This window comes from Stenotrophomonas sp. STEN087 (genome assembly GCF_056759115.1).
The window spans coordinates 1-49,300 of the sequence record NZ_JBRRCR010000026.1; the positions used below are offsets into that span (position 1 = coordinate 1).

At 67.0% G+C, this 49,300-nt stretch carries 51 protein-coding genes and 1 other RNA gene; 18 read left to right on the forward strand and 34 right to left on the reverse strand.

Annotated features, from left to right (window positions below):
- Positions 1 to 173: 173 nt before the first annotated feature.
- Positions 174 to 1,373, reverse strand: a complete 1,200-nt coding sequence (locus ACVOK1_RS09140; RefSeq protein WP_200752794.1) for an MFS transporter — start codon at positions 1,371 to 1,373, stop codon at positions 174 to 176.
- Between the two features lie 73 nt (positions 1,374 to 1,446).
- Here ACVOK1_RS09140 and ACVOK1_RS09145 point away from each other — a divergent pair, with 73 nt between their 5' ends.
- On the forward strand, positions 1,447 to 2,244 hold the full coding sequence (locus ACVOK1_RS09145; RefSeq protein ID WP_406231890.1) for an AraC family transcriptional regulator: 798 nt from the start codon (positions 1,447 to 1,449) through the stop codon (positions 2,242 to 2,244).
- Between the two features lie 144 nt (positions 2,245 to 2,388).
- Entirely contained in the window at positions 2,389 to 2,772 is a 384-nt protein-coding gene (locus tag ACVOK1_RS09150; protein ID WP_481561826.1) for a hypothetical protein, read from the forward strand.
- 64 nt (positions 2,773 to 2,836) lie between these two features.
- Here the strand turns inward: ACVOK1_RS09150 and dnaJ are convergent, their stop codons facing one another.
- The 4 genes from dnaJ to hrcA all read right to left on the reverse strand — a co-directional run bounded on the left by dnaJ (position 2,837) and on the right by hrcA (position 7,870).
- On the reverse strand, positions 2,837 to 3,964 hold the full coding sequence (gene dnaJ / locus ACVOK1_RS09155; RefSeq protein WP_481561827.1) for a molecular chaperone DnaJ: 1,128 nt from the start codon (positions 3,962 to 3,964) through the stop codon (positions 2,837 to 2,839).
- A 154-nt stretch (positions 3,965 to 4,118) separates the two neighbouring features.
- Positions 4,119 to 6,041: a molecular chaperone DnaK gene (gene dnaK, locus ACVOK1_RS09160; RefSeq protein ID WP_481561828.1), complete on the reverse strand. Its 1,923-nt coding sequence runs from the start codon at positions 6,039 to 6,041 to the stop codon at positions 4,119 to 4,121.
- 185 nt (positions 6,042 to 6,226) lie between these two features.
- Positions 6,227 to 6,742, reverse strand: coding sequence for a nucleotide exchange factor GrpE (gene grpE, locus ACVOK1_RS09165; protein WP_108768568.1), 516 nt, complete (start codon positions 6,740 to 6,742; stop codon positions 6,227 to 6,229).
- 63 nt (positions 6,743 to 6,805) lie between these two features.
- Complete coding sequence (gene hrcA / locus ACVOK1_RS09170) at positions 6,806 to 7,870, reverse strand: heat-inducible transcriptional repressor HrcA (protein WP_313053827.1); 1,065 nt, start codon at positions 7,868 to 7,870, stop codon at positions 6,806 to 6,808.
- 114 nt (positions 7,871 to 7,984) lie between these two features.
- On the opposite strand from hrcA, the gene recN reads away from it, so the two are divergent.
- Positions 7,985 to 9,661 carry a DNA repair protein RecN gene (recN, locus tag ACVOK1_RS09175; RefSeq protein WP_108768566.1) on the forward strand — a complete coding sequence of 559 codons (1,677 nt, stop codon included), beginning with the start codon at positions 7,985 to 7,987 and terminating at the stop codon, positions 9,659 to 9,661.
- A 114-nt stretch (positions 9,662 to 9,775) separates the two neighbouring features.
- On the opposite strand, the gene ACVOK1_RS09180 is transcribed toward recN, so the two are convergent.
- A complete protein-coding gene (locus ACVOK1_RS09180; protein ID WP_481561829.1) occupies positions 9,776 to 10,693 on the reverse strand; it encodes a LysR family transcriptional regulator in 918 nt (305 codons plus the stop codon).
- A 172-nt stretch (positions 10,694 to 10,865) separates the two neighbouring features.
- Positions 10,866 to 11,273, reverse strand: coding sequence for a ferric iron uptake transcriptional regulator (gene fur, locus ACVOK1_RS09185; RefSeq protein ID WP_005409235.1), 408 nt, complete (start codon positions 11,271 to 11,273; stop codon positions 10,866 to 10,868).
- A gap of 103 nt (positions 11,274 to 11,376) precedes the next feature.
- Between fur and ACVOK1_RS09190 the strand changes: the two genes are divergently transcribed.
- Positions 11,377 to 11,766: an outer membrane protein assembly factor BamE gene (locus tag ACVOK1_RS09190; protein WP_200752788.1), complete on the forward strand. Its 390-nt coding sequence runs from the start codon at positions 11,377 to 11,379 to the stop codon at positions 11,764 to 11,766.
- 36 nt (positions 11,767 to 11,802) lie between these two features.
- On the opposite strand, the gene ACVOK1_RS09195 is transcribed toward ACVOK1_RS09190, so the two are convergent.
- The gene (locus tag ACVOK1_RS09195; RefSeq protein ID WP_200752787.1) at positions 11,803 to 12,060 is read right to left on the reverse strand and encodes an RnfH family protein; all 258 of its coding nucleotides are present in this window, start codon (positions 12,058 to 12,060) and stop codon (positions 11,803 to 11,805) included.
- A gap of 3 nt (positions 12,061 to 12,063) precedes the next feature.
- Positions 12,064 to 12,489, reverse strand: coding sequence for a type II toxin-antitoxin system RatA family toxin (locus tag ACVOK1_RS09200; RefSeq protein WP_481561830.1), 426 nt, complete (start codon positions 12,487 to 12,489; stop codon positions 12,064 to 12,066).
- Between the two features lie 57 nt (positions 12,490 to 12,546).
- On the opposite strand from ACVOK1_RS09200, the gene smpB reads away from it, so the two are divergent.
- Positions 12,547 to 13,050: an SsrA-binding protein SmpB gene (smpB, locus tag ACVOK1_RS09205; protein ID WP_079221548.1), complete on the forward strand. Its 504-nt coding sequence runs from the start codon at positions 12,547 to 12,549 to the stop codon at positions 13,048 to 13,050.
- Between the two features lie 121 nt (positions 13,051 to 13,171).
- Here smpB and ACVOK1_RS09210 read toward each other — a convergent pair whose 3' ends face one another.
- On the reverse strand, positions 13,172 to 13,744 hold the full coding sequence (locus tag ACVOK1_RS09210; RefSeq protein ID WP_079221547.1) for a hypothetical protein: 573 nt from the start codon (positions 13,742 to 13,744) through the stop codon (positions 13,172 to 13,174).
- A gap of 220 nt (positions 13,745 to 13,964) precedes the next feature.
- On the opposite strand from ACVOK1_RS09210, the gene ssrA reads away from it, so the two are divergent.
- The 3 genes from ssrA to ACVOK1_RS09225 all read left to right on the forward strand — a co-directional run bounded on the left by ssrA (position 13,965) and on the right by ACVOK1_RS09225 (position 15,447).
- Positions 13,965 to 14,357: a transfer-messenger RNA gene (gene ssrA / locus ACVOK1_RS09215) on the forward strand.
- A 154-nt stretch (positions 14,358 to 14,511) separates the two neighbouring features.
- A complete protein-coding gene (locus ACVOK1_RS09220) occupies positions 14,512 to 14,886 on the forward strand; it encodes an NINE protein (protein WP_481561831.1) in 375 nt (124 codons plus the stop codon).
- Between the two features lie 90 nt (positions 14,887 to 14,976).
- The gene (locus ACVOK1_RS09225) at positions 14,977 to 15,447 is read left to right on the forward strand and encodes a hypothetical protein (protein ID WP_481561832.1); all 471 of its coding nucleotides are present in this window, start codon (positions 14,977 to 14,979) and stop codon (positions 15,445 to 15,447) included.
- Positions 15,448 to 15,463: 16 nt separating this feature from the next.
- Here ACVOK1_RS09225 and ACVOK1_RS09230 read toward each other — a convergent pair whose 3' ends face one another.
- Positions 15,464 to 15,925, reverse strand: a complete 462-nt coding sequence (locus tag ACVOK1_RS09230; protein WP_481561833.1) for a methyltransferase family protein — start codon at positions 15,923 to 15,925, stop codon at positions 15,464 to 15,466.
- Between the two features lie 121 nt (positions 15,926 to 16,046).
- Here ACVOK1_RS09230 and ACVOK1_RS09235 point away from each other — a divergent pair, with 121 nt between their 5' ends.
- Positions 16,047 to 18,056, forward strand: coding sequence for an esterase/lipase family protein (locus ACVOK1_RS09235; RefSeq protein ID WP_481561835.1), 2,010 nt, complete (start codon positions 16,047 to 16,049; stop codon positions 18,054 to 18,056).
- A gap of 20 nt (positions 18,057 to 18,076) precedes the next feature.
- On the opposite strand, the gene ACVOK1_RS09240 is transcribed toward ACVOK1_RS09235, so the two are convergent.
- Positions 18,077 to 20,185, reverse strand: a complete 2,109-nt coding sequence (locus tag ACVOK1_RS09240; protein WP_481561836.1) for a TonB-dependent receptor — start codon at positions 20,183 to 20,185, stop codon at positions 18,077 to 18,079.
- 177 nt (positions 20,186 to 20,362) lie between these two features.
- On the opposite strand from ACVOK1_RS09240, the gene ACVOK1_RS09245 reads away from it, so the two are divergent.
- Together ACVOK1_RS09245 and ACVOK1_RS09250 are read left to right on the forward strand one after the other, a co-directional pair.
- Positions 20,363 to 20,602 carry a hypothetical protein gene (locus tag ACVOK1_RS09245; protein ID WP_406231913.1) on the forward strand — a complete coding sequence of 80 codons (240 nt, stop codon included), beginning with the start codon at positions 20,363 to 20,365 and terminating at the stop codon, positions 20,600 to 20,602.
- Between the two features lie 129 nt (positions 20,603 to 20,731).
- Complete coding sequence (locus tag ACVOK1_RS09250; RefSeq protein ID WP_108768556.1) at positions 20,732 to 21,589, forward strand: endonuclease/exonuclease/phosphatase family protein; 858 nt, start codon at positions 20,732 to 20,734, stop codon at positions 21,587 to 21,589.
- Between the two features lie 16 nt (positions 21,590 to 21,605).
- On the opposite strand, the gene ACVOK1_RS09255 is transcribed toward ACVOK1_RS09250, so the two are convergent.
- The 7 genes from ACVOK1_RS09255 to ACVOK1_RS09285 form a co-directional block, all read right to left on the reverse strand.
- Positions 21,606 to 21,869: a hypothetical protein gene (locus ACVOK1_RS09255; protein ID WP_313053934.1), complete on the reverse strand. Its 264-nt coding sequence runs from the start codon at positions 21,867 to 21,869 to the stop codon at positions 21,606 to 21,608.
- 150 nt (positions 21,870 to 22,019) lie between these two features.
- A complete protein-coding gene (locus ACVOK1_RS09260; RefSeq protein ID WP_481561837.1) occupies positions 22,020 to 23,441 on the reverse strand; it encodes an efflux transporter outer membrane subunit in 1,422 nt (473 codons plus the stop codon).
- On the reverse strand, positions 23,435 to 24,172 hold the full coding sequence (locus tag ACVOK1_RS09265; protein WP_164074231.1) for an SDR family oxidoreductase: 738 nt from the start codon (positions 24,170 to 24,172) through the stop codon (positions 23,435 to 23,437). The genes ACVOK1_RS09260 and ACVOK1_RS09265 overlap by 7 nt, the downstream gene beginning before the upstream one ends.
- 63 nt (positions 24,173 to 24,235) lie before the next feature.
- The gene (locus tag ACVOK1_RS09270) at positions 24,236 to 27,406 is read right to left on the reverse strand and encodes an efflux RND transporter permease subunit (protein WP_481561838.1); all 3,171 of its coding nucleotides are present in this window, start codon (positions 27,404 to 27,406) and stop codon (positions 24,236 to 24,238) included.
- 127 nt (positions 27,407 to 27,533) lie between these two features.
- A complete protein-coding gene (locus ACVOK1_RS09275) occupies positions 27,534 to 28,754 on the reverse strand; it encodes an efflux RND transporter periplasmic adaptor subunit (RefSeq protein WP_108768551.1) in 1,221 nt (406 codons plus the stop codon).
- A 91-nt stretch (positions 28,755 to 28,845) separates the two neighbouring features.
- Entirely contained in the window at positions 28,846 to 29,616 is a 771-nt protein-coding gene (locus ACVOK1_RS09280) for an SDR family NAD(P)-dependent oxidoreductase (RefSeq protein WP_108768550.1), read from the reverse strand.
- Entirely contained in the window at positions 29,613 to 29,840 is a 228-nt protein-coding gene (locus ACVOK1_RS09285) for a hypothetical protein (RefSeq protein WP_108768549.1), read from the reverse strand. Before ACVOK1_RS09285 ends, ACVOK1_RS09280 begins: the two co-directional genes overlap by 4 nt.
- 146 nt (positions 29,841 to 29,986) lie before the next feature.
- On the opposite strand from ACVOK1_RS09285, the gene ACVOK1_RS09290 reads away from it, so the two are divergent.
- On the forward strand, positions 29,987 to 31,015 hold the full coding sequence (locus ACVOK1_RS09290) for a LysR family transcriptional regulator (RefSeq protein WP_108768548.1): 1,029 nt from the start codon (positions 29,987 to 29,989) through the stop codon (positions 31,013 to 31,015).
- A 68-nt stretch (positions 31,016 to 31,083) separates the two neighbouring features.
- Here ACVOK1_RS09290 and ACVOK1_RS09295 read toward each other — a convergent pair whose 3' ends face one another.
- A complete protein-coding gene (locus tag ACVOK1_RS09295) occupies positions 31,084 to 31,974 on the reverse strand; it encodes a LysR family transcriptional regulator (protein ID WP_481561839.1) in 891 nt (296 codons plus the stop codon).
- Positions 31,975 to 32,093: 119 nt separating this feature from the next.
- On the opposite strand from ACVOK1_RS09295, the gene ACVOK1_RS09300 reads away from it, so the two are divergent.
- The gene (locus ACVOK1_RS09300; RefSeq protein ID WP_481561840.1) at positions 32,094 to 32,819 is read left to right on the forward strand and encodes an SDR family oxidoreductase; all 726 of its coding nucleotides are present in this window, start codon (positions 32,094 to 32,096) and stop codon (positions 32,817 to 32,819) included.
- A gap of 58 nt (positions 32,820 to 32,877) precedes the next feature.
- On the forward strand, positions 32,878 to 33,108 hold the full coding sequence (locus tag ACVOK1_RS09305; RefSeq protein WP_481561841.1) for a hypothetical protein: 231 nt from the start codon (positions 32,878 to 32,880) through the stop codon (positions 33,106 to 33,108).
- 9 nt (positions 33,109 to 33,117) lie between these two features.
- On the opposite strand, the gene ACVOK1_RS09310 is transcribed toward ACVOK1_RS09305, so the two are convergent.
- Complete coding sequence (locus tag ACVOK1_RS09310; protein WP_079221528.1) at positions 33,118 to 33,813, reverse strand: YiaD family glycine zipper/OmpA-like lipoprotein; 696 nt, start codon at positions 33,811 to 33,813, stop codon at positions 33,118 to 33,120.
- Positions 33,814 to 33,951: 138 nt separating this feature from the next.
- A complete protein-coding gene (locus tag ACVOK1_RS09315; RefSeq protein ID WP_481561842.1) occupies positions 33,952 to 35,367 on the reverse strand; it encodes a cryptochrome/photolyase family protein in 1,416 nt (471 codons plus the stop codon).
- A 109-nt stretch (positions 35,368 to 35,476) separates the two neighbouring features.
- Here ACVOK1_RS09315 and ACVOK1_RS09320 point away from each other — a divergent pair, with 109 nt between their 5' ends.
- Together ACVOK1_RS09320 and ACVOK1_RS09325 are read left to right on the forward strand one after the other, a co-directional pair.
- Positions 35,477 to 35,665 carry a hypothetical protein gene (locus tag ACVOK1_RS09320; protein ID WP_481561843.1) on the forward strand — a complete coding sequence of 63 codons (189 nt, stop codon included), beginning with the start codon at positions 35,477 to 35,479 and terminating at the stop codon, positions 35,663 to 35,665.
- A complete protein-coding gene (locus ACVOK1_RS09325) occupies positions 35,666 to 36,061 on the forward strand; it encodes a hypothetical protein (protein ID WP_481561844.1) in 396 nt (131 codons plus the stop codon).
- A gap of 19 nt (positions 36,062 to 36,080) precedes the next feature.
- Here the strand turns inward: ACVOK1_RS09325 and ACVOK1_RS09330 are convergent, their stop codons facing one another.
- From ACVOK1_RS09330 to ACVOK1_RS09350, 5 genes are all read right to left on the reverse strand, one after another.
- The gene (locus tag ACVOK1_RS09330; protein WP_481561845.1) at positions 36,081 to 36,449 is read right to left on the reverse strand and encodes a DUF6547 family protein; all 369 of its coding nucleotides are present in this window, start codon (positions 36,447 to 36,449) and stop codon (positions 36,081 to 36,083) included.
- 144 nt (positions 36,450 to 36,593) lie between these two features.
- Complete coding sequence (locus ACVOK1_RS09335; RefSeq protein ID WP_481561846.1) at positions 36,594 to 37,220, reverse strand: inorganic diphosphatase; 627 nt, start codon at positions 37,218 to 37,220, stop codon at positions 36,594 to 36,596.
- 11 nt (positions 37,221 to 37,231) lie between these two features.
- A complete protein-coding gene (locus ACVOK1_RS09340) occupies positions 37,232 to 38,581 on the reverse strand; it encodes a purple acid phosphatase family protein (protein WP_313053956.1) in 1,350 nt (449 codons plus the stop codon).
- A gap of 11 nt (positions 38,582 to 38,592) precedes the next feature.
- Positions 38,593 to 39,708, reverse strand: a complete 1,116-nt coding sequence (locus ACVOK1_RS09345; protein ID WP_406231935.1) for an NHL repeat-containing protein — start codon at positions 39,706 to 39,708, stop codon at positions 38,593 to 38,595.
- Complete coding sequence (locus ACVOK1_RS09350) at positions 39,708 to 42,260, reverse strand: TonB-dependent receptor (protein WP_481561850.1); 2,553 nt, start codon at positions 42,258 to 42,260, stop codon at positions 39,708 to 39,710. The genes ACVOK1_RS09345 and ACVOK1_RS09350 overlap by 1 nt, the downstream gene beginning before the upstream one ends.
- Positions 42,261 to 42,439: 179 nt before the next feature.
- Here ACVOK1_RS09350 and upp point away from each other — a divergent pair, with 179 nt between their 5' ends.
- Positions 42,440 to 43,072: a uracil phosphoribosyltransferase gene (upp, locus tag ACVOK1_RS09355; protein WP_108768539.1), complete on the forward strand. Its 633-nt coding sequence runs from the start codon at positions 42,440 to 42,442 to the stop codon at positions 43,070 to 43,072.
- A gap of 66 nt (positions 43,073 to 43,138) precedes the next feature.
- Here the strand turns inward: upp and ACVOK1_RS09360 are convergent, their stop codons facing one another.
- Entirely contained in the window at positions 43,139 to 43,618 is a 480-nt protein-coding gene (locus tag ACVOK1_RS09360) for an SRPBCC family protein (RefSeq protein ID WP_481561847.1), read from the reverse strand.
- Between the two features lie 44 nt (positions 43,619 to 43,662).
- Here ACVOK1_RS09360 and ACVOK1_RS09365 point away from each other — a divergent pair, with 44 nt between their 5' ends.
- Positions 43,663 to 43,842, forward strand: a complete 180-nt coding sequence (locus tag ACVOK1_RS09365; RefSeq protein ID WP_481561851.1) for a PsiF family protein — start codon at positions 43,663 to 43,665, stop codon at positions 43,840 to 43,842.
- A 289-nt stretch (positions 43,843 to 44,131) separates the two neighbouring features.
- Here ACVOK1_RS09365 and ACVOK1_RS09370 read toward each other — a convergent pair whose 3' ends face one another.
- From ACVOK1_RS09370 to rsmD, 6 genes are all read right to left on the reverse strand, one after another.
- A complete protein-coding gene (locus ACVOK1_RS09370; RefSeq protein WP_481561848.1) occupies positions 44,132 to 45,019 on the reverse strand; it encodes an MBL fold metallo-hydrolase in 888 nt (295 codons plus the stop codon).
- A gap of 132 nt (positions 45,020 to 45,151) precedes the next feature.
- Positions 45,152 to 46,882 carry a gamma-glutamyltransferase gene (gene ggt, locus ACVOK1_RS09375; RefSeq protein WP_200753788.1) on the reverse strand — a complete coding sequence of 577 codons (1,731 nt, stop codon included), beginning with the start codon at positions 46,880 to 46,882 and terminating at the stop codon, positions 45,152 to 45,154.
- Complete coding sequence (locus ACVOK1_RS09380; RefSeq protein ID WP_079221516.1) at positions 46,879 to 47,160, reverse strand: YfhL family 4Fe-4S dicluster ferredoxin; 282 nt, start codon at positions 47,158 to 47,160, stop codon at positions 46,879 to 46,881. The genes ggt and ACVOK1_RS09380 overlap by 4 nt, the downstream gene beginning before the upstream one ends.
- 131 nt (positions 47,161 to 47,291) lie before the next feature.
- On the reverse strand, positions 47,292 to 47,783 hold the full coding sequence (locus ACVOK1_RS09385; RefSeq protein ID WP_481561849.1) for a hypothetical protein: 492 nt from the start codon (positions 47,781 to 47,783) through the stop codon (positions 47,292 to 47,294).
- Between the two features lie 78 nt (positions 47,784 to 47,861).
- Positions 47,862 to 48,371: a pantetheine-phosphate adenylyltransferase gene (gene coaD / locus ACVOK1_RS09390; protein ID WP_008267036.1), complete on the reverse strand. Its 510-nt coding sequence runs from the start codon at positions 48,369 to 48,371 to the stop codon at positions 47,862 to 47,864.
- A 26-nt stretch (positions 48,372 to 48,397) separates the two neighbouring features.
- Positions 48,398 to 48,976: a 16S rRNA (guanine(966)-N(2))-methyltransferase RsmD gene (gene rsmD, locus ACVOK1_RS09395; RefSeq protein ID WP_108768533.1), complete on the reverse strand. Its 579-nt coding sequence runs from the start codon at positions 48,974 to 48,976 to the stop codon at positions 48,398 to 48,400.
- Between the last annotated feature and the right edge of the window lie 324 nt (positions 48,977 to 49,300).

Sequence of the window (49,300 nt, forward strand, 5' to 3'; positions counted from 1 at the left end):
GGTTGAGGGGGCGTGAGCCGCATGGATGCGGCGACCGAGCTTACATGGACGTACTTGCAGCGTCCCCCTCAACCGGACCCACCCCGCCAACCCACGGAAAGCCAGCTTTTGAAGTTGACGTTGCCGTGGTTTGAAGCAGGTGCAGGGCTGCAAGCCCTGCAAACCCAAACTCCTCAGTGAGCAGCAGGACGCGACGGCGGCAGCCAGGCCGCGATGATGCCCAGCAGCGGCAGGAACGCGGTCAGCTGGTACACGTACTCGATGCTGGTCTTGTCAGCCAGCAGACCCAGCACCGCCGCACCCAGCCCACCCATGCCGAACGCGAAGCCGAAGAACAACCCCGACACCATGCCGATGCGGTGCGGCATCATCTCCTGCGCATACACCACGATGGCCGAGAACGCCGACGACAGTACGAAGCCGATCAGCACCGCCAGCACCGTCGTCCAGAACAGATCCGCATGCGGCAGCGCCAGTGCAAACGGCGCCACGCCCAGGATCGAGGTCCAGATGATCGGCTTGCGGCCGATGCGGTCGCCCAGCGGGCCACCAAGGAAACCACCGGCCGCCGACGCCACCAGGAACGCGAACAGGTGCAGCTGCGCCTGCGCCACCGGAATGCCGAAGTGGTGGATCAGGTAGAAGGTGAAGTAGCTGCCGATGCTGGCCATGTAGAAGTACTTGCTGAAGATCAGCACCAGCAGGATCGCCATCACCCGGGCCACGGTGCGGGTCGGATGACGCGGGGCGACCGTGGCCTGCCCGACCGGGCGCGGGGCGCCCAGATGCAGCGCATACCAACGGCTGACATAGGTCAGCAGGGCAATGCCGATCAGCGCGGCGCCGGCAAACCACGAGGCGGCGTGCTGGCCATACGGCACGATCACCGCGGCGGCGATCAGCGGGCCCAGGGCAGTGCCGAAGTTGCCGCCGACCTGGAACACCGACTGGGCAAGCCCGTGGCGGCCGCCGGAGGCCAGCCGCGCGATGCGCGAGGCTTCCGGGTGGAAGATGGCCGAGCCGATGCCGACCATGGCCGCGGCCAGCAGCACCATCGCGTAGTTCGGCGCGAAGCCGAGCAGCAGCATGCCGCACAGGGTCGAGGCCATGCCGATCGGCAGCGAATACGGCGCCGGCTTGCGGTCAGTGACCAGGCCGACCAGCGGCTGGAAGATCGAGGCGGTCAGCTGGTAGGTCAGCGTGATCAGACCGATCTGGGTGAAGCTGAGGTTGAAACCTCCCTTGATCACCGGATAGATGGCCAGGATCAGCGACTGCATCATGTCGTTGACCATGTGGGAGGTGGAAATCGCCGCCAGCACGCCGCGGGTCGAGCTGCGGACGGTGGGGGCGGGTGTAGCCAGGCTGGACATGGTGCGCAGTCAGGTTGGGGGCGAGCCCTGCATGCTACGGTGCCCTCCCCCTCCCTTCCGCCGCGTTCTGGTCATGCCATATCGCAAAAAGGACACTCCCTGCTCGATCCGGGAATCCGCGCCCTGGAACGAGGTGCCCGGCCACCGGCCGGTGACCTGCCGGGTCAAGGATTACCCGGCCGGCACCCGGGTATCGCCGCACCGCCATCGCCGTCACCAGCTGGTCTATGCCATGTCCGGGCTGATGGTCGTGCGTTCGGAAGTCGGCCGCTGGGTGGTGCCTTCCACCCGCGCCATCTGGATGCCAGCCGGCATGGCCCACGCGGTGGACTGCATCGCCGATGTGCACATGCGCAGCCTGTACATCGACCCGGCGTTTGCCCCGCAGTTGGCCACCGAGGCCTTCGCGGTGCAGGTTGCGCCGCTGCTGCGCGAACTGCTGCATGCAGCGACCCTCATCGCGGGCGAGCACGAGGACGACAGCCGCGATGGCCGCGTGGTGCGCCTGCTGCTGGATGAACTGCACCGCATGGACGTGCTGCCCCTGCACCTGCCGACGCCGGTCGATCCACGCCTGCAGCGCATCTGCCAGCACATCCAGAAGCATCCCGGCGACGAGGCCACGCTGCAGGACTGGGCCGAAGCCCTGGCGGTGGACGTGAAAACCATCCAGCGCCACTTCGCCAGCGAACTCGGCATGACCTTCGGCCAGTGGCGGCAACAGGCCCGGCTGCTGGCGGCGATGGAACGCCTGGCCGTGGGCGAAAAGGTGATCGATGTGGCGCTGGCGATGGGCTATGACAGCCCCAGCGCGTTCACCAGCATGTTCAAGCGGCAGCTGGGGCAGACGCCGGCGGCGTTCTTCCGCTGATTCCTTGAGCAACATCCACGCATGGCGTGGATCTACTGCCGTATCCGGGTAGGACTTTTGCCCTTCGGCCGGAAACCGCGCACGTCGTCGCGGTTCTGCCGCGCAGGTGCATGTTCCGATGGTCTCCCCGGAAAGGAGACCGCCATGAACAAGGCATGGATCGTCGCATCAGGATTCGCTGTTGCCGTAGTACTGGCGCTGGCCGCCATCAGTCTGCCCGCGCAGGCATCCGGCACACAGTTCAGCTTTTACTCGGACGAACAGAAAGACGGGTTCTACTTCACTCTTGAGATCCACGGACGCAGCGACGATGGCTACATTCACGCCACCTGGACGGGAAAGGCGGACAAGGCGCCGCCACGTAATCCGTACTACGTCGAAATGAACCGGGACCAGAAACGGTTCTACGTCCGTCCACGGAAGCGCGATGGCCAGCCCTGGTTCGAGCTGGACGTCGTGGGTGATCGCGGGACGTTGCTGTTCCAGGGCCGCCGCATCCACGGCACTGCCGACTGGGAAATCTGGTAGCCGCCCACAAACGAAAACGCCGGGCATGGCCCGGCGCTACCGTTCTACGTTTCCGTTCAAGAGCTCAGGACGTCATGCGGTCCCAGAAGCCCTTCACGCCATCCATGAAGGTGGCCGACTTCGGCGAATGCTTGCGCGCTTCCTCGCCGACGAAGGTGGCTTCGAACTGCTCGAGCAGCTTGCGCTGGTCGTTGGTCAGGTTCACCGGGGTTTCCACCACTACGCGGCAGTAGAGGTCGCCTTCGCTGCGGCTGCGCACCGAACGCACGCCCTTGCCGCGCAGGCGGAACAGCTTGCCGGTCTGGGTCTCGGCCGGGATGCGGATTTCCGCTTCGCCGCCGAGGGTGGCCACGCGCACGGTGTCGCCCAGCGCGGCCTGCGAGATGCGGATCGGCACTTCGCAGTGCAGGTCATCGCCATCGCGCTGGAAGATGTGGTGCTCGCGCACGCGCACTTCCACGTACAGGTCGCCCGGCGGCGTACCGGCGGGGCCGGCCTCGCCTTCGCCCTGCAGGCGGATGCGGTCGCCGGTATCGACGCCGGCCGGCACCTTCACCGACAGCACCTTGTCTTCCTCGATGCGGCCGTTGCCGTGGCAGGTCTTGCAGGGCTTGGCGATGATCTGGCCACGGCCGTTGCAGTTGTGGCAGGCCTGCTGCATCGCGAAGATGCCGCGCTGGATGCGCACCTGGCCGCGGCCATGGCAGACGTTGCAGGTCTCGACCTTGCCGTCTTCGGAGCCAGTGCCATCGCAGTCGCCGCACTCGGCCAGGGTCGGGATCTCGATCCGGCGCTCGACGCCGCGCACGGCCTCTTCCAGGTCCAGCTCCATCACGTAGCCGATGTCGGCACCGCGACGGGCCTGGCGCTGACCGCCACCGCCGCCACCAAAGATGTTGCCGAAGATATCGCCGAAGATATCGTTCATGTCCGGGCCGCCCGGACCGCCGCCACCGCCCATGCCGTGCTCGAACGCGGCGTGGCCGTGGGCATCGTACATGCGGCGCTTGTTGCCGTCGGACAGCGTTTCGTAGGCTTCCTTGCACTCCTTGAAGGAGGCTTCGGCCGCCGCATCACCCGGGTTGCGGTCCGGGTGGAACTTCATCGCGCAGCGACGGTAGGCCTTCTTCAGCTCTTCGTCGGTGGCGGTGCGGGCAACGCCCAGCACTTCGTAGTAATCGCGCTTGCTCATATCGTGGATCGCATTCCGGAAAGTCGGGATTCGTCAAAGCGGAAGAGCGGAACCAGGTCCGCTCTTGCGTCGGGCGCCCCGACACGCCGGTGGGCGGTCAGGACCCTGGTACGACAACGGGACGCTGGCGGCCAGCGTCCCGTGTCGGTCCGGATCAGGACTTCTTGTCGTCCTTGACTTCGGTGAACTCGGCGTCCACCACGTCATCCTGCGCCTTGCCTGCGTTGCCGGCGTCGGCACCCGGGGCACTGCCCTGGTCGGCCGAAGCGGCGGCGAACAGCGCCTGGCCGGCTTCTTCCAGCACCTTCGACTTGGCTTCGATCTGTGCCTTGTCGTCGCCCTTCATCGCGGTTTCCAGGTCGGCCAGAGCCGCCTCGACCTTGCCGATGACATCGCCGCCGACCTTGCTGCCGTGCTCGGTGATGGCGCTGCGGGTGCCGTGGATCAGGGCATCGGCCTGGTTACGGGCCTGCACCAGTTCCTGGAACTTCTTGTCTTCTTCGCGGTTGGCTTCCGCGTCGGCGACCATGCGTGCGATCTCTTCCTCGGACAGACCCGAACCGGCCTTGATCTCGACCTTCTGTTCCTTGTTGGTCTTCTTGTCCTTGGCCGACACGTGCAGGATGCCGTTGGCGTCGATGTCGAAGGACACTTCCACCTGCGGCAGGCCGCGCGGGGCCGGCTCGATGCCGGACAGGTCGAACTTGGCCAGCGACTTGTTGAAGCGGGCCTGTTCGCGCTCACCCTGCAGCACGTGCACGGTCACGGCCGACTGGTTGTCCTCGGCGGTGGAGAACACCTGCGAAGCCTTGGTCGGGATGGTGGTGTTCTTCTCGATGATCTTGGTGAACACGCCACCCATGGTTTCGATGCCCAGCGACAGCGGGGTCACGTCCAGCAGCAGCACGTCCTTGACGTCGCCGCCCAGCACGCCACCCTGGATCGCGGCACCCAGTGCCACGGCTTCGTCCGGGTTGACGTCCTTGCGCGGTTCCTTGCCGAAGAACTCGGTCACCGCCTGCTGCACCTTCGGCATGCGGGTCTGGCCACCGACCAGGATCACTTCGCTGATGTCGCTCGAACGCAGGCCGGCATCGTTCAGGGCGACGCGGCACGGCTCGATCGACTTCTTGATCAGCTCGTCGACCAGCGATTCCAGCTTGGCGCGGGTCAGCTTGATGTTCAGGTGCTTCGGACCCGACGCGTCAGCGGTGACGTACGGCAGGTTCACTTCGGTCTGCTGGGCGCTGGACAGCTCGATCTTGGCGCGCTCGGCGGCGTCCTTCAGGCGCTGCAGGGCCAGCGGATCCTTGCGCAGGTCGATGCCCTGGTCCTTGTTGAACTCTTCAACCAGGTACTCGATGACGCGGTTGTCGAAATCTTCGCCGCCCAGGAAGGTGTCGCCGTTGGTGGCCAGCACTTCGAACTGCTTCTCACCGTCGACGTTGGCGATCTCGATCACCGAGACGTCGAAGGTGCCGCCGCCCAGGTCGTACACCACGATCTTGCGATCCTTGTTGTCGCCCTTGTCCAGGCCATAGGCCAGCGCGGCCGCGGTCGGCTCGTTGATGATGCGCTTGACGTCCAGGCCGGCGATGCGGCCGGCGTCCTTGGTCGCCTGGCGCTGGCTGTCGTTGAAGTAGGCCGGCACGGTGATGACCGCTTCGGTGACCTTCTCACCGAGGAAGTCCTCGGCGGTCTTCTTCATCTTTTCCAGCACCTTGGCCGAGATTTCCTGCGGCGCCATCTTCTTGGCATCGCTGGTCGACACCCAGGCGTCGCCATTGTCATGGGCCAGGATGCTGTACGGGACGTGGGCGATGTCCTTCTGCACTTCGGCGTCGGTGAACTTGCGGCCGATCAGGCGCTTCACCGCGTAGAAGGTGTTCTTGGGGTTGGTGACGGCCTGGCGCTTGGCCGAGGCGCCGACCAGGACTTCGCCGTCCTTGGTGTAGGCGACGATCGACGGGGTGGTGCGATCGCCTTCCGAATTCTCGATGACGCGGGCCTTGCCGCCGTCCATGATCGCCACGCACGAGTTGGTGGTGCCGAGGTCGATACCAATGATCTTGCCCATGGGGGAGACTCCTGAAGAATGCTTGTTGGTGTCAGTCCGGCCGGTCGGCCGGTGGATGAATGGGATGTGGGGGAGGCTCGTGGAACATTCAAGCCATCACCCGAACGCTGTGTTCAACGGTTCAAGGTACGCCGGGCCGGGCCCGGCGCTACCTGACGGCGATGGGCCGTTGCCGGCCCGGCGCGTCAATCGGCGGCCACGACCACCAGCGCCGGCCGCAGCAGGCGCTCGTTGAGCAGGTAGCCCTTCTGGAACACGGTCACCACGCTGCCTGGGGCGGCGCCGGGGGCCGGCACCTGGCTGATGGCCTGGTGGTGTTCCGGGTTGAATGCCTGGCCGGTCGGGTCCAGCAGGACCAGGCCGTTGTCGGCGGCGACCTTCAGCAGCTGCTTGTAGGTCATTTCCAGCCCCTCGCGCAGCGGGTTGGCGTCGTCGCCGGCGGCCTTCAGGCCGGCATCCAGGCTGTCAAACACCGGCAGCAGCTCGCCCAGCAGCTTCTCGTTGGCGAACTTGCGGGCCTGTTCGATGTCACGGGCCACGCGCTTGCGCTGGTTCTCCAGGTCGGCGCGCTCACGCAGCGCATCGGCCTTGACCTGCTCGACCTCGGCGCGCAGGCGCTCCAGTTCGTCATGGGTGCCTGCGGCAGCGGCCGCATCGGCGGCGCTCTGCTGGGATTCGATATCTGGATGTTCTTGGTTCATGTCTGGGTCCCTGGCGGTCACTCTCCGCCTCCACCCACCCTAGTGTGGGCGGGATGCTGCGTTTCAAGCGTCAGCCGGCCCCGGACCGCGTCCCGGGGGCGAAAAGGCCGCCCCGAGCACGTCCGCGGTGGCCTGGACCAGCGGAATCACCCGGTCGTAGGCCATCCGCTTGGGCCCGATCACCCCCAGCACGCCCAGCACCTGGCCGTTGGCGGTATAGGGCGCGGTGACCAGCGAGACTCCCTGCAGCGGCATCATCCCGGTCTCTTCGCCGATGAAGATGCGCACGCCCGGGGCCTGGATGGTCCGCTCCAGCAGCTGCAGGATCTCGCGCTTGCTGGAGAACAGCTCGAACAGCTCGCGCAGGCGCTCCAGGTCGGACAGGTCCTGCACCCCCATCAACCGGGTCTGCCCGGCCACCAGCATGTCGTCGGCCGGCGGCTGCAGGGCCTGCTCGGCCAGCTCGATGCTGTGCGCCAGCAGCTGCTCCAGCTCGGAACGGGCGTCGCGCAGCTCCAGCAGCAGGCGGGTGCGGATCTCGGCCAGCGGCAGGCCGGCGAAATGCGCATTGAGGTAGTTGGCCACCTGTTCCAGCTGGCCCGGCTCGAAGCCCTTGCGGGTCTCGATGACCCGGTTCTGTACCTCGTTGTCGGCAAACACCAGGATCGCCAGCACCCGGCGCCCGTCCAGTGCCACGAAATCGATCTGGCGGAAGGCGAACTGCTCGCGCCGCGGCGCGCTGACCACGCCGACGAAGTGGCTCATCGCCGACAGCAGCTCCGAGGCACTGCCGAGCAGGGCCTGGGTGCTGCCGCCACCGGCCAGCTCATGGCGCAGGCGGGCCAGCTCGCCCTCGCCCGGCGGCTGCATCTGCAGCAGGCTGTCGACGAACACCCGGTAGCCATGCGCGGTCGGGATGCGCCCGGCCGAGGTATGTGGCGAGGCCAGCAGGCCCAGGTCCTCCAGGTCGCCCAGGATGTTGCGGATGGTGGCCGGGCTGACCTCCAGGCCCGCCACGCGCGCCAGCGTCTGCGAGCCCACCGGCTCACCGTCCTGGATGTAACGCGCGATCAGCGTGCGCAGCAGATGGCGCGCACGCGGGGCAAGCTGGTCAGCGGAACCGTGCATGGAATCAACCTGTGAGACACGGACACTAGATAATGGCGGTGCGTCGCCTTGGCAAGTCATTGGACCACCCCGCCGCGCGTGCTAGCGTTGCGCGGCTCAGACACCCCTGTACCCATGCTCAGACATCTTTCGATCAAGGATTTCGCCGTCGTCCGCGCCACCGAACTGGAGTTCGGGCCGGGCATGACCGTCGTTTCCGGCGAGACCGGCGCCGGCAAGTCGCTTATGGTCGACGCGCTCGGCTTCCTGTCCGGCCTGCGCGCCGACAGCGGCGTGGTCCGCCATGGCGCCGCCCGTGCCGAGCTCTCGGCCGAGTTCGCCCTGGACCAGCTGCAGGCCGCGCGCCAGTGGCTGGCCGACAACGAGCTGGACGACGAGGACCAGTGCCAGCTGCGTCGGGTGATCCGCGCCGATGGCGGCTCGCGCTCGTGGATCAACGGCCGCCCGGTGACCCTGGCGCAGCTGGCCGATCTGGCCGGGCGACTGGTGGAAATCCATGGCCAGCACGAGCAGCAGGCCCTGCTGACACGCCCGTCGCAGCTGGCCCTGCTCGATGCCTATGCCCGCAACGAGGACGAGCGCCGCCAGGTGCGCCGCGCCGCTGCGGCCTGGCAGACCCTGGTCGACGAGTCGCTGGCCCTGTCGCAACAGGGCGACGTTTCCGACCGCATCGGCTTCCTTGAGCACCAGCTGCGCGAGCTGGACCGCGAGGACCTGGAACCCGAGTCGATTGTCGCGCTGGGTGCCAGCCACCGCCGCCAGGCCCACGCCAGCGCCCTGCTGAGCGCCTGCCAGGCGGCCAGCAACCAGCTCAACGGCGACGACGGCAGCTCGGCCATGGACCTGCTGCAGCAGGTACGCCACGAACTGTCGCGCCTGATCGAACACGACCCGCGCCTGGGCGAAGTGGACGGCCTGATCGAGAACGCCTCGATCCAGCTGCACGAAGCCCTGTCGCTGCTGGACCGCGTGCACGACGACCTCGATGCCGACCCGGAACAGTTCGAAGAAAACGAGCGCCGCCTCGGCCGCCTGCACGACCTGGCCCGCAAGCACCGCGTGCCGATGGACGAGCTGGGCGCGCAGCGCGAACGCATGCATGCCGAAGTGGAACAGCTGCGCGGTGCCGACGAGCGCCTGCAGCGCCTGGCCGGTGAAATCGAGAAGGCCGCTGCCGCCTGGCGCGTGCAGGCCGAGGTGCTCAGTGCCAGCCGCCGCAAGGCCGCTGCCGAGCTGTCCGCCACCACCACCGGCATCATCGCCGAGCTGGGCATGGGAGGTGGCCAGTTCCTGATCGAGCTGGAAGCACAGGACAGCGGCAAGCCCGACCCGCAGGGCGCCGAGCGCGTCGAGTTCCTGGTGGCAGCCAATGCCGGCCAGCCGCCGCGGGCGCTGCGCAAGGTCGCCTCCGGCGGTGAACTGTCGCGTATCTCGCTGGCCATCGAAGTGGCCGCGCTGGACCTGGATGCGGTGCCGACCATGGTGTTCGACGAAGTCGACTCGGGCATCGGCGGCGCGGTGGCCGACATCGTCGGGCAAAAGCTGCGTGCCCTCGGCGAGAAGCGCCAGGTGCTGTGCGTCACCCACCTGCCGCAGGTCGCCTCCAAGGGCCACGCCCATTACCGGGTCAGCAAGGCCCCGGTGGAAGGCATGACCCAGAGCGCGGTGGAGAAGCTGGACACCAAGGCGCGCGAGGAAGAACTGGCACGCATGCTGGGTGGCGTGGAAGTGAGCAAGGAAGCACGCGCCGCGGCCCGCAAGCTGCTGGTCGCGTCGAGCTCGCTGGACTGACCGCCGTCATCCACGCATGGCGTGGATCTACAGATGGTGCCGTTCACGCGTGGACGGGCATCCGGTAGTGCCGGCCGCTGGCCGGCAACTGTCCTCCCGGCCAGCGGCCGGGCGTCACCCCAGCGGGCGCGCCAGATCCACGTGCTCCACCAGGAAGTCGAGGAACGCGCGCACCCGCAGCGGCAGGTATCCCCCCTGCCCCAGGAACACCGCGTGCACCTCTTCCAGGTCACCCGGGTTGGCCTCCTCCAGCACCGGCAGCAAACGCCCCGCCGCAATGTCAGCCTGCACCTGGAACGCCGCCAGCCGTGCCATGCCCAGCCCACCCAGCACCAGCTGGCGCAGCGCATCGCCATTGCTGGCGCGGGCATTGCCGCTGGGCAGCACCATCCGCTCGCGCCCATCCTGCAGCACCGGCCAGCCCTGCATCGCCCGCGCATGGCCGATATCCAGCCGGTTGTGCGCCTGCAGCGCCTCGGCGGTGTGCGGCAGGCCATGGCGCTGCGCATAGGCCGGCGCCGCCACGATCATCATCCGGGTCGAGCCCAGGCGCCGCGCCACGAGGCTGGAACTCTTCAGCGGCCCGGCGCGCACGGCCACGTCGGTGCGCTGCTCCAGCAGATCGATCACCTCGTCGTTCAGGGTCAGGTCCACGCCCACCTGCGGGTTCTGCTGCAGGAACGCGGGCAGCAGCGGCAGCAGGAAGTGCTGGCCGAAGGGCACGTTGGAATTGACCCGCAGGCGCCCGCGCGGCTCGGCGTGGGCGCCTGCGCAGCGCTCGGCCTCCTCCAGGTCGGCCAGCACGCGCAGACCGCGCTCGTAGAAGGCGCAGCCTTCCGGGGTCAGCTGCAGCTGGCGGGTGGAACGCTGCAGCAGACGCGTACCCAGACGCTGCTCCAGCCGCGCCACCAGCTTGCTGACCGCCGAAGGCGTCATGTCCAGCGAGCGCGCGGCAGCGGAGAAGCCGCCGGTCTCGATCACCCGCACGAACACTTCCAGTTCGCCGGATCGGTTGATGTCGGGTCGCGCCATGCCAGTGAATCCAATTCACAGATGATTGTCCATCCGCATTCTAGTTCACAGGTGACCCCGTGGGGTCGGCCGGGGTCGGATCCCTTTGCGCCAGCAAAGGGCTCTGACCCCAGAAACGAAAAACCCCGGGCAGGCCCGGGGTCTTCGTACATCCGCAGCTGGCTGCAGCGCCTTACTTGCGCTTCTTGCGCACGTACAGCACCAGCGAGTGCTCTTCCAGCTCGTAGCCGTGGTCTGCGGCGATCTTGCGCTGCAGCTCCTCGATCTCGTGGCTTTCGAACTCGATGATCTTGCCGCTGTCCACATCGACCATGTGGTCGTGGTGGCCGCCGCGGTCCAGCTCGTAGACGGCCTGGCCGCCTTCGAAGTTGTGCTTCAGCACCAGGCCGGCGGCCTCGAACTGGGTCAGCACCCGATACACCGTGGCCAGGCCGATTTCATCGCCGTGCTCCAGGAGCTGGCGGTAGATGTCTTCGGCGGTCATGTGGTGCTGGGCATTGCGCTGCTCGAGCAGCGCCAGGATCCGCATCCGCGGATGGGTCACCTTCAGGCCGACTTTACGCAGGTCGTGGGTTTCCATAGGTCTCCGTTCATTGGCGATTTAGCGCCAGCTGCCTCGGATTGGGTCGCGGTGGCACGCCGGGAGTGTATCATCGGTTTGATTTCCCCAACCGCCAGTACCGATGCGCAATCTTCTGTTGGTCGCCGCCGTCGCCCTGTCCACCACCGGGTGCGGCATCATCTACAAGCAACCCATCTATCAGGGCAACCTGATCCGGGAAGATGCCGTGTCCAAGCTGCAGGTCGGGCAGAGCAAGCAGCAGGTGAACGCCCTGCTGGGCACCCCGTCCGTGCCGGACCCGTTCCACGCCCAGCGCTGGGACTACACCGCCAGCCAGCGGATCGACCGTCTCGGCCGTACCGAAGTGAAGAACTTCACCGTGTACTTCGAGAACGACACCGTCACCCGTTGGGAAGGCGACTACTTCCCGGCCAACGACAAGGCCCTGGCCCAGCAGACGGTCCGCCAGTTCGGCCGCAACCTGGCCAAGGACAAGAAGAAGAGCCGCTGAGCCCTTCAGCCCGCCCCTCGGGGCGGGACCCTGGAATCAATCGCCGCGCGCGCGACGCCGGCGGTTTTCCTTGGGATCGGCCTGCAGAGGCCGCAGCAGCTCCACCCGATCGCCATCCAGCAGCGCCTGCTGCGGGCGTGCCAGCACGCCATGCACGGCGGCGGCCGGACAGTCGGCACTGCCTTCGAGACCGGCGGCGGCAATGGCCTCGGCCACGGTCGCGCCTTCCGGCAGCTGCAGCCGGCGTGACAGCACCTGCTGCGGCCAGGCCAGCACCACCTCGACCTCGATCATCGCTCAGCACTCGTCGGCAACGCGGACGAAGTCGTTGACCATGCGGTCGGCCAGGCCCTGGAAACCGATCGCCAGCGCCGGCGCGAGCAGGCGGGATTTCGGCTCGAACTCCAGGGTCAGGGTGACCTTGCAGGCATCCTCGGCCAGGGCATGGAATTCCCAGCGGCCGTGCAGCTGCTTGAACGGGCCGTCGCGCAGCTGCATATCGATGCTGTGCGGGCGCTGCAGGGTGTTTTCGGTCTGGAACCAGGTGCTGAACGAACCCAGGCCCAGATCCAGGCGGGCGACCAGGCGGTCCTCGCCCTGTTCCAGGACGCGGGCATCCGAGCACCAGCGGAAGCGGCGCGGATAGGCCTGGACGTCGTTGACCAGGTCGAACATGCGCGCGGCCGAGTGTTCGACCAGGGCGCTGCGGCGGATAGTAGGCATAAAGACGGCGCGTTTCGGCAATCGACCGGGCGGGCCCGAATCGGAGACAATACGGAAATGAGCAAGAACAGCGGCAAGGATAAAGCAAAGAACGCGACGGCCAACAAAACCATCGCGTTGAACAAGCGTGCCCGCCACGAGTACCACATCGAGGAACGCTTCGAGGCAGGCTTGGCCCTGCAGGGCTGGGAGGTGAAGTCGATCCGCGCCGGGCGCGGCAACATCATCGACGCCTACGCCTACGTGAAGCAGGGCGAGATCTTCCTGATCGGCGCGCAGATCACCCCGTTGATCCAGGCCTCCACCCACGTGGTGGCCAACGACCGGCGCGAGCGCAAGCTGCTGCTGCACCGGAACGAGATCGACAAGCTGGTCGGCAAGGTCGAGCGCGATGGCTACACGATCGTGCCCACGGCCATGTACTGGAGCAAGAACAAGATCAAGCTGGAAGTGGCGCTGGCCAAGGGCAAGCAGACGCACGACAAGCGCGATGCCGCCAAGGACCGTGACTGGGCGATCGAGAAGCAGCGCGTGATGCGTCGCGGAAACCGCGACGCGTAACAGCCGTATGTAGAGTCGAGCCATGCTCGACTTGGTTTTTTTGGGACAGCCGAGCATGGGCTCGGCTCTACCGTTCGCGGGACAGCCGAGCATTGGCTCGGCTCTACAGATAGGCGGGCGATCAGCCCGCCAGCATGCCCTGCCCGCGCATCCGCGGCGCCAGCGCCGCATGCATCACCGCCAGGTGCATCACCACCGCCAGCTCCGGCGCATGCCGGTCATCGCCGGCCCGCCACTGCTTTGCCAGCTGGGCCGCATCGTCAGGCAACAGGGCCAGCAGCTGCTGGTCATCCAGCGCATCGGCCTGGTGCTGCAGCTGCTGCGACAACGCCCAGCTGCGGCGGACGTGGGTCAGGATGCTCAACGAGGCCAAGGTCAGCAGGGCAACCGCCGCCCCGTGCTCGAACCACAGCGCGATCACGTCCGGGCCCCAGACCATCACGGCCAGCACGGCCAGGGCCAGCATGCGCCAGCCCGGCACGAGGGCCTGGTCGCGTCGCGGCCAGTACACCACCACCGCGCTGGCCACCAGGAACACCGCCGCCGTCGCCGGCAGCGCGGTCAGGCAGGCCGCCGTGACGATCGCGGCCAGCACCGCCCAGACCCAGCCGGGCGGCAACGCGCGTCGGCGGTAGTCGGCGCCTACCGGCCCGATCAGCTGTCGCAGGCTGCGTTGTTGGATGGTGTCAGTCACCCGGGGTCTCCGTGTCGTTCCTGGCTCGGATGTTGGCCGCCAGTGTGTCGCAAAATCGTGCCAATGAAGTTAGCAATCCGCTATGACAACGGCTCTACAACTTGTTGCGGATTGCCAAGGTGACTGTTCAGCTGTTTTGCCGTAGCATTGCAACCGTTGGGCAGGCCCGGCACGTGGCAACACGCACTTGGCCTAGTACCTTGCAGAACTTGAAGAAACCGGGGGTGCATTGGTTTCGACGGGGGTTGTGAAGTCGCCTGGCGCATGCCGAGGGGGTAGCTGTCCTCGTAAATCCAGCTGCAAAACTCTAGTTGCCAACGACGACAACTACGCTCCGGTCGCTCTCGCAGCCTAAAAACTGCGGTGCGTGACCTTCTGCCGACTTAGGCGGAGCCTCGAAACTGCTTGTGTCCATGCTCGCAGCGTAGAGTCATTATCATGGAATCGCGCTGGGCGGCTGCCTGTCAGTCCGGCACTAGAACAAAACAGGCTGGTTCCCGGGTGCGCTTTGCACACCGTGCTGCTCGGGGATGAGATTCAACGGTGAGCTAAGCATGTAGTGCTGGGGATGGAGTGCCTTCGGACGGCGGTTCAATTCCGCCCACCTCCACCATCTGTACCGCCCTTCGGGGCACGAGAAGCCGGACACTCCCGTCGATTGGGGTCCGGCTTTTTTGTTGCCTGTTCTACGGCCGCATTTCGCCCGATACCGCCGATAATGTCGCTTAGGACCGGCGGATCTCCCGCCGAGCACAGGGAACAGAACGATGGCGTTGGTGAGTTGCATGGAGTGTGGCCGCGAAGTCAGTGACAAGGCCGCCAGTTGCGTCGGCTGCGGCGCCCCGATCGGCGCCACCCGCCCGACCCCGCCGCCGCTGCATGCGGCACCGGTGTATGCCGCCCCTTACGCACAACCGCAACCGGTGGCGCGTGCCCGCGTCGCCTACGTCCTGCTGGGCCTGTTCCTCGGCGGGCTGGGCATCCACAACTTCTACGCCGGCTACCACGGCCGTGCCGTGGCCCAGCTGGTCATCACCCTGCTGCTGGGCTGGCTGTTCATCGGCCTGTTCATCACCGGCGTGTGGGCGCTGATCGAGATCATCACTGTCGATACCGACGCCGCCGGCGTGCGCATGGTCTGAGTTCCGCGCTTCGGCCCGTGCAAACGCCTGCGGGCTGGCCCACACTCGATCCGTGCCCGACCACGGCCCCGAACGCCAGAAGGACCTGCCATGAAACGCCAGATCACCGCCCTGCTCCTCGTGCTGACCACCAGCACCGCCCTCGCCGCGGCGCCGTCGGACAAGGGCACTGCCGCCTTGGAAGCCCTGCTGGCCTGCAAGGCCGGCTCGGACTTCACCCAGGCCCAAGCTGAAAAAGCGCTGCAGTCTGCCGGCCTGACGCACCTGCGGGGCGGCGTGTTCGAGGTCCAAGGCGGCAAGGTCGCCCTGTTCGCCGGCACCGTGGACAGCGCCAGCGTCGACATCGCCCCGGGCGGCAGCAAGAGCCTGCATGTCTATCTGAAGGACGTGGCTGCCCCGCAGGTGGGCCGCCAGCTGTCGGTCACCACGGTCAATGAAGACGCGGAGACCGAAGCGCCCTCGTACATCCGCAAGGTGGACGCAAAGCACACCCTGCATGTCGGCGCCGCCGATGATTACGAGGGTTACTCGGCGTCGGTGACCTGCCAGATCGCCGGCTGAGCGCAGGCGCCCTGCCCTACAGCCAGCGCCGCACGTCGCGCCGGAAGGCGGCATAGTCGGCGCCGAACCGGGCAGACAGTACCCGCTCCTCCGGCAGGATCTGGAAGCGGGTGATCCAGCCGACAAACAGCGGCACCACCAGCAGGGCTGCGGCACTGCCCAGCCACAGCATTCCGCCCAGCAGCACCAGCGCCTGCCCCAGGTACATCGGGTTGCGCGTGTGGCGGTAGATGCCGCCGGTCACCAGCGCCGTGGCGGCGGCCGGGCGCAGCGGATTGACCGTCGTCCGTGCGCGGCGGAAAGCCAGCTTCGGTAGCAGATTCAGCATCAGCCCCGCCAGCATCACCGCCACCGCAGCCCAGCCCGGCACCGGCACCGGCAGCGCCGGCCACGGCCAGGCGCAGGCCAGCGCATAGCCCAGCACCCCGCACAGCAGCATCACCAGCGGCGGCGGAATCCGCGTTTCCAGCAGGTGCATCGTCATTCCCTGAAATGCCCTGCCGGCGATGGTGCCACAGTCCGTCCAGCGCGCGTTTAGCCACGTGCTTCCGCGTTGACACCCCGGCCGCTAGAGTGGCGCCACCGCGCTGGAGGATCGCATGGCAACCACGGGCTTCGGCGTCATCCGCCACACGACCCTCATCATCACCGTGCTGCTCCTGCTGAGCGGCTGCGCCACGCTGCGCCAGTTCGGCCCATCGGTGCAGGTGGCCTCGGTCACTCCGGGCCAGTACATCGCGCTGAAGCGCGGCGACATCCTCACCAGTGGCAGGCTGAGCGCGGCGACCACCGAAACGCTGCGGGTGGCCGGCCTGGATGAAACCGCCTGCGCCAAGCCCGGCCCGTCGTGCATCGAGGCGATGGAAGCGAGCATCGTGGTGCGCGAGGAGGACAAGCGCTCGGCGCTGGCCGAACTGTGGCTGCAGCAGGCGATGGCCCTGCCCGTGCCCAAGGCCAAGCGCGAAACCACGCCGGCGATGCGGGTGGCCGACGCCGGCTTCCAGCCGCGACTTGATGCGTGGATGCACGTCGCGCGGCAGGCCTATGCGTATCTGTTTTTCACCGAGCGCACGGCCAACCAGCGCGGCTTTGAAGACCGCCAGACCCAGGTGCGCGACTACTACAACCTGGCCGTGCAGGAAGCCGCGGTGATGCTGTTCGATGCGTATTCCAGCCACCAGGCCGGCAACGACAGGAGCCGCCTGCAGCTGGGCCGATGGACCTTCGTGCTGGCGCCGCCCGATGAAGGTGCCGCGCAGGACACGCGCGAGCCGATCGAACTGGTGGCCGCCGCCTCGATGTCCTTCACCGGCACCCTGCGCAGCGTGCACCGCCGCGATGGCTTCGGCGCCGAACTGGTGGCGGTGATGGCCGACCCGGCCACGACCGGCCTGGCTGCTGCCGCCAACGCCGACCAACCCGGGACGCAGGCCGCGCCACCCGAGCGCAGCTGGAGCGAGATGCCCTCGCCCTCGATGACGGTCCTACTGCGTTTTTCCGGCGCCAATCTGTGGGAGATGCTGCACGACGACGAGCCGGAGCTGGAGATCCACGATCCGTACCAGATCGCGCAGGTGCAGCTGCATGGCGAGCAGGTGCCGCTGGCAGCCAACTTCACCGCCGGTTACGCGCTGTGGCTGGCCCGCTCCAACTTCAGCCGGCAGTCGCTGCGCTCGCTGTTCGGCGGCAAGGGCGGCATCGACCGGCCGCATCTGTTCATGATGCAGCCCTACGATCCGGACCGCCGCGTGCTGCTGATGATCCATGGCCTGGCCAGCAGCCCCGAGGCCTGGGTGAACGTGGCCAACGAGCTGATGCGCGACGATGAGATCCGGCGCGATTTCCAGGTCTGGCAGTTCTACTACCCGACCAACATGCCGATCGCGCTCAGCCACGATGCGATCCGGCACACGCTCGAGGATGTGATGAAGCACTACGATCCCAGCGGCAAGGCGGTGGCCTCGCATGACATGGTCGTGGTCGGGCACAGCATGGGCGGGGTGATCTCGCGGCTGATGGTGTCTTCGTCCGGCGACCATCTGGTGGACACGCTGCTGGCGACCACGCAGCTGAGCCCGGCACAGCGCGAACTGCTGCGCACCAAGGGTCCGCCGCTGCTGACCTTCCAGCCCGAACCGGAAATCTCGCGGGTGGTGTTCATCGCCACCCCGCACCGCGGCACCGACGTGGCCGGCACCCGCGTGGGCCGCTGGATCGGCCGCCTGGTGCGGCTGCCGCTGACCGTGCTGGAAGACGTGGCCAGCGCCGCCAACGATGGCCACGTCGACCGCGACGATGGCAAGCACGGCTACCAGATGAACAGCATCCAGAACCTGGACAAGGACGATCCGTTCGTGAAGGCGGTGGCCGACCTGCCGATGTCACCGCGCGTGCGCTACCACTCGATCATCGCGCGCGCCAGCGCCGACGGCCCGCTGGAAAAGACCAACGACGGGCTTGTGCCGTACTGGAGCTCGCACCTGCCCAACGCGGTGTCGGAAAAGGTGATCGTGTCCGGACACAGCGTGCAGGAAGCCACGCCGGCGATCGTCGAACTGCGGCGCATCCTGCATGAGGACATGCAGGCGCATGATGGCGGGCAGAAGTAATCCTGCCCGCGCGGCGTGCCTCAGAAATCCAGGCTGTAACCCAGCGTCACCGTCCGCCCACGCCCGGCGAAATACCGCGCTGGTTCGATCAGCGCGCTCTGCGAGTAATAGGTGATGTACTGCCGGTCGAACAGGTTGGCGATGCCCAGGTTCACCTTGCCCTTGGCAAGCCGGTAGTCCACGCCGAGATCGAACAGCGCGTAGCCGCTGAATTCCTTGGCGGCTTCGTCGAAGTTGCGGCTGAAGGCGTACTGCCCCTGCACGAAGGTGGACAGCTCCGGCGTCCACTGCGCCGACCAGGTGGCGATGACGCGGTTCGGTGCGATGTTCAGGCCATCCAGGCGCGCATCGAGCCGGCCATCAGCGTTGCTGTCATAGCGGCCACGGGTCCAGGCGTAGGACAGGCCCAGGCGGTGCGCATCATTCAGACGATAACGCACGCTTGCATCCAGGCCTTCGATGGCGGTCTTTTCGCGGGCGAGCTGGAACGCGCCGTCGACTGCGATGACGCGCGTGCCGTACTCGGAGCGAGACTGGAACGCACTGGCCTCGGCTTCCCACGACGGCGAGCGGTAGCGCACGCCGATCTCGCTGTTGCGGGTCAGCAGCGGCTGCAGCGAACGCAGCGATTCCACGTTGGTACCCGGCGTGTTGATCGAGCGCAGCACGCGGCCGACGTCGGGCATGCCGAACCCTTCGGAATAGCTGGCGAAGGTGTTGAAGCGCTCGGTCGGCGCGTACACCAGGCCGATGTTGCGCAGGTTCTGCTGGAACTTCAGCTTGCCGCCCTGCACCGCCACGCGGTTGTAGCGGTACAGCGTGGTGTAGCTGTCGATGCGAAGGTCGGCCTCTTCGCGGCGCCAGCCGCCCTGCACGGTCAGCTGCGGCAGCAGTCCGTAGTCGGCCTGCACGAAGCCGGCCACGCTGCTGTAGCGCGAATCGGGCACGTAGGTGCGGCCGGTGCCGTACAGATCCTGCTTGCCACTGTCGCGCAGCGTGTCCACGCCGGCAGTGATCTTCAGGTCGCCGCCGAGCAGGTCATCGCGACCAAGGCTCGTCTTGGAGCCCCACTTCGAGGCGGTCGAGCGCGACTGGTCATACAACGTCCCGACCGGTGCGATCAGCGGGTCCTGGAAGGTGGACGAGTTGTCCGCACCGAACAGGCCTTCAAATTCCTGGTTGAACACCATCGCCTTCAGCTCCATGCCCGCCAGGTCGTGGTGGGTGTAGCTGAGGCCTGTGGTCCAGGCATCGTTCCAGGCCGGCGTGCCCGGCGGCGTGCCGCGCACCGACGTCGTGGCGATGCCCAGGTCGCGGTTGCCGGCCACCGGCACGTACTCGGCCTTGGACTTGATGCGGTAGCGGTTGCTGCTGAACTGCAGCTCCTGGTTGTCGTCGATCCAGTAGCCCAGCTTGGCGTGCAGGTCATAGGCACGGGTCGACATCAGGTCGCCCTGGGTGACGTCCACGCCGATCGGCGTGCCCTCGCCGTCCACCCACAGGCCCTGGTCTTCATAACCGGCGCCGAGCAGGTAATCCCACTTGCCCTTGCTGCCGCTGATGCGGTAATCGGCGCGATAGCCGGTGGTTTCACCGCGCACCTCGGACGTCGGCAGCGTGGTCTGCACGCCCAGGTGCTGGTTGACCGCACCCGGTTCCGGTCGCCGGGTGATGAGGTTGATGGTGCCGCCGGTGGCGCCCAGGCCGTTCATGGCGTTGGCGCCCTGGATGACTTCGATGCGCTCGACCAGCGCGTAATCGATCGTATGCGCTTCGCGACCGGTGGGTCGCAGCGGGTTCGACTGCGGAATGCCATCGACCAGGATCAGCGGCGTGCGACCGCGCAGGGTCTCGCCGCTACCGTTCATCTTGCCGCGGCTGGGCGTGTACGACGGCAGCAGGCTGGACAGCACATCGGACGAATTGCTGCTGAGGCGCAGCTGCTGCTCGATCTGTTCCTTGCCGATGATGACCACCGTCTGCGGCGCGGTGGCGGCGTCCTGCCCGGTACGCGAGGCGGTCACGATGACCTTGTCGAGCGTCTGCGCCTCGGGCGGGGCCTGCTCGGCGTGGGCGTGGGCACAGACCAGCAACGAAATGGCGACCGTCAGCCGCGAATATCTCAGCACGTGAACTCCTCTTGGGGGGAGGGCGTGGCGATATGGCTGGCCCGGAACAGGGGCGTATCTTTCCCGACGTGTCGAAATGCGTCAAATCCATGCTGCTCTGCGACTACCCATCCAGCGGGCGCCGTGCTACATCGCAGAGGCGCATGTGCGCGATTGCAGAAAGCAAGGATGACGCTTATGAAACTGCAACTGGCTTCGCTGGCCGCACTGATGTTGGCCGCAGCAGCCCTTTCCCCGGCAGGGGTTTCCGCCGCTGGCCTGCCGGGAACGTCGACCACCCAGTGCGTACCGGTCAGGATCGACAACAGAACGGTGCATCAGCACTGCACGGTCACCCACACGTGGCCCGATGGCTCGATCACGACTTCGGAGTATTGGATCGACCAGAACGGCACCTGGTACATCCCGGCCAACTGACCACTGTGCAGTCCGCCGGGCGGTTCCAGCCGCCCGGCCTCGATCCAGCCGCCCATCCCGGCACACCTCCTCCTCCCGTTCCATGGCATGCTCCGTGAAACCGTTTTCATGGGATGGAGGGATTCCACGATGTTGTCGCGTCTTCGCCGGCCCGCACTGTGCGCGCTGCTGGCTCTTGCTCTGCCTGCCGCTGCCTGGGCAGCCCAACCGCCCGCTCCGCTGAAGGTGATGTCCTTCAACGTACGCACCCCGGCCGATACCGAACCCGGCAAGCGCTGGGACGACCGTCGCGACGTGATGGTCAAGGTCATCCTCGATGCGCACCCGGCCGTGGTCGGCACCCAGGAACTGGTGCAGGAACAGGCCACCTACCTGGCCGCCCACCTGCCCGGCTACCGCTGGTTCGGCGAAGGCCGCCGCGGTGGCGACGGCGACGAACACATGGGCGTGTTCTACGACACCAAGGTGCTGGCCATCGAGGAGTCGGGCAACTTCTGGCTGTCCGATACGCCGGACGTGCCGGGCAGCATCACCTGGGGCAACCTGTACCCGCGCATGGTCACCTGGGCACTGTTCCGCCGCCTGGACGATGGCCGTCGCTTCTACTTCATGGACACCCATCTGCCCTACCGCGACGAGGACGAGCCGCGCCGGATCAAGGGTGCCGAGCTGATCGCCAAGCGCCTGCAGACGCTTCCCGCCGACTTGCCAGTGGTGCTGACCGGTGATTTCAACACCGAGCCAGGCAGCGAGACCTACAAGGCGTTCACCCGCGTGCTGCAGGACACCCGCACCCAGGTGAAGGCGCCGAAGGGCCCGCGCGAGACCTTCCACGATTTCACCGGCAAGGCCACCGTGCAGCTGGACTGGGTGCTGGTGCGTGGCTTCCATGCACGCAGCTTCACCACCGACGACCGTCGCATCGGCGGCGTGCTGCCGTCGGACCACTTCCCGCTGGTGGTCGAACTGGACTGGCCGAAGCCCTGAGCACGTGCGGCCATCGCTACGGCGGTGGCCGCCTTCCCAGCAGGCGATACAGCGCCTGATGCTGGTCGCGCGCCTGGCAGATGCGTGCGGCGATGGCCAGGAACAGGCCGATGCCGACCAGGCCTGGCCCGAGCATCGCATCGGGCAGGCGCAGGAAGCCGATGGCCACTGCCAACGCGGCCAGCACCAGCAGCGCCACCACCACTACGGACAGGCCTGCGCCAGGCAGGCCGGGATCGCCGAACAGCACCCGCTGCGTCGATTGCTTGTCGTCACTCATTGCCGCCGCTCCTTGGAACCTGCCCTATTAGTTACTACGGCGGGCCAGCGCTTCGGCAGAGTCAGAAGCGTCATGACGGCAGCGGGCCAGATACAACAAAGGGACGGATGCCTGCGCATCCGTCCCTTCGTGGGTACCGCAACCCTGCGGTTACTGCACCTGCGCCACGCTCGGCGCCTGCGGCGACTGCCCCCAGCCGCCCAGTGCCTTGTAGACACCGACCACACTCACGTTGACCTCGGCCTCGGCTGCGGCCAATGCATCGTCAGCGGCCAGCTGCGTGCGCTGCGCATCCAGCAGGGTCAGGAAGTCCTCCGAACCCTCGCGGAAGCGGATCTGCGCCAGCGATTCGGCACGCCGCGCGGCCTGCGCCTGCTCGACCACGATGGCCAGCCGCGCCTGCTGCTTGGAGTAGCGGGTCAGCGCGTTCTCGGTGTCTTCCAGCGCCAGCAGCACGGCCTGCTCGTACTGCGCGGCCACGCCTTCGGCCTCGGCCTTGCTGGCACGCAGGCGTGCACGCACGGTGCCGAAGTCGAACGCCGCCCAGCTCAGCGACGGGGTCAGCGACCAGGCCTTGTTGTTGCCGTTGACCAGGCCGCTGGCATCGCCGCCGAGGAAGCCGACGAAACCGGACAGCGACAGCCGCGGGAACAGATCGGCGGTGGCCACGCCGACACGCGCGGTGGCGGCGGCGAGGCGACGCTCGGCCACGCGCACGTCGGCACGCTGGCGCAGCAGTTCGCGGGTGTCACCCAGCGGCAGTGCCTTGGCAAACGCCGGCACGTCCTGCGGCGCCAGCATCGCGGTCAGCACTTCCGGGCGCTGGCCCAGCAGCACCGCCAGGCGGTTGCGCGACTGTGCCTCGGACACTTCCAGCAGCGGGATGTCGGCCTCGATCGCCTTCAGGCGGGCGCGGCTGCTCTGCACATCCAGTTCGCTGCCGGCACCCAGTTCCCAGCGCGCCTCGGTCAGCTTCTGCGTATCGCGCAGGTTTTCCAGCGTGTGCTGGGCCACCGCGATGCGCTTCTGCGTGCCACGCAGCTCGAAGTAGTTGCGCGCCACTTCGGCGGCGACCAGCACCTGCGCATCGGCCAGGTTGGCCTGCTCGGCACCGAGGTCGGCGCGTGCGGCCTCTGCAGCACGGCGCTTGCGGCCGAACAGATCCAGCTCCCAGCCCGCATCGAAGCCGAGCTGGTAGCTTTCACTGAACACCCGCTGCCCACCCAGCTGCGGATCGGGTTGCTTGCGGCGGTCGTAGCTGCCGTCAGCGGTAATGTGCGGGGCCTGGTCGAAGCGGCTCTCGACGAACACCGCACGGGCCTGGCTGACGCGGGCCACGGCCACGCGCAGGTCCAGGTTGTCCGACAGTGCGCCGTGCACCAGTTCTTCCAGCACCGGATCATCGAACTGCGCCCACCAGCTGGCCACCGGCGAGGCGGTGCTGTACACCGCCTGCTGTGCGCCCTGCAGGACCACCGGCTCCTGTGCCGGGGCCGCGTAGTTGGGGCCGACGCTGACACACCCGGCCAGCACCAGGCTGGAGATGGCCATCGCCAACGTGCGGATCACCATGGCAGCACCTCGCCCAGGTAGGTGAAGCTGCCGCTGGCGCCGGCTTCGCCGATCAGTGCCATTTCCACGCTGGAACGTGCGCCTTCGCTGATCTCGATTTCGCCGTTGCCACCGTTCATGTCGGTCTTCACGTAGCCGGGGTGCACGGTGTTGACCTTGATCGGGGTGTTGCGCAGCTCGTAGGCCAGGGCCAGGGTCCAGCTGTTCACCGCCGCCTTGGAGGCGTTGTAGGCCGGAACCTTGAAATCGTAGATGTCCGAATTCGGGTCGGCGTGCAGGGTCTGCGAAGCGAGCACGCTGGACACGTTGACGATGCGGCCGGACGTGGCCTGCTTGACCAGCGGCAGGAAGGCCTGGGTGACCGCGACCAGCGCGTAGACGTTGGTGTCGAAGGTGCGGTGCCAGGTGTCCAGCGACTGCTCGGACGGCGCCTGCGCCGGGTTCTCGATCATGATGCCGGCGTTGTTGACCAGGATGTCCAGGCGGCCGTGGCGCTGGCGCACCTGTTCGACGGCCTCGGCGATGCTGGCGGCATCGGTCACGTCCAGCTGGATGGCTTCCACCGGCAGGCCTTCGCCCTGCAGCAGCAGCGCCTGCTCCACCGCGGTCTCGCGCTTGCGGCCGGCCAGCAGCGTGTGCACGCCGGCCTGGGCCAGCTGGCGCACGGTTTCCAGGCCGATGCCACGGGTGGCGCCGGTGACCAGCGCGATCTTGTTCTGATGGGTGTTCATGGATTCATGCCTTGGTTTGGGGGAAGCGGCCGCCGCTCGGGGCGGCGACCGCGGGAGTGCATGTCAGTGGTGGATGGTGGGGTCGCCGTGCTGCACCAGCTGGCCACCGCCGTTGCGGGTGACGAACTTGCGCAGGGCCACGTAGAACACCGGGGTCAGGAACAGACCGAACAGGGTCACGCCCAGCATGCCGGCAAACACCGTGATGCCGGTGACAGAGCGCACTTCGGCGCCTGCACCATGGGACAGCACCAGCGGCACGGTGCCGGCGATGAACGCGATGGAGGTCATCACGATCGGACGCAGACGCAGGCGGCAGGCTTCCAGCGCCGCTTCAACGATGCCCTTGCCGCCCATTTCCAGTTCACGGGCGAACTCGACGATCAGGATCGCGTTCTTGCACGCCAGGCCCATCAGCACCACCAGGCCGACCTGCACGAACACGTTGTTGTCACCACCGGTCATCCACACACCGAACAGGGCCGACAGCAGGGTCATCGGCACGATCAGGATCACCGCCAGCGGCAGCGACCAGCTTTCGTACAGCGCTGCCAGCACCAGGAAGGCCAGCATGATCGCCACCGGGAACACGATGAAGGCGGCCTTGCCCTGGGTGGCCTGCTGGTAGCTCAGGTCGGTCCATTCGGTGGTCATGCCCACCGGCAGCACCTTGCCGGCGATCTCGGTCAGCTTGTTCATCGCTTCGGCCGAGGACAGCAGGCGCGGGTCGGCTTCGCCGGCCAGATCGGCAGCCGGGTAGCCGTTGAAGCGCAGTACCGGGTCCGGGCCGAAGGTCTGCTTGATGGTGACCATCGAACCGATCGGCACCATCTCGCCGCGATCATTGCGGGTACGCAGCTTGCCGATGTCTTCGACGCTCTCGCGGAACGGGCCGTCGGCCTGGGCGATCACCTGCCAGGTACGACCGAACTGGTTGAAGTCGTTGACGTAGGCCGAACCCAGGTAGGTCTGCAGGGTGTCGAACAGCTCGGTGAGCTGCACGCCCTGGGCCTTGGCTTTCACGCGGTCCACTTCCGCATCCAGCTGCGGCACGTTGGCCTGGTAGCTGGTGATCGGGAAGGCCATGCCCGGGGTCTGCGCGACGGTGCCCTGCATCGCCTGCACGGCATTCTGCAGCGCGCCGTAGCCCAGGTTGCCACGGTCCTGGATGAACATCTGGTAGCCGTTGCCGTTGCCCAGGCCGAGGATCGGCGGCGGCATCATCGCGAAGGCGAAGCCTTCCTGCAGCCCGGCGATCTTCTGGTTGATCTCGGCGTTGATCTGCGCAGCGGTACGACCATGACGCTCGGCGAACGGCTTGAGCGGAATGAACGCCACGCCGGTGTTGGGCGTGTTGGTGAACTGCAGCGCGTTCAGGCCCGGGAACGAAATGGTGTGGGCAACGCCATCGGTTTCCTGGGCGATCTTGGCGACCTTGCGCAACATTTCATCGGTACGCGCGATCGACGAACCTTCCGGCAGCTTCACGCCGGCGATCAGGTACAGCTTGTCCTGGGTCGGGATGAAGCCCGGCGGCACCACCTTGAAGACCAGGCCGGTACCAACCAGCAGGATCGCGTAGACCACGAACACCGCGCCACGACGGCCGAGGATCTTCGAGACACCACGCTCGTACTTCTCCGAGCTGGACTTGAAGAAGCGGTTGAACGGACGGAACACCCAGCCGAACAGGCGGTCGATGAGGCGCGTCGGCGCGTCCTTGGCAGCGTCATGCGGCTTCAGCAGGCGCGCGGCCAGGGCCGGCGACAGGGTCAGCGAGTTGATCGCCGAGATCACCGTGGAGATCGCGATGGTGACGGCGAACTGCTTGTAGAACTGGCCGGTGACGCCGGACAGGAAGGCCATCGGCACGAACACGGCGCACAGCACCAGCGCGATCGCGATGATCGGGCCGGACACTTCGCGCATGGCCTGGTGGGCCGCCGCGAGCGGGGTGAGGCCTTCCTCGATGTTGCGTTCAACGTTTTCGACGACCACGATCGCATCGTCGACCACGATGCCGATCGCCAGCACCAGGCCGAACAGGCTCAGCGTGTTGATCGAGAAGCCCAGCAGGTACAGCGCAGCGAAGGTACCCACCACCGACACCGGCACGGCGATCAGCGGAATGATCGAGGCGCGCCAGGTCTGCAGGAACAGGATCACCACCAGCACCACCAGGGCGATGGCTTCGAGCAGGGTGGACACCACGGCCTTGATCGAGTCACGCACGAAGATAGTGGTGTCATACACCGCCTCGTACTTCACGTCGGCCGGCATGGTCTTCTGCATCTCGTCCATGGTGCCGATGACCGCATCACGGATTTCCAGCGCGTTGGCGCCCGGTGCCTGGAAGATGCCGATGCCCACCGCGTTCTTGCCGTCCAGCTGCGAGCGCAGGGTGTAGTCGCCAGCGCCCAGTTCCACGCGGGCCACATCGGACAGGCGCACGATCTCGCCATCGGTGCCGCTCTTGAGCACGATGTCGCCGAATTCCTTCTCGGACTTCAAGCGGCCCTGGGCGTTGATCAGGGTGAGGAACTGGCTGTTGGGCAGCGGTTCCGCACCGAGCTGGCCGGCCGAGACCTGCACGTTCTGCTCGCGCATGGCGGCGACCACGTCGCTGGCGGTCAGGCCGCGCGAGGCCACCTTGTCCGGGTCCAGCCAGGCGCGCATGGCGTAGTCACCGCCACCAAAGATCTGCGCATCACCCACGCCCGGGATACGGGCCAGCGCGTCCTTGACGTGCAGGCGGGCGTAGTTGCGCAGGTACAGGGTGTCGTACTTGCCATTGGGCGAGGTCAGGTGCACCACCATCAGGAAGGTCGGCGACTGCTTCTGGGTGGTCACACCCTGCCGGCGCACGTCCTCGGGCAGACGCGCCTGCGCCTGCGCCACGCGGTTCTGCACCTTCACCGCCGCCGCGTCCGGGTCGGTGCCCGGGCGGAAGGTGACGGTCATCTGCAGCACGCCATCGGAGCCGGCCACCGACTTGAGGTACATCATGCCCTCGACGCCGTTGATCGCCTCTTCCAGCGGGGTGGCCACGGTTTCAGCGATGACCTTGGGGTTGGCGCCCGGGTAGACCGTGCGCACGACCACCGACGGCGGCACCACTTCGGGGTACTCGCCGATCGGCAGCAACGGGATCGAGATCAGGCCGGCGGCGAAGATCACGATCGACAGCACCGCCGCGAAGATCGGCCTGTCGATGAAGAAACGGGAAAAGTCCATGGAGGAATTCCTGGGAAATGCCGCCGACGGGCAACAGCCGCCCTGCCCCTCGTCAAAATGACGAAGGCAGGGAAGGCTGCCGCTGGCGCCGGCAGCTAAGCGGAAACTTGGATCAGGAGACGGCGGATCAGTGGTTCAGGGCGGCGGTGGCATCGCGGCCCGGTGCAGCGGCCGGCGGCTGCATCGCCACCGCCTTGGCCTGCACCGGCATGCCCGGCATGAAGACCTTCTGCACGCCGTCGATGATGACCTTGTCACCCGCGGCCAGGCCGCTCTCGACGATGCGCAGGCCTTCGGCGGTGCGGCCGAGCTGGATGTCGCGGCGCTGGGCCTTGCCATCCTTGTCGACCACGTACACGTACTTGCGGTCCTGGTCGGTCAGCACGGCCTTGTCATCGATCAGCATGGCCTGGAACTGGCCGCTGCCGAGCAGCTGCACGCGGGCGAACAGACCCGGGGTGAACTGGCGGTCGGCGTTGTCCAGCAGCGCGCGGACGCGGATGGTGCCGGTGCTGCGGGCCACCTGGTTGTCGAGGAAGTCGACCTTGCCGGTGTGCGGGTAACCCTCTTCACCGGACAGGCCGACCTTCACCGGCAGTTCGCTGTCACGTTCGCTCGGGCGTTCACCCTTGCGGGCCATCTGGGCGTAGCGCAGGAAGGTGCTTTCGTCGGCATCGAAGTACACGAACACCGTGTCCAGCGAGACCAGCGTGGTCAGCACGCTGGCGCTGTCGCCGGCGGTGACCAGGTTGCCGGCGGTGACCATCGCGCGACCGGCACGGCCGTCGATGGGCGCGCGCACCTTGGTGAATTCCAGGTTGAGGCGGGCGGCATCCAGTGCGGCCTGCGCGGCCTGCACCGCGGCACCGGACTGGTCGGCCGCGGCGCGACGCTGTTCGGCGGTCTCGGTGGAGATGGCCTGCTGCTCGGACAGGCGCTTGGCACGCTCGGACTCGCTGCGGGCCAGGCTGGCCTGGGTGCGGGCGCGGGCCAGTTCGGCGGCGGCGCGATCGTACTCGGCCTGATAGCTGCGGGCGTCGATGGTGAACAGGACGGCGCCCTTCTTCACTTCTTCGCCTTCCACGTAGTTGACCTTGTCGATGTAGCCGGAGACGCGCGGGCGCAGTTCGACGCTCTGCACGGCCTCGACGCGGCCGCTGAACTCGTCCCACTGGCTGATCGGCTTGACCAGCACCGGGGCGGCACTGACCTGCGGCGGCGGCGGCGCGCCGGCCTCTTCGGCATGGCCGCCACTGCAGGCGGCCAGCACCGCGGCTGCGAGGATCGACACGCCGGCCATCGCCAGGCGACGGCTGAAACGATGTGGGGTGGTGTTGGGGGAAGTCATGGCATGCATCCGTACGGAAGGGGTGGTAGTGCGTGTAAATCGAAGATCGGTGAAACGGCGGCGTAGCCTGCGACCTCAACGATGGTTGAGGTCAAGCAACGCCTGCGGTGTCGCGCCACAGCGGTGGCAGGTCGAGGTTCAACAGGCCGCGAGGCAGTTCCGCATCGCTGCTGTCGCAGCGGACGATGGCGCGGTTGTCGCGGCATCCATCGAGCAGGGACACCACGCGGCGGCCGACCAGCAGCGAGCTGGGCCACTCGATGCAGGCGTTGGCCGCATTGGCCGGGGTGCACACGGGGCTGCACACTTCCAGCATCTGCGCACGCACGCCCAGTGCCTGCGCTTCCTGGTGCACGACCTGCGCGTACATGCGCAGCGCGGCGGTGGTGATCGAGGTTTCACCGTAGCCAGCCCAGGGCTTGGCACCGGCGGGGCTGCCGATCATCACGTAGCGGCGGGCGTGCGGGTTGTCCTGCAGCAGCGGCAGCAGGTGGCGCACCGCGTGGGCGTGCGGCATCAGGTCGGCCTGCATTGCACCCAGCAGGGCATCGCCACTGCGGTCGATGACACGGCCGCGGTTGTACGGGCCGCCCATCGCCGCGACCACGGCGGCCAGCGGACGCGGACGCTGCGCCACGCGTTCGGCCAGCACCCGTGCCGAGCCGTCGTCGCTGAGCGAACCCAGCATCGTCTGCAGGCCGGGCTCATCGGCGAACAGCTCGTGCAGCGCCGCCAGTCGGCCCGGGTCGCGCCCCACCACCAGGACCGGACTGCCGGCCTCCAGCAGGGCACCGACCACGCCCTGGCCGACGGCACCGGTGCCGCCAAGGACCAGGACTTCGGGCGTCAGAATCCCATTCACGGGACATTTCCTCCCAAATCCGGGATAGTCCCAATTCGACGCAGTCGGTCGCCCTGGCGGGGGACCAGACGGATCGAACTGCCGCGCTGGCTACGGACGGGCGCGGTGAACTCCCGGAAATCCTTGTGTACCAAGGAACTGGGGCGGGCTTCCACGGTCATGGCCTGGTCCAGAGCGTTCTGGCCGGCACGCCGGAAGTGGTCAAGAATGTTGCGCAGGCTCATGGGGGACGAGCTCCATTTCACGAATGGCGCCACGATAGACCTCAAACCTTTACTTGATTAGTCCGGATTAAGGGGAATAATCATCCCGTCCCCGGTCCAATCGATCTGTCACGATTGTCCCATCCCCGCCGTCCAGGATCCCGACCATGTCCCACGATCTCAACGAGACGCTGATCTTCGTCAAGGTGGTCGAGCAAGGCAGCTTCATTGCCGCTGCCAAATCGCTCGGCCTGCCCAAGACCACGGTCAGCCGTAAAGTGCAGGAGCTGGAAACGCGCCTGGGTGCGCGCCTGCTGCATCGGACCACGCGCCGCCTCGGCCTCACCGAAGCCGGTTCGATCTATCACGAGCATTGCCAGCGCATCGCACGCGAACTGGAAGAAGCCGAGAGCGCGGTGAGCCAGTTGCAGTCCGGCCCGCGTGGCTGGCTGCGCTTCACCGTGCCCTACGCCATCGGCATCACCTGGATCGCGCCGCTGCTGGGCCAGTTCCATGCGCAGTACCCGGAAATCCGCCTGGACATGCACCTGGGCAACGAGAAGCTGGACCTGATTGCAGGCGAAGCCGATCTTGCGCTGCGCGTGGGTGCCCTGCCCGATTCCAACCTGGTCGCGCGCAAGCTCGGCAGCCTGCGTACGCAGGTGTTTGCCAGCCCGGCTTACATCGAACGCTACGGCGAGCCGCTGCACCCGGAAGAACTGCAGTTCCACCGCATCCTGGCCATGCGCAAGCCGTACCACACCGGCAATTCGCCGCGCTTCACCTGGCAGCTGGGCGAGAACGGTGGCGAGCTGCGCGATTTCCCGGTGACGCCACTGATGACCGCCAACGACATGTCGGCGTTGAACGGCGCGCTGGTGTGTGGCGAAGGCCTGCTGCTGACCGGCGACGTGATGGCCAAGCCGTTCGTCGAATCGGGCATGGTGCGCCGCGTGCTGGCCGGCTGGACCGGGCCGGAAGTGGACTTCAACGCGGTGTTTGCCGGCGGCCGCCTGGTCTCGCCGAAGGTGCGTGCCTTCGTCGATTTCCTGGTGGAGAAGCTCAACTTCGACGCCAACTACATGCTGGCGCAGTGCCCGGCGGCGAAGCTGGCACGGCAGCAGCAGGAGAAGGAGGACGCCGCGCTGGAAAGCAGTGGCAAGCGCATCCTCGAGAAGGTCACTGCTGCGGCATGACCGACGCATCCACGCATGGCGTGGATCCACTGCTCGACTGCTTTTGTAGAGTCGAGCCATGCTCGACTCTACAGGCCGGAGAGCACGTGCTCGACCAGCGCGCGCAGCTTCGGCTCGGCCTGGCGACGGCTCGGGTAATACAGGAAAAAGCCCGCGAAACGCGGGCAGTACGGCTCCAGCAGTGACACCAGTTCACCGCGCTGCAGCCACGACCGCCACGTCTCTTCCATGCCGATGGCGATGCCCGCGCCGGCCAGCGCCAGGCGCACCATCACGCCCATGTCGTTGCTGGTGATTTCCGGCTGCACATCGACGCTGAACTCGCGGCCGCGTTCCTCGAATTCCCAGCGATACGGCGCCTTGCCCGGCGCACTGCGCCAGCCGATGCAGCGATGCCCGGCCAGGTCGCGCGGATGCGTGGGCAGCGTGTGCTGATCGCGGTACGACGGCGCGCACACCACCAGCTGCCGCTGCCGCGCCGATACGGGCACGGCGACCATGTCCTGGGCGATGACTTCACCCAGGCGCACGCCCGCATCGAAGCCTGCGCCGACGATGTCGAACTCCTCATCGCTCACCGTGATGTCCAGCTGCAGCGCGGGGTGCTTTGCCGCGAAGCTGGCCAGCAACGGTCCGGCGAGGAAGGCTTCGGCGATGGAAGAGACGGCGAGCCGCAGCTGCCCGGACACGGCGGCCTGGCGCCGTTGCGTGGCCTCCAGTGCGGTGTCCAGTTCGGCCAGCGCCGGGCGCACTGACGCCAGCAGCGCCTGCCCGGCATCGGTCAGGTTGACGCTGCGCGTGGTGCGCAGGACCAGGGCGATGCCCAGCACCTGTTCCAGCTTGCTGATCGTCTGGCTGACTGCGGACCGGGTCACGCCCAGCTGCCCGGCCGCACCGGTGAAGCTGCGGCACTCGGCCACCCGCTGGAACACGGCAAGGGCATTGAGATCGACAGACATTGGTTAGCAATCCTTAACAGGCTGATCGGCAATCGCCATCTTATCGCGACAAAGCGGGCGATCTACCGTGGCGACACCGGGTCCAGACCGACCCTTTCCATCCGTACAGGAGTCCTGCCATGAGCCTTTCCCGAACCATCCTCATCACCGGCGCGTCCAGCGGCATCGGCGCCGGCATCGCCCACACGCTGGCCCAGCCGGGTGCACGCCTGGTGCTCGGAGCGCGCCGTGTGGACCGCCTGCAGGCACTGGCCGACGAACTGCGCGGGAAAGGTGCGCAGGTGCTGGTGCAGGCGCTGGACGTGACCCAGCGCGCGCAGGTCGATGCGTTCGCCGCCGCCGCGCTGGCGGAATTCGGCAGCATTGATGTAATCGTCAACAACGCCGGCGTCATGCCGCTTTCGCCGATGGCCTCGTTGAAGGTGGACGAGTGGGACCGGATGATCGACGTCAACATCCGCGGCGTACTGCACGGCATCGCCGCCGTGCTGCCGCACATGCAGGCGCGTGGCCAGGGGCAGATCATCAACATCGCCTCGATTGGTGCATTGTCGGTGGTACCGACGGCAGCAGTGTACTGCGCGACCAAGTACGCGGTGCGTGCGATTTCCGAGGGCCTGCGCCAGGAGCACCGCGAGCTGCGGGTGACCTGCATCCATCCGGGCGTGGTGGAAAGCGAGCTGGCTGACACCATCACTGATCCGGTCGCGGCAGAAGCAATGGTGCAGTACCGCGCCATCGCCCTGCAGCCCGATGCGATTGGGCGCGCGGTGCGGTTTGTGATCGAGCAGCCGGGCGATGTGGACGTGAACGAGATCGTGGTGCGGCCGACGGCGGCCGGGTGATGTGCTGGTGCCCTGGTAGGGGTCGAGCTTGCTCGACCGCTTTTTGTAGAGTCGAGCCATGCTCGACTTCCTGAAAGCAGTCGAGCATGGCTCGACTTTACAAAGGCCAGAGCGTGCCGACCAAGGTCGGCACCTACCAGAGCCGGAGCCGTCGAGCGTGCCGACCCAAGAGCAGGAGCAGGACATGCGGCGGACGGTTCCATGGCGTGCCGAGCAAGGCTCGGCACCTACAAAAAATGCCGCCTGCAAGGGCGGCATTTTTGTTCCGGCGTTGCCGGAACAGCAGTAACGCTGCGCGTTACTGCTTGAGCGGAATCACACGGATTTCCACGCGACGGTTCTGCGCGCGGCCGGCATCGGTGCTGTTGTCGGCAATCGGATACGCCTTGCCTGCACCCAGGGTTTCGATGCGGACCTGCTGCACGCCCTGCCCCACCAGGTACTGCGCCACCGAATCGGCGCGCTCCTTCGACAGGCGGTTGTTCACCGCATCGCTGCCGATGCTGTCGGTATGGCCGACCACTTCGATCATGGTCTGGTTGTACTCGTTCAGCGTGCTGGCAACGCCATTGAGCGAGCCGTAGAACTGCGGCTTCAGTGCCGACTTGCCGAAATCGAAGGTGATGCCGTCCGGCAGGTTCAGGGTGATGTTGTCGCCCTGGCGCTGCACGTCGATGCCGGTGTTGGCGGTGCGCTCACGCAGGGCGCGCTCCTGGCGGTCCTGGTAGTTGCCGATGGCCGCGCCGCTCAGCGCGCCGATGCCGGCACCGACAAGCGCGTGCTGGCGACGCTCGGTGGCGCTGTTGCCACTCAGCAGGCCGGCGGCCACGCCGACGGCGGTACCGATCAGGGCGCCACGACCGGTGCGGTTCTGCTGCTCGGTCGGGTTGCCGTACTGGTCACTCTGCACATAGGAGCCGCCGGTGGCGCACGCCGTCAGCGCGGCAGCGGTCATCAGGGCCAGGGCGACATTGCGGGTGGTGTTGCGGATCATGGTGGTCTCCTTGGATGCCGGCCAGTGCGGCGTGCGAACGACCCGGAGGATATACAGCCCGGCGCGATGCCGGGATGATGGATGTGAAGGCCGGACGTGCTGCATTCAGCTTTCTGAGCCGGCCTTCATCTACCCGCTTTACTCGCCACCCGTGCTCCGATAGGCCGCCAGCGCGGCATCGCGACCTGCGGCCAGATCCACCAGCGGCGTGCGCGGATAGCCCGGCGCCTTGTCGGCCAGCAGCAGCGGATGCTGCCAGGGCGCGAAGCGCGCCTTCACCGGCAGCGCCGCCAGCTCCGGCACCCAGCGCGTGATGTAGCGCGCCTGCGGATCGAACTTCTCGGCCTGGGTAACCGGATTGAACACCCGGAAATACGGCGCTGCGTCGGCGCCGGTACCGGCCACCCACTGCCACCCCATCGTGTTGTTGGCCAGGTCGGCATCGACCAGCGTGTCCCAGAACCAGCGCGCGCCATGCAGCCAGTGCGCGCGCAGGTGCTTGCACAGGTAGCTGGCGACGATCATGCGCACCCGGTTGTGCATGTAGCCGGTGTGCCACAGCTCGCGCAGGCCGGCATCGACGATCGGCACGCCGGTGTTGCCACGCTGCCAGTCATGCAGCTGCGCGCTGCTGGGGTTGGCCCACGGGAAACGGTCGAAGCGCGGATTGAGGTTCGAGTTCGGCGTCTTCGGGAAGTGATGCAGCAGGTGGTAGGCGAAATCGCGCCAGCCGAGCTGGCGCAGGTAGCCATCGATATCGGCATCGGTGCCGGCGCTGCGCAGGCCTTCCAGCGCATGGGCGATGCGCCACGGCGCGATCTCGCCGAAATGCAGGTGCGGCGACATCCGCGAGGTACCTACCCGGTCCGGCAGGTCGCGCTGCTCGCGATAGCCGCGCAGGGCGCCATCCTCGAATACCGACAGCGCCTCCAGCGCACCGGCTTCACCCGGCTGCCAGTGCTCCCAGAAGCCGGTGTCCCAGTCCAGCGTCGGCGCCAGCTGCAGTTCTTCCAGCGCGAGGCTGTCGACCTTGTGGACCGGCAGCCTCTTGGGCGCGGCCTGCAGCGCCGGCAGGCGCCAGTGGCTGAGCACGTTGCGCCAGTACGGGGTGAACACCTTGTACGGCTGCCCCTGCTGGGTCTCGATGTCCCAGGGCTCGAACAACAGGCTGCCGTTGCAGCTCTGCGCCTCGATGCCCCGCTCGCGCAGCGTGCGCTTGATGGTGGCGTCGCGCGGCTGGGTGGCCGGCTCGTACTTGCGGTTCCAGTACACCGCCTCGGCGCCGGTTTCCTCGATCAGTGCCTGCAGCGTGGCCAGGCTCTCACCGCTGCGCAGGACCAGCGCCGAACCGCGCGCGCGCAGGTCGGCATCGAGTGCGGCCAACGAGTGATGGCGCCAGGCATCCGAAGCCGCGCCGGGCGTCCACTCGCCCTCTTCCTGCGGCGCATGGATATAGACCGGCACCACATCATGGCCGGCATCGAGCGCGGCCTGCAGGGCCGGATTGTCCTGCAGCCGCAGATCGCGGCGGAACCACACCAACGCTACCGACACGTGCATCGCCTTCGTTCTGGATGGCACACATGATAGCCAGCCGCGGTGAAGGCACTGCACGCAGGGCCCGTCTGCTAGGCTGCCGGGCCCGTTGCCGGAACGCCCCCGCATGAATGACCTGCACGCTGCCTTCGCCCGTTTCGGCCCCCTGCAGGCCCAGCACGAACAGGACTGGCAGGGCCCGTTCCCGCTGCCGCCGGTGCTGGCCCGCTTCTATGCGCAGGTCGGACCGCTGGGGCGCGAGATCAACGCCAAGGTCGGCCATGCCGGCATCACCCTTCCCGGGCTTGAGGTGTAGGTGCCCCCGCTGCAGCGTCTGTGGAGCTACCAGGCCGGTTATCGCTGGAACGGCGTGGACGGCGAACCGATCGAGGACTGGCCCGCCAACTGGCTGGTCGTGGCCGACCTCGGCGCCGATCCCTTCATCCTCGACATGGACGATGGGCGCATTCTGTTCGCACGGCATGGCTGCGGAAGCTGGGAGGCCGATACGTTCTTCGACGACCTGCCGACCCTGATGGCGGCGCTGGCAGCCGCCGGTACGGTGTATCTGGATGCCGGCGACGATCTCTACAACGATGACGACGATGGCGGCATCCGCGCCGAGCACCAGGAAGCGGCCGTGCAGGCGGTGGCCCACGTGCTGGGCGACCGGATCGACGCGGAGTCATTCATCGAGACGCTGCGGGGCTGAATCCACGCATGGCGTGGATCTACTGACCCTCGCTCTCCGGCCACTCCCAGTTGGTTGCACGACCGACAAAATCGCCATGAAGCCCCATGCCACTGCGGTCCACCGGCATGAGCTCACCGCCAAGATGCAGGGTGAGGCCTCGGCAGTCGATCCATTCCGTAAGGATCACCAGGGCATCGTGGATGGCTGCGCTACGTTCAGAGCGCAGCGCTTCAGCCACCCGTCGGCGTTGATCATCGGTCAGGCTGTGCGAGAGCGCATCGCCCGCCTGCTCACCCACCAGGGGCAGCATCTTCTCCAGGCGCTGGGCCGAAACACAGCCTTCGCTGCAACGAACCAGGTCATCGATGATCGTTTGGTAAGCCCGAGCAGCTGTTCTGGACGTCATAGGGCGGTTTCCATCATTCGGTCTGCTGATCCGAATGATGGAACCATCCTTTGCCTCAGGTCCATCACACAGGTTGCAAATCCAGCGAGAAGAAGCGGAACTTCCGGACTTTGGCGCAGGGAGTTCGTCGGATACCCCCCACGATCAACGCGAGGGCGCAGCCTCGAAGCGCTTCATCGCCTCGCTGATCAGCGCACGGGCTTCGGCGGCATTGCCCCAGCCATTGAGCTGCACCGGGTTGCGGCCGGCCGGCAGGTCCTTGTAGACCCGGAAGAACGCCTCGATGCGCTGCCGTTCGATCGCAGGCAGATCGGACAGGTCGCGGATGTTGGCGTAGGTCGGGTCGACCTTGTCGGTGGGCACGCCGATGACCTTCTCGTCGTGCTCGCCGCCATCGATCATCTTCAGATAACCGATCGGGCGGAAGCGCACGATCACGCCCGGATGCAGCGGTTCGCGGGTCAGCACCAGGGCATCCAGCGGATCGTTGTCACCGGCCAGCGTGCGCGGCATCGAGCCGTAGTTGGCCGGATAGGCCACCGGCATCGACTGGAAGCGGTCCACGTGTACGAGACCATCTTCCTTGATCTCGTACTTGGTGAAGCTGCCGGCCGGGATCTCCACCGCCAGGTTCACTTCGGCCGGGGCCTGCTTCGGCTGAGCCGCCAGGAACGGGTGCAGCACGCTGTCGGCGGCGGTCACGGCACCGGCGACCAGCAACAGGGCTGCGCCAAGGGCGGCCAGCGGGGCGATGCGTCGCGTTGTGTTCATGCGGTCACTCCTCATTCCCAGCAACGGTCCGCCCGGCCCTTTGCGGTCTGCGCACGCGGGCAGTCACGCGGGGCGATGCGGTCTTCGCGCAGTTCCACGCGCTGCTTGGTACCTGCAGCGTCGCGGCGCAGCTCGAAGGCATCGTACAACCGGCCGGTGACGGTGCGTGCTTCGTAGCGCAGGTGCTGCGGATCGATCTTCAGCACCTGGAACAGCTGGGTATCCTCGGCCACCGGATCCATGGTCCGGCGTGCCTCGTCGGACAGGCGGTACTGCTTCGGCCCGGCCACCGTCACCACGTACTGCGGCGTGGCGGCCTCACCTTCGCCGCGGCGGCCGTAGGTGTGGTCGTGGCCCTGCAGCACCAGGTCGACGTTGTGGCGGCGCACGACCGGCAGCAGCACGTCGCGCAGCGCAGCGTTCTCGCGGCCTTCGCGCGGCGAATAGAACGGCTGGTGCAGCAGCACGATGGTCCACGGGTGCGGGTTGTTGGCCAGCACCTTGTCCAGCCACTGCGCCTGCGCCTGGGCGGTGCCCAGGTCGAGTGCGGAGGTGCCGTCGAGCACGGCCACGCGCACGTCCTGCACATCGAACCAGTAGGTGCTGCTGGCAGCCGCTGCGGCACCGTTGCCCGGCAGCGCGAACGTCACCGGCCAGTGCTTGCCCAGCACGCGGCGTTCCTGCGGGGTGTCCTCGAACTCTTCGAAGTACTCGTGGTTGCCGATGGCCGGGGCCACCAGGGTTTCCTGCGCCAGCCAGCTGGTGGCGGCGAACCACTCGCCCCATTCGCTGTCATCGGCACCGTCGCCACCGCTGACCAGGTCACCGGCGAACAGGCTCATGCGCGCCTCCGGTGCGGTCTTCTGCGCGGCACGCACCACGCGGCTGACATGGCTGAGGTTCTTGTTCTGGGTATCACCGAAGTACAGCAGGGTCAGCGGCTCGCCGGCCTTGCCCAGCGTGCGCAGCTGGTTCCAGGCACTCCAGCTGCCATTGCCCTGCACGCGGTACACGTACAGGGTGTCCGGCTTCAGCCCATCAACCTCGGCGCGATGGTGGTGCGACACACCGTTCTCGGTCTGCAGCACCTGGGTCTTCGCGCGTACCTGGCGGATGCCCTCGATGGCCGGCGAATCACCGGCCAGGGCGATTTCCAGCAGCGGCGCCCGCACGCTGTCATCGGTACGCCAGGCCACGGCGAAGCCCTGGCTGGGATCGACCGACGGCGAGGCGACGATGCGGTCCGGCACGGTGGTGGCCGCGTAGTGATGGCTGCCCACCGGCACCTGGGTGTTCGGTTCGGCGGCGGCGAAGCCCAGTGCGGGCATCGCCAGCAGCAGGCCCAGCGCAAGGGCGTTCATGCAACGACGGCTCATGCGCCACACTCCAGCGGCAGCGACAGCTGCTTGGCGATGGCTTCCCAGTCGAAGGCCACCACGCCCTGGTCGTCATGCACGGCATACAGCGCGCCGTGCGGGAAGCGCGGGCTCGGCTGCTGCATCATCCAGATGCCATCGGTGTTGGCGACCGTGTTGCCCTGGAAGGCACCGACCGGCTTCAGGGTATGGCGGTCGAACAAGTGGAACACACTGCGCTGCTTGCCCTGTTCGGTGGTGATCCACCAGCCGTCCTTGCCGCAGGTCCGCAGCATCACGCCTTCGGCCTGCGCCTTGAACACATCGCGGCCGAAGGTGGTGCCGGTGAAACGGCCGGCCAGCGTGTAGACCTTGAACTCGCTCGCGTAGGTTTCGTCTTCCTCGGCGATCAGCAGGCGGTCGTTGGCCGGGTCACCCCAGATCGACTCGACCACGCGCAGTGCGCCGGCTTCGCTGGTATCACCGATGCTGGCGGCCAGGGTCGCTTCGACCTTGGCGCCATCGCGGGTCACGTGGTACTGGCGCACGCGCTTGTCCAGCTCGGCCAGCGGCGGCAGGATGTCCTTGCCCTGTGCGTCTTCGCCGTTGTCCCAGGAATCGGTGACGTAGACGCTGTAGCCATCGGCGCGGCGGTCGACCCACAGGCCATAGGGCTTGCGCAGGTCGTCGGCACCGAACACCGCCAGCGGGGTGAAATCGGGCAGCGAGAACACCTGCACGCGGTGGTTGTCACGCTCGACGATCCACAGCAGGTCGTCGGTGATCGAGATGCCGTTGGGGCGATCGAACTGACCCAGCGCGGTGCCGGCGGTGCCGACGTCGCGCAGGTGCTGGCCGGTGCTGCCGTCATACACCACCAGCTTGTCGGTGGCCTTGGCGGTGGCGATCAGCCAGGTCTTGCCGTCCGGTGCCTTCCAGGCGGCCGGCGAATCGATGTTGTCGTCCGGCGTCATCGGGCTGAGGAAGGCCTCGGCGATGGTCGACACCGAGCGTGCGGTCCCGGCCGGGGCCTTCGCGGCGGCATCGGCGCCGGCCGGAGCGGCCGCCGGCGTGCAGCCGGCGGCAAGGCAGGCAGCCATCGCGGCTGCCAGCAGGGTCATGCCACGCGCCATCACAGGGCCACCTTCAGGCCGACAGCGTAGGTGCGGCCGTACTCTTCCATCTGCAGGGTGCGCGAACGGGTGCCCTGGTACAGCTCCAGCGGCTTGTCGAGCAGGTTCTGCGCTTCGAAGTACATGCTGATGCGCGGGGTGAACTTGTAGTCCAGCGAGAAATCGAGCTGGGTATTGGGCGCGACGTAGATGTCGAACGCACGGCCGGCACCGACGGTGTCCAGGTACTCGCTGCGATAGACCGCAGCCAGGCGCGTGCTCAGGCCGTACTTCTCATAGCCGATGTGCGCGCTGTACACGTGCTTGGAGGCACGCGGCAGCATGAACTCCTCGCCTTCGCGATCAGCGATGCCGGCATCGAACTTGGTGTCCAGCCAGGTGCCGCTGGCACCGACCAGCAGGCCGTCCAGCGCGCCAGGCAGGAACGCCAGCTGCTGCTGCCAGTTGAACTCGGCGCCGCGCACGGTGGCCTTGCGGCCGTTGATCGGGCGGGTCACGTCGAGGCCGTCGTAAGCCGGATCATTCTGGCTCACGGTCTCCACGATGTAGCCATCGATGGACTTGTGGAACAGGCCCAGCGAAACGATGCCGGTGGTGCCGATGTACTTCTCGACCGACAGGTCGATGTTCTTCGATTCGTAGGGATCCAGCTGCGGATTGCCCAGGCGCAGCTCTTCGTCACCGGCATTCAGCGCGCGGCGCGGCGAGATGTCACCGAAGGACGGACGCGAGACCGTCTTGTTGGCCGAGGCACGCAGCACCCAGTCGTCGGCCGCGTCGTAGCGCAGGTGCAGGCCCGGCAGCACGTTGGTGTAGCTGCGGTTGGCCTCCACCGGGCTGACCGTGTAGCCGTCATCGTCGTCCAGCTCGACGCTGTTGCCGGTGGCCTTGAAGCGGGTGTTCTCCACGCGCACGCCGCCGATGATGCGCAGCGATCCGATGTCCCAGGTGCCCATCGCGTAGCTGGCGAAGATGTCTTCGCTGGCGGTGTAATCCTCTTCCAGCGAGGTCGCGGCGTTGCCGGCCACGTCCTGCGGACGCGCGGTGTAGCGGCTGCCGTTCTGTGCCCAGTAGGCGCGCATGGCCGCCGAGCTCATGCCCTGCCCCATCACGCCATGGCGGTGTTCCGGATCGGCCGCCGTCCAGCTGGCCAGGTCGATGTCCGGGCCGCGGCGCAGTTCGCTCTCGTCCACGTTGACATCACGGTCGCGCCAGCGGCCGAGCAGGCCGAACTTGATGCTGCTGTTGTCGCCGTCGAAACGCACGTTGACTTGCGCGCTGCGCTCTTCGTCATTGACCTGCTTGGGCGAGATCACGAAGCGGTCGAACGCGTAGTTCGCGTTGTCCATCCAGTCGTTACTGCTGAGCGTGTAGGTCGGCAGGCGGCTGCGCTGGTCCAGGGTGCCGGACATGTCGTCGGCATCCAGCTCGAAGCGCGCTTCCATCTCGTCGTTGACGCGCTCTTCGGTGCGGGTATAACCGATCTTGTAGTCCACCACCGCGTTGGTCAGCTTGTTCTCGCCGCCCAGGCTGGCAGCAAAGGTGTTTTCCTTCTTGGTGCGGTAGCGCATGCGCTTCTGGATCGCATCGGCCGGCAGATCGTCCAGGCGGTACTGGTCGGTGCCGGTGGCCACCATGTCGGCGTCATCGAAGTTGTAGATCACGCGCTGGCGGGTTTCAGCGTCGTCGAACTGGCTGTACAGCGTGCGCAGGTAGTACTTGCTGTCCTCGTTCGGGCGCCAGTCCATGTTGAGGTTGGCACCGATGCGCTTGCGCTCGATCTCGTACTTGCGGTTCTGCAGGTTGATCGCGGTGACGTCACCGGGCTTCACGTCCTGCGGATCGATGTCACCGTCGAGATTGTCGTACTCGACTTCGGTGTTGTCCGACTCGAACTTGCGGTTCTGGTAGTTCACGCCCAGCGCGATGCCGAAGGTGTCGGCGAACACTTCGCTGTAGTTGAACGAGGCCTTGGGGCTGGTCTCGCCGGACAGCTGCTGGTGGCTGGCTTCGATCTTGCCACGCAGGCTGCGGCCGTCGCGGTCGAAGGCCGAGGCCGATTCGACCAGCACCGCGCCACCGATGGCGTCACCCGGCATGTCCGGGGTCGGCGACTTGACCACGCGCAGGCGCTCGGTCGAATCGGAAGGAATGACGTCCAGCGGCGCGGCGCGGCTGGAATCTTCCGGGGTACCCACGGCGATGCCATCGATGCTGACGCTGTTGAGGTTGGCATCCAGGCCACGGATGACCACAAAGCGGCCTTCGCCCTGGTCGCGGGTCACGCTGATGCCCGGCAGGCGCTGCAGCGACTCGGCCACGTTCTTGTCCGGGTACTGGCCCAGGGCATCGGAGGACACCGCGTCTTCGATGGCGTCGCTGCTGCGCTTCAGATCAACCGCGCGGACCTGCGATTCGAGCTGGGCGCGCACTTCGATGCGGTCCAGGTCGACCGCATCGGCGGCAACCACGCCGGTGGCGGCCAAGGCCTGCTGCCCGGCGGCCTGCAGCGGTGCTGCGGCCCCCAGCGCCAGGGTCACGGTGATGGCCATGGCCAGCGGAGTCTTGATGTGCACGGTGGAGCCCCATACCTGTGAAGAATGGGTCTGCAAGGTATGTCCGCAAAGTTGCACGGCGGTGACACCGTTCAGCACATTCATTGCATCCGGCGTGGGCTTCGCAGCGCCGATCCGGCAAAATGGAGGCCTCTCTACAGCCCCCATGCCCGACCATGAAGATCGTCGAAGTGCGCCACCCGCTGGTGCAGCACAAGATCGGCCTGATGCGCAACGCCGCGCTCAGCACCAAGGATTTCCGCGAACTGGCCAACGAACTGGGCACGCTGCTGGCCTACGAGGCCACCGCCGACCTGGAGACCGAGCCGCACACCCTCCCCGGCTGGGCCGGCCCGGTGACCGTGCAGCGCATCGCTGGCGCCAAGATCACCGTGGTGCCGATCCTGCGTGCCGGCCTGGGCATGCTCAGCGGCGTGCTGTCGCTGATCCCGGCCGCGCGCGTGAGCGTGGTCGGCCTGCAGCGCGATGAGGAAACCCTGCAGCCGGTGCCTTATTTCGAGCGCCTGACCGGCCGCCTGGAAGAGCGCGATGCGCTGATCCTGGACCCGATGCTGGCCACCGGCGGCACCCTGATCGCCACCATCGACATGCTCAAGCGCGCGGGCGCGCGCCGCATCAAGGGCATCTTCCTGGTCGCCGCGCCGGAAGGCATCGAGGCGGTCAAGGCCGTGCACCCGGACGTGGAGATCTACACCGCGGCCATCGATGCCCAGCTCAACGACAAGGGCTACATCCTGCCGGGCCTGGGCGATGCGGGCGACCGCATTTTCGGTACCCGCGTGGTGTGATCCGGTTGAAGGGATCTGACCCCGGGGTCGGATCCCTTTCGCAGAAAGGGCTCCGACCCCAGGTCTTTACAGCCCGGCCGCCAGCGCCTGCAACTGGTCGATGGCCATGTTCCAACCATCGAAAAACCCCATCTGCTCGTGTTGGTCACGGACTGTCTTGTCCGGGTGCATGACCTGCGCGGTGTAGCGGCAGCCCTGCCCTTCGTCGGCGAAGGTGATGGCCGCGGTGAACCCCAGCCACGGGGTCTGCGGCCGCCAGCCGCCACCCAGCATCGAGGTGAACACCAGGCGCTGCTGCGGCACGATCTCGACGAAGCACCCCGGGTTATCGCTGGTGCCGCCCTCCGGGCCCTGCATGAAGGTATGGAACGCCCCTCCCGGACGCAGCTCGAACGCGCGCACCTCGGTGGTCCACGGCCGCGGGCACCACCACTGCCGCAACAGCTCAGGCTCGGTCCACGCCCGCCACAGCGCCGCCCGCGGCGCGGCCAACACGCGGCTGATGACCAGATCGGTCTCCGGATGAGAATCGGCAGCGGATGTCATGGACGTGCTCCAGTGCGTCGGAAAGGATGCCCACCGATACGCCGATGACCCTCCAGAGGCAAGCGTTACCAGGACGATCGCGAATCTTCACGTCGTTTTCCAGCCAGCAGGCGAATGCTCCGCGCACCCGCACCGCACGCCCTGGAGATGCCGACGCCGCGACCAGGAAGCTCGCCGGCGACGCCCGCAAGACCTTCATGAGCAGCTGCCTCAAGGCCTCATAAAACAGTTCAGTTCAATCGAATGGGATCAGAGCCCGTTGCGCAGCAACGGGATCCGACCCCGACAGATCGCAGCCAACTGTCAGAGGTGGGGCGGTGTGGGTGGGCAGGACCGTTGGCGCCATGGATGGCGCCTACGAGCCCCCATGGACGGGTTCACGGCGTGTCCTGCATGGCCACACCGCCCCGCCAACCCACGGAATGCCGCTCTTGCTTTTGACGTTGAGGTTGCCGGCCAGCGGCCGGCGCTACCGCAGGTGCAGGGCTGCAAGCCCTGCCGAACGGACACCCCTTACCCCAACGCCCGCGCCTTCAGCTCCCCCTGCTCATGCAGGGTCACGAAACGCCCCTTCTCATCCCGCCCCAGCTGCGCCAGCGCCACCTGCGGGTCATGGGTGAAGAACAGATGCACGTTGCGCGCCAGCTTGTCTTCCAGGAAGCGCCGTTTCTCGTCGATCAGCAGCTCCGCATTGCGGTCGTAGCCCATGGTGATCGGCACGTGCACCCACGAGCGCCCCGGGATCAGATCCGCACAGAACACCACGCCGCCGTGCGCATCCTTGCCGGCATGCGCGTGGCCGACGATCTCGGCCAGCATCAGGCCCGGCGTATGGCCGTCGCTGTAGCTGAAGCGCACGCTGCTGCCCAGCACCTTGGAGTACTCGCCCTCCACCACTTCCAGGCGGCCGGTGGCCTGCAGCAGGCCCGGCAGTTCCGGGATGAAGCTGGCGCGGTCGCGCGGATGTGGCTGCAGCGCCCGCTGCCAGTGCTGCGCACCGACCACGAAGGTCGCGTTGGGGAACAGCAGTTCCGGCGAGCGGCCTTCGCTCCATGCTGCCAGCAGGCCGCCAGCGTGGTCGAAGTGCAGGTGGCTGAGCACCACCACGTCGATATCCTCGTGTTCGAAACCCGCCTCGCGCAGCGAATCGATCAGCACGTGCTGGCTTTCCTGCACGCCGTAACGGTCACGCATGCGCGGGTCGAAGAACGCACCGATGCCGGTCTCGAACAGCACGGTCTTGCCATCCAGCGGGCTGGCCAGCAACGCACGGCAGGCCAGCTCGATGCGATTGAGCTCGTCCGGAGCCGCCCACTTTTCCCACACCGCACGCGGCGCGTTGCCGAACATCGCACCGCCATCCAGGCGCTGCGAGTTCCCACGAATCGACCATAGTTTCATGCGGCAATTATCGAGGGCCCCCCGTTAAATAATCGCTAGCCGGAATTGCGGGCCGGAAAACGCAGAACCCCGCCGGGTGGCGGGGTTCGGTGATTCTCATTTCGCCGGGCATGGCCCGGCGCTACCGCCGGATCAGTGCGCCGGTACGACCTGGGCGCTGCCCACTGGGTTGCGCGGGTCGCTGCCGCCGTAGAGCTTGTTGGCCTTGCGGTCCCACTCCACGGTCTGCAGGTTGCCCCACACGTGGCTGGAGCCGCGGCCGCCAGCGGCGACGTCGCCCGGCAGGTCGATCTTGTGGCCCATCGCCTGCAGCTGCTTCACGGTGTCCGCGTCGAAGGCATCGCTCTCGGCCTCGATCAGGTCCGGCAGCCACTGGTGGTGGTAGCGCGGCAATGCGGCCACCTGCTGCGCGTCCAGGCCAGCGTCGTAGCCGAGGATGCCCAGCAGCACCATGGTGATGATGCGGCTGCCACCCGGCGTGCCCAGCACCACCACCTTGTCGGCGTTTTCCATGAAGGTGGGCGTCATCGAGCTGAGCATGCGCTTGCCCGGCTTCGGTGCATTGGCCGCGTAACCCATCACGCCGAAGGCGTTGGGGGTGCCCGGCTTCAGCGCGAAGTCGTCCATCTCGTTGTTCAGCAGCACGCCGGTGCCCTTGGGAATCAGCCCCGAGCCGTACAGCAGGTTGACGGTCTGGGTGGCGCCGACGCGGTTGCCATCACGGTCGATGATCGAGAAATGCGTGGTCTCGTCATCTTCCAGCGGGGTCGGGTTGCCCGACAGCAGGTCGCTGGGGGTGGCCTTGTCCGGGTGGATCGTGGCCCGCAGGCCCTGCGCGTAATCCTTGCTGGTCAGCACCTTCTGCGGGATCTGCACGAAGTCCGGATCGCCGAGGAAGAAGGTGCGGTCGCGGTAGGCGCGGCGCATCGCTTCCACCACCAGGTGGGTGCGGTGGGCCGCATCCATCTGCTTGATGTCCCAGCCTTCCAGGATCTGAAGCATGCTGGCCAGGGCGATGCCACCGGACGACGGCGGCGGCGCGGTGGTGATCTTCCAGCCGTTGTAGTCGAACACGATCGGCTCGCGCAGCTTGACCTGGTAGCCGGCCAGCTCGTCGGCCGTCCACTTGCCACCGGCCTGCTTCACGCCTTCCAGCAGCAGCTTGCCGGTCTGGCCCTTGTAGAAGCCATCGCGACCGCCGGCCGCCAGGCGCTCCAGGGTCTGTGCCAGCTCAGGCTGCTTGAACAGATCCCCGGTAGCGATCGGCTTGCCGTTGCGCAGGTAGACCTCGCGCGTGCCGGGGAAGCGTTCCATCACCTCGCGGCGCGACGCGTAGCCCTTGGCCATGCGGTCATAGACCGGGAAACCTTCGCGGGCGATGCGGATGGCCGGCTGCAGCGAGGCCGACAGCGGCAGCTTGCCGTGCTTGGCCGACAGTTCCACCAGCGCAGCGGGAAGGCCGGGGATGCCGGCCGACCACGGGCCGTTGACCGAGCGGTCGCGATCCAGGTTGCCCTGCTTGTCCAGGAACGCCTGCGGGGTCGCGGCCGCCGGGGCGGTCTCGCGGGCATCCAGCATGATGTCCTTGCCGGTCGCTGCATCGTGCAGCAGGAAGAAGCCGCCGCCGCCCAGGCCCGAGCTGATCGGCTCGACCACGGCCAGGGTGGAGGACACCGCCACCGCAGCGTCGAAGGCGTTGCCGCCCTGCGCCAGGATGTCGATGCCGGCCTGGGTGGCCAGCGCATGGCCACTGGCGATGGCCGCGCCATCAGGGCGCTCGGCACGGGCGGTGGTTTCGGCCCAGGCCAGCGGGCTCAGCACCAGGCTGAGCAGCAGCAGGGGGCGGACGATCAGCGTCTTCATTCGGATGGGGGCTCCGCGTAGAGTTCGGGGTGATCGTGCTGCAGTCGGCGCAACTTGGCCAGCAGCTGGACTTCCGTTTCCACGATCTCCGGGTCCGGGTCGATGCATTCGACCGGGCAGACGACCACGCACTGTGGCTCGTCGAAGTGACCCACGCATTCGGTGCAGCGCGCAGGGTCGATCAGATAGATGGTTTCACCCATCGAAATGGCCTGGTTCGGGCAGGCCGGCTCGCAGACGTCACAGTTGACGCAGAGCTCGTTGATTTTCAGCGACATGGCGATACTCCTCGCCCGCGCCTTGGGACAAGGACCGGCCCGCGCGGGCGCGCGGGTCGGTCAGGTCATCAGCGGCGTCCCCGTGGAACGCCGCCCGGGCCATGCCGGAGCATGGCCGCCATGGCACGGTCTTACTTGGCTTCGACGAAAATGTACTCGGCGCCGGTCGGCTGCACGGCAGCCTGCACGCGGGCGTTGTCAGCGGACTGACCGATGAAGACGACGCGCACGCCCTTCATCGAATCCGGCGAGACGTCCTTGAACACGGTCTGGATCATGTCAGCCATCTTGCCCGAGGCCGACGAACCGAAGGCCAGCATGTTGCCCGGCTGCACGCCACGGGCCACGGCCTGGGTCGCGCTTTCGGTCTGGCGCTCGAACTTGGCCTGGAAGTCCGGGTCCGATTCCGGCGAGAGGTAATACAGGAACGGGCTGTTGGTGATGTTGCCCATGTTCTGGATCGCCACTTCCTGCAGGTACTTCTTCCAGCCTGCATCGTCTTCCTTGGCCGGAGCGACCAGGGCCTGCTTGGCGTCTTCGACCGGAGCGGCCTCTTCCTTCTTGCAGGCGGTGAAGGCCAGGGCAAACGAAGCGATCAGCATCGCGCGCATGGTGGTGTTCATGGGTTTCCTCCCGAGTGGTGCGTGTGGTTTACGTAATGGGGGTGCGTGGTACTACTGGCCCTGCCGCGCGGGCAGGATTTACGACTGCGCCGACTTCGCTTCGCGGACCTTGCGCAGCGCCTCGAGCACGGCGGCCGGCACGAAACCGGACACGTCGCCTCCCAGGCGGGCGATCTCGCGGACCAGCGAGGACGAAATGAAGCTGTGCTGCTCGGCCGGGGTCAGGAACAGGGTCTCGACCTCCGGGATCAGGTGGCGGTTCATGCTCGCCATCTGGAATTCGTATTCGAAGTCGGACACCGCGCGCAGGCCGCGCAGCAGCACCCCGCCCTGGACCGAACGTACGAAATGGGCCAGCAGGGTATCGAAGCCGATGACCTCGACATTGCTGTGGTGGCCCAGGGCGCCCCGGGCCAGCTGCACGCGCTGCTCCAGCGGCAGTGCCGGGCCCTTGGACGGGCTCTGCGCCACGCCGACCACGACCTTTTCGAACAACGGCGCGGCCCGGCTCACCAGGTCGATATGACCATTGGTGATGGGGTCGAACGTGCCGGGGTAGACGGCGATGCGGCGGTTGGCCACGGTCATGGGCGGTAGCAGATGTTCAGATGAGGTCAAAGTGTAGCAGTGGCGCGGCGGTACAGGGCAAAGCGCACCTCGCGGGTGCCGCCCTCGCGGTGCAGCAGCCATTCCGGCGGCAGCACGGGCACGTGACCCGCCGGGGATTCCAGGTACAGCCAGGCATCAGCGGCGAGGTGGCGCGGCAGCTGGGCGAGCACGTCCTGCCACAGGCCGTCGGCGAACGGCGGGTCGATGAAGACCAGGGTGGCCTGCTGGGCCGGCGCGCCCTGCAGCCAGCGCAGGGCATCGGCCTGGACGACGGTGACCTGCTCGGCCGCCTGCAGCTTGGCGACGGCGGCGGTCAGGTTGCGGCCGAGCTGGGCATCGCGCTCGACCAGGGTGGCGTGGGCGGCACCGCGCGAGACGGCTTCCAGGCCCAGCGCGCCGCTGCCGGCGAACAGGTCCAGCACGCGGGCCCCACCGAGCTTGGGCAGCAGCCAGTTGAAGAGCGTTTCGCGCACGCGGTCGCTGCTGGGCCGCAGGCCCGGCAGGGTCGGCACCGGCAAGCGGGTATTGCGCCAGCGCCCGCCGATGATGCGGACCTGGCCGTCATTGCCACCACGGCCGCTCACCGGCGCCCCCGGCGGGGGTTCTTCGAGAAATTCACCATAAGCGGAATTGTAGTTCGGCCGGGCGGCGCCCGGCACCCGCCGAATCAACGTCAAGGTCAACGTCAACTTCAAAAGCGGGCATTCCGTGGTATGGCGGGGTAGGTTCGGTTGAGGGGGACGCTGCAAGTACGTCCATGTAAGCTCGGTCGCCGCATCCATGCGGCTCACGCCCCCTCAACCGGACCCACCCCGCCTTCGACAGTTTCCCGCGATCTGTCGGAACGGCGTTCTGCTCTGGTGGGTGCCGACCGTTGGTCGGCACTGGGGTGGATATCGATGCCTGAC

Coding starts and splice junctions, on each gene's coding strand:
- ACVOK1_RS09140 (WP_200752794.1), bottom strand. CDS start 1,373: ATGTCCAGCCTGGCTACACCCGCCCCCACCGTCCGCAGCTCGACCCGC.
- ACVOK1_RS09145 (WP_406231890.1), top strand. CDS start 1,447: ATGCCATATCGCAAAAAGGACACTCCCTGCTCGATCCGGGAATCCGCG.
- ACVOK1_RS09150 (WP_481561826.1), top strand. CDS start 2,389: ATGAACAAGGCATGGATCGTCGCATCAGGATTCGCTGTTGCCGTAGTA.
- dnaJ (WP_481561827.1), bottom strand. CDS start 3,964: ATGAGCAAGCGCGATTACTACGAAGTGCTGGGCGTTGCCCGCACCGCC.
- dnaK (WP_481561828.1), bottom strand. CDS start 6,041: ATGGGCAAGATCATTGGTATCGACCTCGGCACCACCAACTCGTGCGTG.
- grpE (WP_108768568.1), bottom strand. CDS start 6,742: ATGAACCAAGAACATCCAGATATCGAATCCCAGCAGAGCGCCGCCGAT.
- hrcA (WP_313053827.1), bottom strand. CDS start 7,870: ATGCACGGTTCCGCTGACCAGCTTGCCCCGCGTGCGCGCCATCTGCTG.
- recN (WP_108768566.1), top strand. CDS start 7,985: ATGCTCAGACATCTTTCGATCAAGGATTTCGCCGTCGTCCGCGCCACC.
- ACVOK1_RS09180 (WP_481561829.1), bottom strand. CDS start 10,693: ATGGCGCGACCCGACATCAACCGATCCGGCGAACTGGAAGTGTTCGTG.
- fur (WP_005409235.1), bottom strand. CDS start 11,273: ATGGAAACCCACGACCTGCGTAAAGTCGGCCTGAAGGTGACCCATCCG.
- ACVOK1_RS09190 (WP_200752788.1), top strand. CDS start 11,377: ATGCGCAATCTTCTGTTGGTCGCCGCCGTCGCCCTGTCCACCACCGGG.
- ACVOK1_RS09195 (WP_200752787.1), bottom strand. CDS start 12,060: ATGATCGAGGTCGAGGTGGTGCTGGCCTGGCCGCAGCAGGTGCTGTCA.
- ACVOK1_RS09200 (WP_481561830.1), bottom strand. CDS start 12,489: ATGCCTACTATCCGCCGCAGCGCCCTGGTCGAACACTCGGCCGCGCGC.
- smpB (WP_079221548.1), top strand. CDS start 12,547: ATGAGCAAGAACAGCGGCAAGGATAAAGCAAAGAACGCGACGGCCAAC.
- ACVOK1_RS09220 (WP_481561831.1), top strand. CDS start 14,512: ATGGCGTTGGTGAGTTGCATGGAGTGTGGCCGCGAAGTCAGTGACAAG.
- ACVOK1_RS09225 (WP_481561832.1), top strand. CDS start 14,977: ATGAAACGCCAGATCACCGCCCTGCTCCTCGTGCTGACCACCAGCACC.
- ACVOK1_RS09230 (WP_481561833.1), bottom strand. CDS start 15,925: ATGCACCTGCTGGAAACGCGGATTCCGCCGCCGCTGGTGATGCTGCTG.
- ACVOK1_RS09235 (WP_481561835.1), top strand. CDS start 16,047: ATGGCAACCACGGGCTTCGGCGTCATCCGCCACACGACCCTCATCATC.
- ACVOK1_RS09245 (WP_406231913.1), top strand. CDS start 20,363: ATGAAACTGCAACTGGCTTCGCTGGCCGCACTGATGTTGGCCGCAGCA.
- ACVOK1_RS09250 (WP_108768556.1), top strand. CDS start 20,732: ATGTTGTCGCGTCTTCGCCGGCCCGCACTGTGCGCGCTGCTGGCTCTT.
- ACVOK1_RS09255 (WP_313053934.1), bottom strand. CDS start 21,869: ATGAGTGACGACAAGCAATCGACGCAGCGGGTGCTGTTCGGCGATCCC.
- ACVOK1_RS09260 (WP_481561837.1), bottom strand. CDS start 23,441: ATGGTGATCCGCACGTTGGCGATGGCCATCTCCAGCCTGGTGCTGGCC.
- ACVOK1_RS09265 (WP_164074231.1), bottom strand. CDS start 24,172: ATGAACACCCATCAGAACAAGATCGCGCTGGTCACCGGCGCCACCCGT.
- ACVOK1_RS09270 (WP_481561838.1), bottom strand. CDS start 27,406: ATGGACTTTTCCCGTTTCTTCATCGACAGGCCGATCTTCGCGGCGGTG.
- ACVOK1_RS09275 (WP_108768551.1), bottom strand. CDS start 28,754: ATGACTTCCCCCAACACCACCCCACATCGTTTCAGCCGTCGCCTGGCG.
- ACVOK1_RS09285 (WP_108768549.1), bottom strand. CDS start 29,840: ATGAGCCTGCGCAACATTCTTGACCACTTCCGGCGTGCCGGCCAGAAC.
- ACVOK1_RS09290 (WP_108768548.1), top strand. CDS start 29,987: ATGTCCCACGATCTCAACGAGACGCTGATCTTCGTCAAGGTGGTCGAG.
- ACVOK1_RS09295 (WP_481561839.1), bottom strand. CDS start 31,974: ATGTCTGTCGATCTCAATGCCCTTGCCGTGTTCCAGCGGGTGGCCGAG.
- ACVOK1_RS09300 (WP_481561840.1), top strand. CDS start 32,094: ATGAGCCTTTCCCGAACCATCCTCATCACCGGCGCGTCCAGCGGCATC.
- ACVOK1_RS09305 (WP_481561841.1), top strand. CDS start 32,878: ATGCTCGACTTCCTGAAAGCAGTCGAGCATGGCTCGACTTTACAAAGG.
- ACVOK1_RS09310 (WP_079221528.1), bottom strand. CDS start 33,813: ATGATCCGCAACACCACCCGCAATGTCGCCCTGGCCCTGATGACCGCT.
- ACVOK1_RS09320 (WP_481561843.1), top strand. CDS start 35,477: ATGAATGACCTGCACGCTGCCTTCGCCCGTTTCGGCCCCCTGCAGGCC.
- ACVOK1_RS09330 (WP_481561845.1), bottom strand. CDS start 36,449: ATGACGTCCAGAACAGCTGCTCGGGCTTACCAAACGATCATCGATGAC.
- ACVOK1_RS09335 (WP_481561846.1), bottom strand. CDS start 37,220: ATGAACACAACGCGACGCATCGCCCCGCTGGCCGCCCTTGGCGCAGCC.
- ACVOK1_RS09340 (WP_313053956.1), bottom strand. CDS start 38,581: ATGAACGCCCTTGCGCTGGGCCTGCTGCTGGCGATGCCCGCACTGGGC.
- ACVOK1_RS09345 (WP_406231935.1), bottom strand. CDS start 39,708: ATGGCGCGTGGCATGACCCTGCTGGCAGCCGCGATGGCTGCCTGCCTT.
- ACVOK1_RS09350 (WP_481561850.1), bottom strand. CDS start 42,260: ATGGCCATCACCGTGACCCTGGCGCTGGGGGCCGCAGCACCGCTGCAG.
- upp (WP_108768539.1), top strand. CDS start 42,440: ATGAAGATCGTCGAAGTGCGCCACCCGCTGGTGCAGCACAAGATCGGC.
- ACVOK1_RS09360 (WP_481561847.1), bottom strand. CDS start 43,618: ATGACATCCGCTGCCGATTCTCATCCGGAGACCGATCTGGTCATCAGC.
- ACVOK1_RS09365 (WP_481561851.1), top strand. CDS start 43,663: ATGACCCTCCAGAGGCAAGCGTTACCAGGACGATCGCGAATCTTCACG.
- ACVOK1_RS09370 (WP_481561848.1), bottom strand. CDS start 45,019: ATGAAACTATGGTCGATTCGTGGGAACTCGCAGCGCCTGGATGGCGGT.
- ggt (WP_200753788.1), bottom strand. CDS start 46,882: ATGAAGACGCTGATCGTCCGCCCCCTGCTGCTGCTCAGCCTGGTGCTG.
- ACVOK1_RS09380 (WP_079221516.1), bottom strand. CDS start 47,160: ATGTCGCTGAAAATCAACGAGCTCTGCGTCAACTGTGACGTCTGCGAG.
- ACVOK1_RS09385 (WP_481561849.1), bottom strand. CDS start 47,783: ATGAACACCACCATGCGCGCGATGCTGATCGCTTCGTTTGCCCTGGCC.
- coaD (WP_008267036.1), bottom strand. CDS start 48,371: ATGACCGTGGCCAACCGCCGCATCGCCGTCTACCCCGGCACGTTCGAC.